We start from the raw sequence: 57,671 nt of genomic DNA, 5'->3' as shown, positions 1-57,671 counted from the left end.
ACGATAAATAGGCAGCCAGATGCGTAAAAAGGACATCCCTGTCGAGGCCGAGCTGGATCACGGCGACGAGCGCGCGGCCAGCCCGGTCGCTGCCGTCGCCCTGGACTTCCCCGACGGCCACCAAGTGCCGGCCCACAGCCATCGCCGCGCGCAGCTGCTGTACGCCGTGCGCGGCGTGCTGGTGGTGGGTAGCGCCAGCGGCCAGTGGGTGGTGCCGGACAACCGTGGCCTGTGGATACCCGCCGGCGTCGAGCACTGGACGCGCATGGTCGGCGACGTGCAGGTGCGCACCCTCTACGTGGAACCGGACAGCGCCCCGCACCTGCCGCGGAATTGCTGCGTGCTGGCAGTCTCGCCGCTGTTGCGCGAACTGATCCTCGCGGCGCTGACGATCAGCGGTGAGGTAACGCCGAACTCCCGAGACGGCCGCGTCCTCGGCCTGCTGCTCGATGAATTGCGCGAAGAACCCGTGCTTCCGCTGCACCTGCCCCTGCCGGCACACCCACGCCTGCGCACGCTGTGCCAGGCTATCCAGCACCAGCCCGGTGAACATGCCGGCCTCGCCGACTGGGCGCGCCAGGCGAACGTCGACAGCAAGACGGTGCAACGCTGGTTCCTCCGCGAAACCGGGCTGACGTTCGGCCAATGGCGCCAGCAGGCGCGGCTGCTGGCGGCGCTGGAGCGCCTGGCCCTGGGCGACAGCGTGCTGAGCGTGGCGCTGGAAGTGGGCTACAGCACGCCCAGCGCCTTCAGCGCCATGTTCAGCCGCCAGTTCGGCCGGCCACCCAGCGATTTCCTGCGGCCACGGCCGCTAATACGTTCGTAAGCAATTTCCTGCAACATCCATTCGACACTCATCGCCAAGCATGGGATTGAAACCCCGTGCCGATTTCCCCATCTAGACTGTCATGTTCAATCAGTCAGGTGCCTCATGAGCGACCACGACGAGATTCACGATATCCATAGCGCCGAAGAGGTCAGCAACACCGGGCTGGTGTTGCCGGGGCAGAACCTGCCGACCACGGTCTACGTCATTCCGATCCACAATCGACCGTTCTTCCCAGCGCAGGTGCTGCCGGTGATCGTCAACGAAGAGCCGTGGGCGGAAACCCTCGAGCTGGTGGCCAAGACCGAACACCACTCGCTGGCGCTGTTCTTCATGGACAACCCGCCGGAAGACCCGCGCCACTTCGACCCCAACAGCCTGCCCGAGCACGGCACCCTGGTGCGCGTGCACCACGCCAGCCGCGAGGGCGGCAAGCTGCAGTTCGTCGCCCAGGGCCTGGCGCGGGTGCGTATCCGTGGCTGGATCAAGCGCCATCGCCCGCCGTTCCTGGTGGAAGTGGACTACCCGCACACGCCCAGCGACCCGAGCGACGAGGTGAAGGCCTACGGCATGGCCCTGATCAACGCGATCAAGGAGTTGCTGCCGCTCAACCCGCTGTACAGCGAAGAGCTGAAGAACTATCTCAACCGCTTCAACCCGAATGATCCGTCGCCGCTGACCGACTTCGCCGCCGCGCTGACCACCGCGCCCGGCACCGAGCTGCAGGGCGTGCTGGACACCGTGCCGATTCTCAAGCGCATGGAGAAGGTGCTGCCGCTGCTGCGCAAGGAAGTGGAAGTCGCGCGCCTGCAGAAGGAGCTGTCCGCCGAGGTCAACCGCAAGATCGGCGAGCGCCAGCGCGAGTTCTTCCTCAAGGAGCAGTTGAAGATCATCCAGCAGGAGCTGGGCATCACCAAGGACGACAAGAGCGCCGACTCCGACGAGTTCCGCGCCCGCCTGGCGGGCAAGGTCCTCCCCGAACAGGCGAAGAAGCGCATCGACGAGGAGCTGAACAAGCTGTCGATCCTGGAGACCGGCTCGCCCGAGTACGCCGTCACCCGCAACTACCTGGACTGGGCCACCTCGCTGCCCTGGGGGTTGCTGGGCACCGACAAGCTCGACCTGAAACACGCGCGCAAGGTGCTCGACAAGTACCACGCGGGCCTCGACGACGTGAAGGACCGCATCCTCGAGTTCCTCGCCGTGGGCGCCTTCAAGGGCGAGATCGCCGGCTCCATCGTACTGCTGGTGGGCCCGCCCGGCGTAGGCAAGACCAGCATCGGCAAGTCCATCGCCGAGAGCCTGGGGCGGCCGTTCTACCGCTTCAGCGTCGGCGGCATGCGCGACGAGGCGGAGATCAAGGGCCACCGCCGCACCTACATCGGCGCCCTGCCCGGCAAGCTGGTGCAGGCGCTCAAGGAAGTGCAGGTGATGAACCCGGTGATCATGCTCGACGAGATCGACAAGCTCGGCAGCAGCTACCAGGGCGATCCGGCCTCGGCGCTGCTGGAGACGCTGGATCCGGAGCAGAACGTCGAGTTCCTCGACCATTACCTGGACCTGCGCCTGGACCTGTCCAAGGTGCTGTTCGTCTGCACCGCCAACACCCTGGACGCGATCCCCGGCCCGCTGCTCGACCGGATGGAAGTGATCCGCCTCTCCGGCTACATCGGCGAGGAAAAACTGGCCATCGCCAAGCGCCACCTGTGGCCCAAGCAGTTGGAGAAGGCCGGCGTGCCGAAGAGCCGCCTGTCGATCAACGACGCCGCCCTGCGCGCGGTGATCGAGGGCTACGCCCGCGAGGCCGGAGTGCGCCAGCTGGAGAAAGTCCTCGGCAAGCTGGTGCGCAAGTCGGTGGTGAAGTTGCTCGAAGACCCGGAGTCGGTGGTGAAGATCGGCGCCAAGGACCTGGAGGACTACCTCGGCATGCCGGTGTTCCGCACCGAGCAGGTGCTCTCCGGCATCGGCGTGATCACCGGCCTGGCCTGGACCAGCATGGGCGGCGCGACCCTGCCCATCGAGGCGACGCGCATCCACACGCTGAACCGCGGCTTCAAGCTCACCGGCCAGTTGGGCGACGTGATGAAGGAGTCGGCGGAGATCGCCTACAGCTACATCAGCTCGCACCTGAAGCAGTACGGCGGCGATGCCGGCTTCTTCGACCAGGCCTTCGTCCACCTGCACGTACCCGAGGGCGCCACGCCCAAGGACGGCCCCAGCGCCGGCGTCACGATGGCCAGCGCCCTGCTGTCCCTGGCGCGCAACCAGGCGCCGAAAAAGGGCGTGGCCATGACCGGCGAGCTGACCCTCACTGGCCAGGTGCTGCCGATTGGCGGCGTGCGCGAGAAGGTCATCGCCGCGCGTCGGCAGAAGATCCATGAGCTGATCCTGCCGGAAGCCAACCGTGGCGACTTCGAGGAACTGCCGGAGTACCTCAAGGAAGACATCACCGTGCATTTCGCCAAGCGTTATGGCGATGTGGCCAAGGTGCTGTTCCCGGGCTGACGGAGCGTAGGGCGTATAACGTTCGACGTTATGCGCCCTACCGTGCCCGCCACCGAACCCTCGCCACCGGATGATCCCCTGTAGGAGCGAGCTTGCTCGCGAACCGCCCAACACCGGTGCCACAGGGAAACTCCGTTCGCGAGCAAGCTCGCTCCTACGAAAGAGCAACCCGCCCGCAGTCTTCCCTCTTTGTCCGATTGCGCTATCCTGCGGCCCAGTCTGGTTCCCACCCCAGGAGTCGCCATGCCGTCGTACCGCCTGTTGCTCCCCCTCTCCCTGGCCCTGCTCGCCGGCTGCGCCGGGCAGTCCAAACCCGTGGTCACCCTGGAAGACGCCAGTGACTGCAACCCCCTGAAGCTGCGCGAAGGCCAGGAGCTGGTGCTGATCCTGCCAAGCAACCCCACCACCGGGTTCCGTTGGGAAATGCGCAATGCCGCCAATGGCCTGCTGCGCAGCCTGGGCCCCGAGGTCTACAGCAACCCCGAAGATGCAGGCCTGGTCGGCAGTGCCGGCGAATCCACCTGGCGCTTCCGCGTGACCGGCACCGGCGAGGACAAGCTGGAACTGGCCTACCGCCGCCCCTGGGAAGCGGAAGTCGCGCCTGCGCAGACCTTCGTCTGCCCCATCGCCGTCAAGTAGATCGCCGCGCGCTGACCGCCCGGCGCCATAAGCCGCTCGCGCTGACGCCACAGGCCTGTGGCGGCGCGGTGCATTGCGGCACAGTGGACACACATTTCCACGGGAGGGAACCCCATGCGCTGGGCATTTCTGGCATTCGGTGGCGCCGTCGCCTACCTGCTCGCCGTCACCTTCGACCTGCCGCCCTTGCGCATGCTGTGCAAGCCGCTGCCGGTCCTCGCGCTGCTGTTCTGGGTGCTGAGCACACCGGCCGACGCCTACCGGCGCTGGATCGCGACAGGCCTGGTGCTGTCGATGCTCGGCGACATCCTGCTGGAATGGCCGCTCAACGCCTTCGTCCCCGGACTCGCCGCCTTCCTGCTGGCGCACCTGGCCTACCTGCTGGCCTACCTCGCCGATACCCGCCGCCTGGCGCCGACAGGCCTGCTGTTCGCCGGCCTGATCGGTGGCGGGCTGTTCGCCCTGCTCTACAGCCGGGGCCTGGGTCCGCTGCTGCTGCCAATCGCGCTGTACAGCCTGACCATCAGTTGCATGCTCTGGCGCGCCCTCGCCCGCCTCGGCCGGAACGACCTGCCCGCCGCCAGCCGCAACCTCGCCGCCGTCGGCGCCCTGCTGTTCGTCAGCTCCGACGCGATGATCGGTATCAGCCGATTCGTCGGCGCCTTCGACGGCTCCTCCTACGCCATCATGCTCACCTACTGGCTGGGCCAGTTCGGTATCGCGGCCTCGGTCACAAGTCGTCACCTGGCTCTGCCATACTCCTCGGGACAACCCACTACCCGAGTCTGACATGCTGCATTTCGCCGTAGCGGCTCTGCTCCTGTGCAGCGCACTGATCGCCAGTGCCGAGCCGCTGCGCCTGGCCGGCGACGACTGGTGCCCCTACATCTGCCCGGACAACCCGGACAAGCCCGGTTACCTGCTCGAAGCCCTGTCCCGCATCCTGAACCAGCCACCGATCTTCGAGCCCCTGCCCTGGCCGCGCGCCCTGCAGATGGCCCGCGAAGGCCTGGTGGACGGCGTGGTCGGCGCCTATCCGGAGGAGTCGGAAAACCTCGCCATCGGCGACGAGCCCATCGGCTGGGTGACCATGCGCTTCTACACCCGCGCCGACAGCCAATGGCACTACCAGGGACCGGCGTCGCTGGACGACCAGTCCATCGGCCTTGCCCAGGGCTATTCCTACGGCGCGCAGCTGGACGCCTGGCGCGACAGCCACCTGGACGATCACGACCAGGTGCAGGTCCTCAGCGGCGAGCGGGTACTGGAGCGCAACATCCAGAAGCTGCTGCTCGGCCGCATCAGCGTGTTGCTTGAAGACAGCCGGATCGTTGAACACTATCTCCACCGCCACCGCCTGTCCGAGCGGGTTCGAGCAGCCGGACAGCTTGCCGATAAACGTCCCATGTACGTCGCCCTCAACCCTCGCCTGGAGTCGCTCAAGGAGCGCCTGGCCGAGCTCGACGACGGCCTGCGCGAGTTTCGCCGGAACGACCAGTGGAAGGCGGTGATGCAGGGATACGGAGTGGCTGTGGAGTAGGCTTCCCAGGGCGTGAGAAAAGTCCGGCACAGCGGTTAGCCTTCGGCTATAGATCAATGACAAGAGACTGCGAGAAGGGGAGCTTCCATGCGTGCAGTAGTTCGCTCGATGATGTTGCTGGGAGCAGGCCTGATGCTCTCCGCCTGTGGCAGCCTGCTGCCCAGCGAACGTGCGGAAGTGCAGTCGCCTTTCCTGGACTATCAGGATGCACAGAGCCGCTTCAACCAGGTCGATACCGGGAAAACCACCCGCTCGCAGCTCTATGCGCTGGGCTTCGACCCGTTGTCCCAGGGCAACGCCAAGATGCTCTCGTTCATCGATGTGCGGCTGATGTTCGTGCAACCCAACATTCCCATCGACTACCTGCCCGACGGCCTGATCACCTGCCTGCAGGCGAAGGATCGCTGCGTCGGCTATGCCTTCGACTTCAGCAAGACCGACAGCCAGCGGGTCGGCAGCTTCTGGGCCGACATTTTCAACTTCCGCAAGCGCCGTGAAGTCCAGGGCTGGTCGTTCCGCCCGGTGTTCGTGCTGATCGACGACGTGGTGGTGCACAAGACCAGCAACGGCGAGCCGAACATCCGCCGCCGGGAAGACAAGAAGAACCCGCTCGGCCCGCTGCAGGGCGCCGGCGAATACTTCTCCGACCAGCTCAAGTGACCCTTATCGGCTGAAGCTTGGGCGCGCCCGGCGCCTCGGCTACAATGCGCGCCCCGGCAAACCGGGCGCGCCGCGTCCTGTTGCCTGTTCAGCGTAACGAGGCCCCATCCAGCGTGAGCGAATCCGACCGCATCTTCGCCCAGCCGCAAACCCAGGTTCCCGACTTCACCTTCAACGAGGACGTGGTGCGAGTCTTCCCGGACATGATCAAGCGATCGGTGCCGGGCTACCCCACCATCGTCGAGAACATCGGTGTGCTCGGCGCGCGCTTCGCCGCCCCGAACAGCGTGCTCTACGACCTCGGCTGCTCGCTGGGCGCCGTGACCCAGGCGCTGCGCCGCCACGTGAAGACCGAGGGCTGCCGTGTCATCGGCGTGGACAACTCCGCGCCGATGATCGAGCGCTGCGGCGAATACCTGCGCGCCCAGGACGCCATGCACCAGGAACTGCTGCCGGTCGAACTGATCGAGGCGGACATCCTCAAGCTGGACCTCAAGCCCTGCTCGCTGATCGCGCTGAACTTCACCCTGCAGTTCATCGCCCCCGAACAGCGCCTGGATCTGCTCACCCGCCTGCACAGCGCCCTGCTGCCCGGCGGCGCGCTGATCCTCTCGGAAAAACTGCGCTTCGCCGACGAGCAGGAGCACGAGCTGCTCACCGACCTGCACATCGACTTCAAGCGCGCCAATGGCTACAGCGAACTGGAAATCGCCCAGAAACGCACCGCCATCGAGAACGTCATGCGCCCCGACACCCTGGATACCCACCGCGAGCGCCTGCTGGCCGCCGGTTTTTCCAAGGTCGTGCCCTGGTTCCAGTGCCTCAACTTCGCCTCCCTGATTGCCCTGCCATGATCGAACGCTTCGACTTGGGCCGCCTGCGCCTTGAACTGGCTGGCACGCCACTGGAATCCTGGGCCGCCTCGCTGCCCGCGCAACTGGCCAGCAAGGTCGAGGATGGCCACGGCGACCTCGAACGCTGGCTGACCGCGGTGGACCGCCTGCCGCCGCTGCAAGCCGCCGCCGTCGAGTTGCGCGAGCGCTTCAACCTCGAAGGCGACTGTGACGAGGACACCCGCGCACAGCTCAAGCTCGCCCTGCAAGGGCTGATCCCGTGGCGCAAGGGGCCGTTCAACCTGTTCGGCGTGCATATCGACACCGAATGGCGCTCGGACTGGAAGTGGGCGCGCGTCTCGCCGCACATCGACCTGGTCGGCAAACGCGTCCTCGACGTCGGCTGCGGCAACGGCTACTACCAGTGGCGCATGCTCGGCGCCGGCGCGCGCAGCGTGGTCGGCGTGGACCCGAACTGGCTGTTCTTCTGCCAGTTCCTCGCCATGAAGCGCTACCTGCCGGACCTGCCGGCCTGGCACCTGCCCTTCGCCCTGGAAGACCTGCCGGAAAAGCTGGAAGGCTTCGACAGCGTGTTCTCGATGGGTGTGCTCTACCATCGCCGCTCGCCCATCGACCACCTGCTGGCGCTCAAGGACTGCCTGCGTCGTGGCGGCGAACTGGTGCTGGAAACCCTGGTGGTGGACGGCGACGTGAACACCGTGCTGGTGCCCGAGGACCGTTACGCGCAGATGCGCAACGTGTGGTTCCTGCCGTCGGTGCCGGCGCTGGAGCTGTGGCTGCGCCGCGCAGGCTTCACCGAGGTGCGCAGCGTGGACATCAGCCGTACCTCGGTGGAAGAGCAACGCGCCACCGAGTGGATGCGCTACCAGTCGCTGCCGGACTTCCTCGACCCGGACGACCACAGCCGCACCCTCGAAGGCCTGCCGGCGCCGCTGCGCGCCACGCTGGTGGCGCGCAAGCCCTAGGTTGCGTCGGGTTCGCGAGCAAGCTCGCTCCTACACGTCAGCCGGCCACCACGGCACCGCGCTTCGTAGGAGCGAGCTTGCTCGCGAACCTCGGCGAATCAGCGATTCGCCGCCGCCACGATCAGCGCCTTCATCTCGGCAACCGCCTGCTTGAAGCCCACGAACAGCGCGTGGGCAACGATGGCATGGCCAATGTTCAGCTCGTTGATCCCGGCAATCGCCGCCACCGGCTCGGCGTTGTGGTAATGCAGGCCGTGGCCGGCATTGACGATCAGGCCGTGGGACAGGCCGAACTCCACGCCATCGCGAATGCGCGCCAGCTCATGGGCGGCTTCGGCCGGGTTGTGGGCGTCGGCATAACGGCCGGTGTGCAGCTCGATGGCCGGCGCACCAATCCGCGCGGAGGCTTCGATCTGGCGCGGGTCCGGGTCGATGAACAGCGATACCTCACAGCCCGCGGCGAACAGGCGCTGCACTGCCGCGCGGATGCGCACCTCCTGCCCGGCGACGTCCAGCCCACCCTCGGTGGTCAGTTCCTGGCGGGTTTCCGGCACCAGGCAGACGTGGACCGGGCGGATGATCTCGGCAAAAGCCATCATCTCTTCGGTGACGCCCATCTCGAAGTTCATGCGGGTCTGCAGCACTTCGGCGAGCACGCGTACGTCGCGGTCCTGGATGTGCCGGCGATCCTCGCGCAGGTGCACGGTGATGCCGTCGGCACCGGCTTCCTCGGCGTCCAGCGCGGCTTTCACCGGGTCGGGGTAGCGGGTGCCACGGGCCTGGCGCAGGGTGGCGACGTGGTCGATGTTCACACCCAGCAGAATACGGTTGGCTTCAGTCACGGGAGTTGTCCTTGCGATTCATGAATAACTCGCGGCTGACCAACGGTCGGCCGCCAAGATGGGGTGCCAGGGCCTGGCGCATCAGACGTTTGGCTGCCGCCAGGGCCCCCGGCGCGCTCCAATCGGCCTCGGCCATCGCCAGCAGGTCGGCGCCGTGGAACAGCCCCGGCTGCAGGCTGCCGACCGGCTCGAGGCCCGAGTCCGGCAGCAATCGGTAGAGACCCTCGGGAGCCACCGGTTGGCCGACGATATCGCTGTCCAGGGAGAAACCATAGCCCAGCTCGTCCAGCAGCCGCCATTCGAAGGCTCGCAACAGCGGCTCCAGCGGCCGCCCGGCGGCCAGCAGCGGCAGGGTCGCTCGGTAATGGTCGAACAGCGCGGGATGCGGGTCTTCCGCCGGCAACAGGCGGATCATCAGCTCGTTGAGGTACAGGCCGCTGAACAGCGCTTCGCCACTGAGCAGGTTGGGAATGCCGTTGGCTTCCAGGCGTACGACGTTCTTCAGGTCGCTGCGTCCGCGAAACTCGGCCTCCAGCGGCACGAAGGGCCGCGCCAGCGCCCCGGCCTTGCCCCGCGCACCGCGCAATACGGCCCGCAGCCGGCCCTGGGGCGTAAGGAAATCCACCAGCGCGCTGGTTTCCTTGTAGGGGCGGCTGTGCAGGACGAAGGCGGCTTGGGCAGTAGAAGCGAGGCTCATGGCGCTGCGCCTGGAGTGGGAGTCGGGAGGCAGGCGCACTCGGGCGCCCGAAGGATGGGCCCCGCGAAGGCTCGCGGGGCAGTGCAGGTCAGAGGTCGCCGTAGCCCAGCGAACGCAGCGCGCGCTCGTCGTCGGACCAGCCACCCTTCACTTTCACCCAGAGGTTGAGCATGACCTTGGAGTCGAACAGCACCTCCATGTCCTTGCGGGCGTTCTGGCCGATGCTTTTGATCCGCTCGCCCTTCTCGCCGATGATGATCTTCTTCTGGCCGTCACGTTCCACCAGGATCAGTGCGTGGATATGCAGGATCGGGCCGTCCTGCTTGAACTCTTCGATCTCCACGGTGACCTGGTACGGCAGCTCGGCGCCCAGCTGGCGCATGATCTTCTCACGCACCAGCTCGGCGGCGAGGAAACGGCTGCTGCGGTCGGTGATCTGGTCTTCCGGGAAGAAGTGTTCGCACTCGGGCAGGCGCTCGGCGACCAGACCCTCGAGAATATCCAGGTTCTGCCCGTGCTGGGCAGAAATCGGCACGACTTCGGCGTTGGGCAGTTGCTCGGCCAGCCATTGCAGGTGCGGCAGCAGCTCGCCCTTGTCGTCCATGCGGTCGACCTTGTTCACCGCCAGCAGGACCGGGCAGCTCACGTACTTGACCTTGTCGTAGACCATCTGGTCTTCGTCGGTCCAGCGGTTGCGGTCGACGACGAAGATCACCACGTCGACGTCCTTCAGCGCGGCGCTGGCCGAACGGTTCATGTAGCGGTTGAGCGCCTTGTCGTTGTCCTTGTGCAGGCCGGGAGTATCGACGTAGACCGCCTGCACGTCACCCTCGGTCTTGATGCCCAGCAGGGTGTGGCGGGTGGTCTGCGGCTTGCGCGAGGTGATCGCCAGCTTCTGCCCGAGGATGTGGTTGAGCAGGGTCGACTTGCCCACGTTGGGGCGGCCGACGATGGCGACGTAGCCGCAACGAACGGCGCCTGCTTCATCGTGCTCGGATCGGTCGTGCTGGTCTTGCTCGTGCTCACTCATGGCCATTCTCCACGCCCAGGGCTGCCAGCGCGGCGGCGGCGGCCACCTGCTCGGCGATGCGGCGGCTGCCGCCGTGACCGTGGGTCTTGTCGTTCAGCAGGGCAACCTCGCACTCGACGAAGAAGGTGCGGCAATGCGGCTCGCCCTGGATATCCACCACGTCGTAACGCGGCAACTCGCACCCGCGCGATTGCAGGAACTCCTGCAGGCGGGTCTTGGGATCCTTGTTGGTGTCCACCGGGGTCAGCTCACGCAGCTGCGGGCCGAGCCAGGCCATGATCCGCTCGCGGGCGGAATCCATGCCGGTGTCCAGGTAGATGGCGCCGATCAGCGCCTCCATCGCATCGGCCAGGATCGACTCGCGGCGGAAACCGCCGCTCTTCAGCTCGCCGGAGCCCAGACGCAGGTAGTCGCCCAACTCGAAACCACGGGCCAGCAGGGCCAGGGTTTCGCCTTTCACCAGGCGCGCGCGCAGGCGTGACAACTGGCCTTCGCGGGCTTGGGGAAAGTGGTTGAACAGGGCTTCGCCGATGACGAAGTTGAGGATGGCGTCACCCAGGAACTCCAGGCGCTCGTTGTTGCGCCCGGCGAAACTGCGATGGGTCAGCGCCAGGACCATCAGGTCCTGGTCGCGAAAGGTATAGCCAAGCTTGCGCTCGAGTCGATCCAGACTGTTACTCACGGCATTCGTACACGGAATTCTTTGTCGAAGTTGACCACCAGATCAATGTTCTGCACCAGTGGCTCGCGTTTTTCGTATTTCAGGTGGGCGCGGAACTCGTTGTTCTCGAGTTGCACGTCCAGGGCATCTTCCAACTTGAGGTCGCGGATGTTGTTGAGCATCAGCGCCTTGCTCACGTAAGCGTAGAACTCTGGAACGCTACGCACTTCGGCCGCCTTGTCGGTTTCCACCGAAGTGATGGCCTTCTCGATGGCGTAGTAGTCCAGGTAATGCGGGATGATCTTGAACGCCGTGCTGGCCAGGAACGCCACAACGGCGAGTACCACCAGCCAGCTCAGCAGCGACAGGCCCTTCTGCGAACGTGCGTACTTCATATCGACCTCATGTCGGTATCGTTCTTATTGTCCGCCAATCGCGGCGGGTTCAAGTGCAAGCGGGGCTGCCTCGCTCCCCGCGTGCAGCCCCGCCCGGGTTCTAGCACTGTTCGCCACCCGAAGGCTTCGAACGTCTCACAACTTTAGTGGATCACGCCCACTCGCGAGAAATTCGGCAGGTTGCGCTGTTTCGGCTCAGGCCAGCTCATCCAGACCGCGAACGCCTTGCCGACGATATTGCGGTCCGGAACCATGCCCAGCAGGTTCTTCGGAATCTTCGGGTCGTTCCAGTAGCGACTGTCGTTGGAGTTGTCGCGGTTGTCGCCCATCATGAAGTAATGCTCGGCCGGCACTTTCCACTGCCGGCCCGGCTCGATGCGGTAGCGGGTCATTTCCTTGCGGATCAGGTGCTCGACGTCGCCCAGTTTTTCCTTGTACAGCGTCACGCTGCCCAGGCTGCCCGGCTCCTCGCCCATCAGTCTCTCGGCCACCAGTTGGTCGTTGACGTAGAGACGCTTGTCGCTGGTGTAGCGGATGGTATCGCCGGGAACGCCGATCACACGCTTGATGTAGTTGATGTTCGGGTCGCTCGGGTAGCGGAACACCATGACATCGCCGCGCTGCGGATCGCCCACCGGGATCACCTTGGTGTCCAGCACCGGCAAGCGGATTCCGTAGGCAAACTTGTTGACCAGGATGAAGTCACCCACTTCCAGGGTAGGCTTCATCGAGCCGGACGGAATCTGGAACGGCTCGACCAGGAAGGAACGCAGCACCAGCACGATGAACAGTACGGGGAAGAAGGACTTGCCGTACTCGACCAGCACCGGTTCCTTGTTCAGTTTTTCCAGCACTTCCGGATCAGGCTCGCTGACCGTGCCTTCATAGGCGGAAATGGCCGCCCGGCGGCGCGGTGCGAACAGCACCAGGTCCACCAGGGCAAGAACGCCGCACACAGCAACGGCGATCACCAGCAACAGCGGGAAATTCAGTGTCATAGGGTTCAACTGTCCACTTTGAGCACAGCGAGGAAGGCTTCCTGGGGAATCTCCACGCTACCGACCTGCTTCATCCTTTTCTTACCGGCCTTCTGCTTTTCCAGCAGCTTGCGCTTACGGCTCACATCACCACCGTAGCACTTGGCCAGCACGTTCTTCCTGAGCGCCTTGACCGTCGAACGGGCGATGATCTGCCCACCGATGGCCGCTTGAATCGCGACGTCGAACATCTGCCGCGGAATCAGTTCCTTCATCTTCTCCACCAGCTGACGGCCCTTGTAAGGGGCGTTGTCGCGGTGGACGATCAGGGCGAGGGCGTCAACCTTCTCGCCGTTGATCAGCACGTCGAGACGAACCAGGTTGGCCGGCTCGAAGCGATCGAAGCTGTAGTCCAGCGAAGCATAGCCGCGGCTGGTGGACTTCAGGCGATCGAAGAAGTCCAGCACCACTTCGTTCATCGGCAGATCGTAGATCACCTGGACCTGGCCGCTGAGGAAGTGCATGTCGCGTTGTACGCCACGCTTCTCGATGCACAGGGTAATGACGTTGCCCAGGTGCTCCTGAGGCACAAGAATGGTGGCGCGACAGATTGGCTCACGCATCTCGTCGATGGACGAGAGGTCGGGCAGCTTGGACGGGTTGTCGACATAGAGGATGTCGCCGTTCTTCTGCACGATCTCGAAGATCACGGTCGGCGCGGTGGTGATCAGGTCCAGGTCGTATTCGCGCTCCAGGCGCTCCTGGATGATCTCCATGTGCAGCATGCCGAGGAAGCCGATGCGGAAGCCGAAGCCCAGGGCTTCGGAGCTTTCCGGCTCGTACTGCAGCGCGGCGTCGTTCAGGGTCAGCTTCTGCAGGGCTTCGCGGAAGTCCTCGAAGTCATCGGAGCTGACCGGGAAGAGGCCGGCGTAGACCTGCGGCTTGATGCGCTTGAAGCCCGGCAGGACTTCCACGTCCGGGGTGTTGGACAGGGTCAGGGTGTCGCCCACCGGCGCACCGAGGATGTCCTTGATACCGGCGATGATGAAGCCCACTTCGCCGGCCTTGAGGTCCGCAGTCTCGGTGTGCTTCGGGGTGAAGACGCCGACGCTGTCCACCTGGTGGAGCTTGCCGGTGGACTTCACCAGGATCTTGTCGCCTTTCTTGACGCGGCCGTGCTTCACCCGCACCAGCGAGACCACGCCCAGGTAGTTGTCGAACCAGGAGTCGATGATCAGCGCCTGCAGCGGCGCGTCGATCTCGCCTTCCGGAGCGGGAATGGCGCTGACCAGACGCTCCAGCACGTCCTCCACACCCATGCCGCTCTTGGCCGAGCAGGCCACGGCGTCGGTGGCGTCGATGCCGATGATGCTTTCGATCTCGTCCTTCACGCGGTCCGGATCGGCCTGCGGCAGGTCCATCTTGTTCAGGACCGGCATCACTTCCAGGCCCTGCTCGATGGCGGTGTAGCAGTTGGCGACCGACTGCGCTTCCACGCCTTGCCCTGCGTCCACCACCAGCAGCGCGCCCTCGCAGGCGGCCAGCGAACGGCTGACTTCATAGGTGAAGTCGACGTGACCGGGGGTGTCGATGAAGTTCAGCTGGTAGGTCTTGCCGTCCTTCGCCTTGTAGTGAAGGGTGACGCTGTGCGCCTTGATGGTGATGCCGCGCTCGCGTTCCAGGTCCATTGAATCGAGGACCTGGGCCTCCATCTCGCGGTCGGACAGGCCGCCACAGATCTGGATGAAGCGGTCGGCCAGCGTCGACTTGCCATGGTCGATGTGGGCAATGATGGAGAAATTGCGGATATGACTCAGGTCACTCACGGCTGAACACACTCGAAAGGCTGAAGGCGGCAATCCGCCGAAAAATAGCCGGGGAGTTTACCTGACTACGGCACCATGCGCCACGCCGCGCCGGACGGACAGGCATGAAAAAGGGCGGTCGAAACCGCCCTTTTTCAGTACCCGGGCCTTACTCGGCCAGCTTGAAGGTAATGAAGCTCGCACGCCCCTGGCGCAGCACGCGCATGGAGATGGAGCGATCCTTCGGCAGAGACTTGGCGATCTCGGAGAAGCTCTTGGAGGAGTCCACCGCGCGGTTGTTCAGGTGAGTGATCACATCACCCGGGCGCAGGCCGATCATCGCCGCCGGACCACCCTGGACTTCCTTGATCACCACGCCGCCCTTGATGTCCAGCGACTTGCGCTGTTCGGCGGTCAGTTCGGCGACGGTCACGCCCAGGCGGTTGCTGCTGCGCTCGGCGCCCTTGCCTTGGACGGCGGCGACTTCATCGTCTTCGTCCGGCAGGTTGCCGATGGTCATGTTCAGCGTCTTGCGATTGCCGTCACGAATGACCTCCAGAGCCGCCTTGTCGCCCGGCTTCATGTTGCCCACCAGATGCGGCAGGTCAGCCGACTCGTTGATGGCCTGACCATTCAGACTGAGGATCACGTCGCCAACCTGCAGGCCGCCCTTGGCCGCCGGACCGTCTTCGACCAGCTGCGCCACCAGGGCGCCGGACGGTTTGTCCAGCCCGAAGGACTCGGCCAGATCCTTGTTCACTTCCTGGATCACCACGCCCAGCCAGCCGCGGCTGACCTTGCCAGCCTTCTTCAACTGATCGGCGACGTTCATCGCCACGTCGATCGGAATGGCGAAGGACAGGCCCATGAAGCCACCGGAGCGGGTGAAGATCTGCGAGTTGATGCCCACGACCTCACCCTGCAGGTTCAGCAGCGGGCCGCCGGAGTTACCCGGGTTGATCGCCACGTCGGTCTGGATGAACGGCACGTAGTTCTCGTTCGGCAGGCTGCGGCCCTTGGCGCTGACGATACCGGCGGTCACCGAATGGTCGAAGCCGAACGGCGAGCCGATGGCCAGCACCCACTCGCCCACTTTCAGCTTGTCGGAGTCGCCCAGCTTGAGGGTCGGCAGGCCCTTGGCCTCGATCTTCAGCACGGCGACGTCGCTGCGCGGGTCGGCGCCGACCAGCTTGGCCTTGTGCTCGCTGCGGTCGGACAGGCGCACGAGGATCTCGTCGGCGTCGGCCACCACATGGTTGTTGGTCAGGATGTAGCCATCATCGGAGATGATGAAACCCGAACCCAGGGACTGCGCTTCGCGCTGCTGGCCACGGGGCGCCTGGCCACGGGGAATGCTGCGTTCGAAGAACTCGCGCAGGCCCGGCGGCAGGCCGTCCAGATCCGGAATGCCCATCTGGGCATTGGAGCGATCCGGAAGCTTCTGCGTGGTACTGATGTTGACCACCGCCGGTGACGCCTGCTCGACCAGCGGCGTGAAGTCCGGAAGTTCGGCATGCGCGGTGACCGTCAGGCTCAAGGCCAGCAGGGCGACCAGCGCAGCCATGCTGCGTTTCAGGGTTTGCATTGACTACAGCTCCCGTGATGTTGATTGGGAAAGACACTAAACCGGGCCGGACGGCCCACCGACCAGCGCACGCAGCACAACCGGTTGCATCGCCGGATCATTCGAATGGCGTCGCGACAGGCGACGCACGAACAGCCAGGCCAGCAGGAATCCCGCCAGCCCGGCCGCCACGACCAGAGGTTCGCCCAAACCGATCCGCGACGCCAGTAGCGCCAGTGCGAAAAGTCCAAGCAGAGGGGAAAGATAGAAGAGCAGAGCACTCTTCAGGAGAAAGTCCTCGCCCACGCCCAACACGACTTCGTCGCCAGGCACCAGCGGCAGCGAGGACAGGGCGCGCACGCGGCCACGCCCGTTACCGACGCCCAGCCGCTCCAGGAAACCCTGTCCGCAGCCGGCGTTCATCGAACATCCCGAGCAGGTGGAGCGGCGCAGCGTTTCGACCCAGACCGCTCCGGACTCGACCGCTATCACCCTCCCCCGCTCTTCGATCACTCTGGCCGGGCTCCCGATGGCCGCATCGATAGCGCCACCCGCTCAGCCGTACCGCTGGGTATCTCGCCGACCACGGTCACCATCGTGCCGCCATCGTCACTGGCGAACCGCCGGGACACGACCGTCGTCGGGCCCAACTGGGTACGCGCATCGTCAACCTTGGCGCCGTGCAGTGGTTCGAGGAATACCGAGAAGCGCGCCAGGCCATCCCCGTACGCCAGGCAGAGCACCTGGTCGTTCGACACCGGACTGCGCTGCTGCAGGGTACTGTTGAGGATGAACCCCGGAGGAACCCACTCCGAATGCCAGCCGGTTTTCACGCTGGTGCCCTTGAGTTCCTTGACCGGCTGGCAGGCCGATGTCGGCTGCAGCTCGGCATCGTCCGGCTGCGTCAGTTCGATACGGGTGAACTGCAACCGCTCGATGATCTGGCCCTTGTCGTTGAGCAGCAGGGACTTGAGCGGCAGGCCGGTTTCCTTGTCCACGTGAAGCTCGAAGCCGTAGCGATGCTGGTCACGCGGCAGCACCGCCAGCACCACGGCCGGGCGGTCGGCGATTCGCGACTCGCCGGCCACGCGAATGTCGTACCACGACGACAGCTCCTGCGGGTTCAGCTTGTGCGCGGGCCAGAGCTGCCCCGCCACCACCTGGCTGGCCATGCCGCCACCCACGCATTGCGTGGCGCCATCGACCCGCAGGACTTCCTGCCGCGGCCCATCGGCCTGCACCAGGCGCTCGCGCACCGAACCATCGGCATCGACCCGATGCCAGACATCGTGCGTCGAGAAGGTGCCGCTACGCTCGTAGACGAAAGTACCCTGGAAATTCTGTTGCTGATCCGCCTCGGAGAGGCGCTTGATCCAGTCCAGCGCATCGGCGGCCTGCACCGGCAATGCCAGCAGACCGCCAAGGATGAACAGCAGTGCTGTAGTCGCGCGCATGACGCTCCTTAAGGTCGCAAAATCAGCGGCTTTCCAGGCTCGCGGCGCGTGCGTAAGGCAGAGCACTGTCCGTGCCGCTTACGGCGGACTGTTGCGCATGCTGGCGCAGATAACCCGGAAGACGTTGCTCATGCCAGGTGGTCTGCCCGCCCTGGGCATTGGTGATCACCTGCGGCGCCTCGTCCTGAGTGTAGCCTGCCAGCACCGCCGGCCCCTGCACTTGCGGCAGAGCGATCTGCGGAGTGGCGCCTTGCTGGGCCAGACCGTTGGCGACGCTGTCGTCCTGATGGTACAGACGCACACCGGCCAGCACGGCCAGGGTCACCGAAGCCGCTACCGCCAGACGGCCGATATTGCGCCACGGACTGCGCTCGCGCGGTGCCGGCGCGGCCTCATCGACCAGGGCTGCGGACACGGCGGCGGCGAGATCCAGCTTTGGCATCGCCGGCTCCCGGTGCATCACCGCACGGGCCAGTTGATAACGGGACCAGGTGGCCCGCAATTCGGCGTCCTCGCCGCAGGCTGCAAGCACTCGCCGCAGCTCAAGCTCATCCGCTTCGTTATCCATGACAGCGGACAGCGACTCCTGCAGGGCTTCACGACTCATAGCGGTACCTCTCTTGGCTGTTGCCGCTGTATCAAACTTCTTCATGCAACAAAGGCTGCAAAGCTTTGTCGATCGCTTCCCGCGCACGGAAGATCCGTGAGCGGACCGTTCCCACCGGACACTGCATCACGGTGGCGATATCTTCGTAACTCAGGCCTTCGAACTCACGCAGGGTCAATGCCGTGCGCAAATCCTCGGGCAGCTGCTGGATGGTGCGATGGACGGTTTCCTCGATCTCATCTCGCAGCATGGCTCTTTCCGGCGATTCGATGTCCTTCAGGGCATGGTCGCCCTCGAAGAACTCCGCGTCTTCCGCCGTGACATCGCTGTCAGGCGGACGCCGACCGCGCGCCACCAGATGGTTCTTCGCGGTGTTGATGGCGATCCGGTACAGCCAGGTATAAAAGGCACTGTCGCCGCGGAAGTTACCCAAGGCGCGATACGCCTTGATGAACGCTTCCTGCGCGACATCCTGAGCTTCCTGGGCGTCATGCACGAACCGCACGATCAGCCCGAGGATCTTATGCTGGTACTTCAGTACCAACAAATCGAATGCCCGCTTGTCTCCGCGCTGTACCCGTTCAACCAGTTGCTGATCCTGTTCCTGGGTTAGCATGAATGCTCCTCTACGAACCTGGAGGAGCTTCGAGCACCCTGGTGAATCGTCCTGCCAAGATAGACTCGGGACTTCTGCAAAAGTTCTCCCCTCCAAGCATGCGCCGCACAGTTTTTTCACATCGGCGGCAACCGGACCCAGACATGCGTCCGAAGCCCGTTGAATTCAACTGTATCGGGCGAAACACCCGCGCCTTCTCCGCGCAGTCCAAGCCTGCGCGAAAGCGACTTAAGGTATTCCGTGTTGGAACCGGAACGACTAAAAAAGTTCCGGCGATTTGCCACGATCCACCATCTGCGACGCAACGCCAGCGCGCGGCCTTCCACGGCATGAGCGGGAATCCGGGGGAGTCCGCCCTGCGGCTGCCGTATGTTGCAGGCGCCTTCGGTGTCATCGGTTCGCCAGTATTGTGCCGTGGCGCCCTTCTATATACTAGGGCGCCTTTTTGGTGGAGCCGGATATGAGTCAGCACTTCCAGCATGATGTATTGGTGATCGGCAGCGGGGCCGCCGGCCTGACGCTCGCCCTGACTCTGCCCGCGCACCTGCGCATTGCCGTCCTGAGCAAGGGCGAACTGTCCCAGGGCTCGACCTTCTGGGCCCAGGGCGGGGTCGCCGCCGTACTCGACGACACCGATACCGTCGAGTCCCACGTCGAGGACACCCTGGTCTCCGGCGCCGGCCTGTGCCGCGAAGACGCCGTGAAGTTCACCGTCGAGCATAGCCGCGAAGCCATCCAGTGGCTGATCGAACAGGGCGTGCCTTTCACCCGCGACCACGAGCCGGGGCGCGAGGACGGCGGTTTCGAATTCCACCTGACCCGCGAGGGCGGCCACAGCCACCGCCGCATCATCCACGCCGCCGATGCCACCGGCGCCGCCATTTTCAACACCCTGCTGGAGCAGGCGCGCCTGCGGCCGAACATCGAACTGCTGTCGCAGCGGGTTGCGGTCGACCTGATCACCGAGCGCAAGCTCGGCCTGAAGAGCCAACGCTGCCTGGGCGCCTACGTGCTGGACCGCAGCACCGGCGAAGTCGACACTTTCGGCGCGCGCTTCACCGTGCTCGCCTCCGGCGGCGCCAGCAAGGTCTACCTCTATACCAGCAACCCGGACGGCAACTCCGGCGACGGTATCGCGATGGCCTGGCGCGCCGGCTGCCGGGTCGGCAACCTGGAGTTCAACCAGTTCCACCCGACCTGCCTGTACCACCCGCAGGCCAAGAGTTTCCTGATCACCGAAGCCCTGCGCGGCGAAGGCGGCCTGCTGCGCCTGCCCAATGGCGAGCGCTTCATGCAGCGCTTCCATGCGCTCGCGGAACTCGCACCGCGCGATGTCGTGGCCCGCGCCATCGACCATGAGATGAAGCGCCTGGGTATCGACTACGTCTACCTGGACATCAGCCACAAGCCCGCCGAGTTCATCCGCGAGCACTTCCCCACGGTCTACGAGCGCTGCCTGGACTTCGGCATCGACATCACCCGCGAGCCGATCCCGGTGGTGCCCGCGGCCCACTATACCTGTGGCGGCGTACTGGTCGACCAGCACGGCCATACCGACGTGCCGAACCTCTACGCCATCGGCGAAACCACCTTCACCGGCCTGCACGGCGCCAACCGCATGGCAAGCAACTCCCTGCTGGAGTGCTTCGTCTACGCCCGTTCGGCGGCGGCCGACATCATCGGCAAGCTCGAACGCGCGCCCGTTCCCGCGGGCCTGCCCGGCTGGGACGCCAGCCAGGTGACCGACTCGGACGAAGACGTGATCATCGCGCACAACTGGGATGAACTGCGGCGCTTCATGTGGGACTACGTCGGCATCGTCCGCACCAACAAGCGCCTGGCTCGCGCCCAGCACCGCGTGCGCCTGCTGCTGGACGAGATCGACGAGTTCTACTCGAACTACAAGGTCAGCCGCGACCTGATCGAGCTGCGCAACCTGGCCCAGGTGGCCGAGCTGATCATCAACTCCGCCATGCAGCGCCGCGAAAGCCGCGGCCTGCACTACACCCTCGATTATCCCGACCTGCTGCCCGAAGCCCGCGACACTATCCTGGCGCCGCCCACCTATTGCGGCTGAAGCGCAGCCTGACCCGCAGGCGCCGGTGAATGTCCGGCGCCAGGGCGTCGGCCGGCACGCAGACGCTGCGAGTCAGCCACTGGCCGGGACGGCGGAAACGCAGCACGATCAACGCCGGCAGCGCCAGGCTGTCCGGCATCAGTTGCACCGGCTGGAATCCTTCCCGCTCACTCCACACCCGCCAACCCTCGGCGTCATGGCGCAGCGCGCGCACCGAAGCCGGTCCGCGCAATAGAATCCGCGCCGGCACCACCCAGCACGCGTGCAGCAGGCAAAGGCTCAGGCCGAGCGACGTCCAGTGGAGGGGAATGTCGGCGAGCAGCAACGCCAGGATGGCGAGCGCCTGCGCGCCGAGATAGGCCGCCAGCAACCCGATGGACGGTCGCCAGCGGCATTCGAAGGGGTCACTTCGGCTGGACACGGTCCAGGATCATGCGAACGATGATGCGCAGGTCGGCATCTTCCGGCTCGCCACGCTGCATGAACCAGCCGAACATGTCCTGGTCCTCGCACTCCAGCAGCTTGCGGAAGCGCGCCTGGTCATCCGCCGGCAGGCCGGGGTAGACCTCCTGGACGAAAGGCACCAGCAGCACGTCCAGCTCCAGCATGCCGCGGCGGCTATGCCAGAAAAGGCGTTTGAGTTCGATTTCGTCGGTCATCTGCAGGTACCTCGAATAACGGCGGGCAAATACATCGGATCGCTCGCGCGGTCGATGGCCGGCGCGAGCCGAGCGGCATTATACGCATTCGGCCCGGCTCCCGGCACCCGCTGACAAGGCTCGGTCCGGGCTCTATCATGAGGCCCCTAACTTTCTTCCAGCGAATCGTGATGGCCGCCTCCGCTTTCTTCACCGCTCTCGATCACGAAGGGATCCTCGCCGTACGCGGCGCGGATGCCGCCAAATTCCTCCAGGGCCAGTTGACCTGCAACCTCAGCTACCTGGACGCCGAAACCTCCAGCCTCGGGGCGCGCTGTACCCCCAAGGGGCGCATGACGTCCAGCTTCCGCATCGTCGCCGACGCTGACGGTTACCTGCTGGCGATGGCCGCCGACCTGCTCGACAGCCAACTGACCGATCTCAAGAAGTACGCCGTGTTCTCCAAGGCCAGCCTGTCGGACGACAGCGCCCAGTGGGTGCGCTTCGGCCTGAGCGGCGCCGATGCCCTGCTCGCCGGACTGGGCCTGACGCTCGAAGGCCAGGCCGACCGGGTGGCGCGCCACGACGGTCTGATCGCCATCGCCCTCGGCCACGGCCGCGTCGAACTCTGGGTGCCGGCACAACGGGCCGCCGAGCTGCGCGAACGCCTGGACGCGCAACTGGCGCATGGCAGCCTCAACGACTGGCTGCTCGGCCAGGTCCGCGCCGGCGTCGGCCAGGTATTCGGCGCCACCCGCGAGCTGTTCATCCCGCAGATGATCAACCTGCAGGCCGTCGGCGGCGTGAGCTTCAAGAAGGGCTGCTACACCGGCCAGGAAATCGTCGCGCGCATGCAGTACCTCGGCCGCCTCAAGCGCCGCCTGCACCGTCTCGCGCTCGACGGCGCCGAGCTGCCGGAGCCGGGCCGCGAACTGTTCTCGCCGGTGCATTCCACCAGTGTCGGCGAAGTGGTGCTGGCCGCCCAAGCGGCGGACGGTGTGGAGCTGCTGGCCGTGCTACAGGACGACGCCGCCACTGACGGCCGCGTGCGCCTGGGCGAGGCCGATGGCTCGCCGTTGCACCTGCTGGACCTGCCCTACGTCCTGGACAGCGACCGCGAGATTCAGCGCTGAATACCCGCCGGGCGGGGAGCCCGGCGCTCCTCCCTCACGGATGCGGCGTTTCCGTCGCCAGGACGGTCCCCATCCGGCACGGGGCAAGGCATGAAGCTGGCGATTTGGTGATCCAAATAACCGACGCGCCACGCAGCGCCGTGCACAATGCGGCCCGTGCCTACGGGTTGCTCGGCAACACGACTCAACACGAAGCGACATCAGACTCAACCAGGAAGTGCCATGAGCAAGCTTGCCGACAAAGTACAACAGGAACTGCTGCGGGCCATCGAGAACGATGAGCTGGTGCTGCCGACGCTGCCGGAAGTCGCCCTGCGCGTGCGCGAGGCGGCGGAAGACCCGGACATCAGCATCCAGGCCCTGAGCAAGGTGATCGGCAACGACGCCGCGCTGACCGCGCGCATCATCAAGGTGGTGAACAGCCCCCTGCTGCGCACCAACAAGGAAATCACCGACCTGCAGATGGCGATCAGCCGCCTGGGGATCAACTACACCTGCAACCTGGCCACCGGTCTTGCGATGGAACAGATGTTCCAGGCCACCTCCGACGTGGTCGACCGCAAGATGCGCGAGGTCTGGAACAAGAGCACCGAGATCGCCGGCATCTGCCATGCGCTGTGCCGCCACTACACCCGCCTGATGCCGGACCAGGCCACCCTCGCCGGCCTGGTGCACCAGATCGGCGTGCTGCCGATCCTCACCTACGCCGAGGAGCACAGCGAGCTGCTGGCCGACTCGATCAGCCTCAACCATGTGATCGAGCGCATCCACCCGATCGTCGGCGAGCGCATCCTCAAGGCCTGGGAATTCCCGACGCCGATCGCCGCCGTACCGGGCCAGCACCTGGACTTCGCGCGCGACTCGGCCAAGGTCGACTACGTGGACATCGTCCAGGTCGCCACCCTGCAGAGCTACCTGGGCAGCCAGCACCCGTACACCGAACTGGACTGGAGCCGCATTCCGGCCTTCGCCAAGCTCGGCCTGGACCCCAGGGCCAACCTCAAGGAAGACGAAGACCTCTCGGCGGCGATGGAAGCCGCGATGAGCATGCTGCAGTAACGGGAAATCTCCGCGAGACTCTTGCTCTTCGCAGGGGCGAGCTTGCTCGCGAACCAAGGTTTCCTGCGACTCCGCTGTCAGGCGGGTTCGCGAGCAAGCTCGCTCCTACAGGGGCCGGACCTGCCTGAGACTTCGCAGCGTCAGCTCTCGTAGAAGTGGATCTTGTCCACGAAATCAATCCCCCCCAAAACCCGCCCTTACCGGCGGGTTTCGCGTTTCTGGCTCAAAGGTTTTCCACCGGGAAGCTCACCCGCACCAGCAATCCACCCAACGCCCCCTGCGCCAGCTCGATCCGTGCCCGGTGCGCGCTGCAGATCTCGCCGACGATGGCCAACCCCAGGCCGGTACCCTGCCGGCGGCGGCGGTAGAAGCGGCGGAACACCTTGTCGCGTTCCTCCGGAGGAATCCCCGGACCGTCGTCCTCCACTTCCAGCCCCGCTGGCGACAGCACACGGATGATCACATTGCCGTCCGCCGGGGCGTGGGCGATGGCGTTATCCACCAGGTTGCTGAGCAGTTCGTTGAGCAGGGTCGGATCCCCCTTCACCCACACCGGATCGTCCGCCTCCAGCGCCAGCGCAACGCCACGCGCATAGGCCAGCGGCGCCAGCGCCAGGCCCAGCTCCCGCGCCAGTTGGCCGAGATCGATGTCCTCCCCCGCCCCTTCGGCGATGGCGCGCGCGCCACTTTCGACGCGCGCCAGGGACAGCAACTGGTTCGCCAGCCCAGTCACCCGGTCGGTGTTCTGCACGGCCTCCACCAGGGTGGCGCGCCATTGCTCAGGGTCCTGCTCACGCAGGCCCAGTTCCAGCCGTGCCTTGAGCGCCGCCAATGGCGTGCGCAGCTCATGGGAGGCCTCGGCGATGAACTGCGACTGCCGGTCGAACAGCTCGCGCAGGCGCACGGTGAAATGGTTGAGCGCCGCCACCAGCGGACGCAACTCACGCTGTACCCGCACTTCCGGCAACGGCCGCAGATCGTCCGGCTGGCGCTCCTCCACCGCCGCGCGCAGGCGATCCAGAGGGCGCAGCCCGGCGCTCACGGCGTACCAGACCATCAGCAGCGCGGCGATGGCCGACAGCGCCAGGTTCAGCAACGTATCGCCGAGCAGGTTGCGCGCCAGTCGCTCGCGGGCGCCCAGGGTTTCCGCCACGCGGATTTCCGCCATGCCGCTGACCGTCGGCTGGCTGACCGGTTGCAGCAGGCTCACCACCCGCACGCCCTGGCCCTGGTACTGGGCGTCGTAGAACTTGGCCAGCGCCGGATAATCGTCGGTGCGCGGCGTACCGTGGGGCGCCGCCGGCAGGCTCTCGTAGCCGGAAACCATCCGCCCCTGGGGGTCGATCACCTGGTAGAAGATGCGCCCGGCGCTGTCGTACTCGAAGCTGTCCAACGCCACGTAGGGCACGTTGGCGCGCAAGGTGCCATCGCTGGCGTAGAGGCCGTCGGCGATGTCCCGCGCGGAGGCCAGCAGGGTGCGGTCATAGGCGATGTCAGCGGCATGGCGCGCGCGCCAGTAGGTCACCGCGCTGCCGATCAGCAGCAGTACCAGCAGCATTCCGCCCAGCCGCCAGAGCAGCCGTCCGCGCAGGCTGCCCACGCCGAGGAAACCCCAGCGGCGCTCAGCCATCCCGGGCCTCGAGCAGATAGCCCAGGCCGCGGAAGGTGACGATGCGCACCGAACTGCCTTCAAGCTTCTTGCGCAGGCGGTGCACGTAGATTTCGATGGCATCGGCGCTGGCGTCCTGGTCCAGGCCGAACACCTGGGCGGCCAGTTGCTCCTTGCTCATCACCCGTCCAGGCCGGGCGATCAGCGCCTCCAGCACCGCCTGCTCGCGGGAGGTCAGGTTCATCGCCTGTTCGGCCAGGGTGAAGCGCCGCGCGCCGAGGTCGTAGACCAGCTCGCCGCAACGCTGCTGCTGTTCGCCGCCGAGCACGCTACGCCGCAGCAGGGCCTTCACCCGCGCTTCCAGCTCCGTCAGTTCGAAAGGCTTGGCCAGGTAATCGTCGGCACCCAGGTTCAGCCCGTGCACGCGGTCGCGCACTTCGCCGCGCGCGGTGAGCATCAGCACCGGCAGGGTCTTGCCGCGCTCGCGCAGGCGCGCCAGTACCTGGAAGCCGTCCAGGCGCGGCAGGCCGACGTCGAGGATCGCCAGGGCGTAGTCCTCGCTGGCCAGGGCCAGGTCCGCGGCCACGCCGTCCTGCAGCAGATCCACGGTCCAGCCGGCGCCCTTGAGCGCCTGGGCGACGCTTTCACCAAGCTGCGGATGGTCTTCGACCAGAAGGATTCGCACGCGGATTCACTCCTACGACGACAGGTTCGGGCCGGCAGTTTACCCATCCACGCGCCGCTGTGAATGGGGGAAATTCGCTGAAAACACTATGAAAGGCGACTGAAAGCCTGGTGAAAGCTTAGCCCGTTAGCATCGCCCCCAAGCGGCGAAGACTGCTCAGAGCGAAAGGCGGCGTGGTGCCCTTTCGTGACAACAACAAAAACCGGAGACCACAGATGACCACTGCCCAGCCCCTGGCTGCACTGGCTGTCCGCAAGACCTTCCCTGCCAGCCTGTCCCCTGCCCGCGCGAGCGCCCTGATGGCTTTCGCCGGCTTCGCCCCACTGTGCGACGCCGCCGGGTTCTTCGAAGACAGCAGCGCCAAACTCAGCACCCAGAATATCTACTTCAACCGCGACTTCCGCGACGGCAGCGGCCAGTCCAAGCGCGAAGAATGGGCGCAGGGTTTCATCCTCGACTTCCAGTCCGGCTACACCCCCGGCACCGTCGGCGTCGGCCTGGACGCAATGGGCATGCTCGGCCTGAAGCTCGACTCCAGCCCGGACCGCACCGGCACCGGCCTGCTGCCGACCCACGACGACGGCCGCGCCGCCGACGAGTACAGCAAGCTGGGCCTCGCCGCAAAGTTCAAGGTCTCAGAGACGGAGCTGAAGATCGGCAGCCTGATCCCCGACCTGCCGACCCTGCAGCCCAACGACAGCCGCCTGTTCCCGCAGACCTTCGAAGGCGGCCTGCTCAACTCCACCGACCTGCCCCGCCTGGACTTCACCGGCGGCCGCCTGGAAAAGGCCAAGGACCGCGATTCCACCGACTTCCAGGACCTCGCGCTGAACAACAAGAACCGCCGCTTCTCCGGCGGCAGCGCCGCAGGCGATCACTACGACCTCGCTGGCGGCGACTACAAGTTCACCGACAACCTCACCGGCCGCTACCACTACGCCGCCCTGGACGACGTCTACCGCCAGCACTTCGTCGGCATGCTCGCCAGCTACCCGCTGGGCCCCGGCAAATTCAGCGCCGACCTACGCGTGGCGATCAGCGACGACGAGGGCGCGGCCCGTGGCGGCAAGATCGACAACCGCGCCTTCAACGGCATGCTGGCCTACGCCCTGGGCGCCAACAAGTTCAGCCTCGGCTGGCAGCAGATGAACGGCGACACCGCCTTCCCCTACATCGATGGCAGCAACCCCTACCTGGTGAACTTCGTGCAGGTCGGCGACTTCGCCGACGCCGAGGAACGCTCCTGGCAACTGCGCCACGACTTCGACTTCGCCGGCCTCGGCCTTCCCGGCCTGACCCTGATGAACCGCTACATCAGCGGCGACGATGCCAAAATCAACGGCATGGACGGTCACGGCAAGGAATGGGAGCGCGACACCGACATCAAGTACACGATCCAGAGCGGCCCGCTGAAGGATGTCGCGGTGCGCGTACGCAACGCCACCTACCGTTCGAGCTTCGCCCGCGATGCCGACGAAACCCGCGTCTACCTCAGCTACTCCCTGGCGATCTGGTAAACCGACAACAACAAGAGAGGAATTGCCCATGTCCACCGTTCTGCGCAACCTGACCCTGGCCGGTGCCACCCTGTTGTTCGCCGGTAGCCTGATCGCCGAGCCCAAGCGCCCGGAATGCATCGCCCCGGCCTCCCCCGGCGGCGGCTTCGACCTCACCTGCAAGCTGGCGCAGAGCGCCCTGGTCGACGAGAAGCTGCTGTCCAAGCCGATGCGCGTCACCTACATGCCCGGCGGCGTTGGCGCCGTGGCCTACAACGCGGTGGTCGCCCAGCGCCCCGCCGACGGCAACACCATCACCGCCTTCTCCAGCGGCTCCTTGCTGAACCTGGCCCAGGGCAAGTTCGGCCGCTTCGACGAAAGCGCGGTGAAATGGCTCGCCGCGGTGGGCACCAGCTACGGCGCCATCGCCGTGCCGGCGGACTCGCCATACAAGAACCTCGGCGACCTGGTCGCCGCGCTCAAGGCCGACCCGAGCAAGGTGGTGATCGGCTCCGGCGGCACCGTCGGCAGCCAGGACTGGATGCAGACCGCGCTGATCGCCAAGGCCGCCGGCATCGATCCGAAGCAACTGCGCTACGTCGCCCTGGAAGGCGGCGGCGAGATCGCCACGGCGCTGCTGGGCGGGCACATCCAGGTCGGCAGTACCGACATCTCCGACTCCATGCCGCACATCCGCGCCGGCAAGATGCGTCTCTTGGCGGTGTTCGCCGAGGAGCGCCTGAAGGATGAAGGCATGACCGACATCCCCACCGCCAAGGAGCAGGGCTACGACATCATCTGGCCGGTGGTGCGCGGCTTCTACCTCGGGCCGAAGGTCAGCGACGAGGACTACGCCTTCTGGAAGGCCGCGTTCGACAAGCTGCTGGCCTCGGAGGACTTCAAGAAGCTGCGCGACCAGCGCGAACTCTTCCCCTTCGCCATGACCGGCCCCGAGCTGGACGCCTACGTGAAACAGCAGGTCGCCCAGTACAAACAGCTCGCCCGCGAGTTCGGCCTCATCCAGTAACGCCCCGTACTGTGTCGTCGGCTCCCTGGAGCCGGCGACACAAGGAGTCTCCCCATGTCGCAACCCAGCCTCTTCCAGCGGCTGTTCGCCGGCGCCTGGCTGCTCGCCTGCGTCGCCTTAGCCCTGGTCGCCTGGAACTACCAGGCGCCGTTCTCCTACGAGCCGGTCGGCCCGCGCGCCTACCCGCTGCTCTGCCTGGGCCTGATGGCCGCCGGCCTCGCCTGGCTGATCGCCCGCCCCACGCCGATCAAGCGCGAGGAAGACGAACCCGCGCTGGAAGGTGCGTTGCTGGCCAAGGTCGTGCTCTGCATCGCCCTGCTGGCGGTCTACGCCGGCCTGTTCGAACCGCTGGGCTTCATTCCCGCCAGCGCGCTGGTCGGCACCTTCATCGCACTGATCTACGGCGGCCGCCCGATGGCCAGCGTGATCACCGCCACGCTGCTCGCCATCGGCCTGTACGCGCTGTTCGACCGCACCCTGGACGTCCCGCTGCCGCTGGGCATCCTCGAACCCCTGCTCTGAGGACATCGCAATGGAAACGCTCAGCTATCTCGGACAGGGCTTCGGTGTCGCCCTGACGCCCTACAACCTCATCACCGCGCTGATCGGCACCCTGATCGGCACCGTCGTCGGCCTGCTGCCGGGCCTGGGCCCGATCAACGGCGTGGCCCTGCTTATCCCCGTGGCCTTCGCCCTCGGCCTGCCGCCGGAATCGGCACTGATCCTGCTGGCCGCCGTGTACCTGGGCTGCGAATACGGCGGACGGATTTCCTCGATCCTGCTGAACATCCCCGGCGAAGCCTCCACCGTGATGACCACCCTCGACGGCTACCCGATGGCGCGCAACGGCCTGGCCGGCGTGGCCCTGTCGCTGTCGGCGTGGAGTTCGTTCATCGGCGCCTTCATCGCCACCTGCGGCATGGTCCTGTTCGCCCCGCTGCTGGCGAAATGGGCGATCGCCTTCGGCCCGGCGGAATATTTCGTGCTGATGGTCTTCGCCATCGTCGCCCTCGGCGGCCTGGCCGGCGACCGGCCGCTGAAGACCCTGCTGGCCGCGCTGCTCGGCCTGTTCCTCTCCAGCGTGGGGATCGACGCCAACAGCGGCGTGTACCGCTTCACCTTCGACAACATCCACGTCTCCGACGGCATCCAGTTCGTGGTGCTGGTGCTGGGCCTGTTCTCGGTGAGCGAAATCCTCCTGCTGCTGGAGAAGACCCACCACGGCCACAAGGCGGTGGAAGCCAGCGGGCGCATGCTGTTCAACGTCAAGGAGGCCGCCTCGGTCTTTGTCATCAACCTGCGCTGCGGCCTGCTCGGCTTCATCATGGGCGTACTGCCCGGCGCCGGCGCGACCCTGGCCAGCGCGGTGGCCTACATGACCGAGAAGAAACTGGCCGGCGACAAAGGGCAGTTCGGCAAAGGCGACCTGCGCGGCCTGGCGGCGCCGGAAACCGCCATCGGTGGCGCGGCGTGCGGCGCCCTGGTGCCGATGCTGACCCTGGGCGTTCCCGGCTCCGGCACCACGGCGGTGATGATCGGCGCCCTGTCGCTGTACAACATCACCCCCGGCCCGCTGCTGTTCCAGGAGCAGCCGCAGATCGTCTGGGGCCTGATCGCCTCGCTGTTCGTCGCCAATGTGATGCTGATCATCCTCAACGTGCCGATGGTCCGGGTGTTCACCCGCATCCTCTCGGTGCCGAACTGGGCGCTGGTGCCGGGCATCGCGATCATCACCGCGATCGGCGTGTATGCCGTGCATGCCACCACCTTCGACCTGTTCCTGATGGTTGCCATCGGCATCCTCGGCTACATCCTGCGCAAGCTGGACTTCCCGCTCTCGCCGCTGCTGCTGGGCTTCATCCTCGGCGGGCTGATGGAGCAGAATCTGCGCCGCGCGCTGTCGATCTCCAACGGCGAACTGGGCATCCTCTGGTCCAGCCCCATCGCCATCGGCACCTGGGCGCTGGTCGCCCTCATGCTCGGCCTGCCGCTGTACCGCGCCTGGCGCAAGCGCGCCCGCCGCACTCCGGTCGAACTGGCCGATGCGTAAACCGGTGAACTGGCGCCTGTTCTGGGCTACGCCCCTGATCGGCGCCCTCGGCGGCTGGCTGGCCGACGGGGTCGGCTGGCCGCTACCGTGGATGATCGGCTCGCTGCTCGCGGTGATGCTCAGCCGCTGCCTGCTCGACTGGCCACTGGCGGAAGTCCCCGGCGCGCGCAAGGCCGGGCAATGGGTGGTGGGCACCGGGATCGGCCTGCACTTCACCCCGGCGGTGGTGGAGCAGGTGCTCGAACACGGCGCCATCGTGGTGGTCGGCGCGCTGGCCACCACGCTGTCGAGCCTGGCCGCCATCGTCCTGCTGCGGCGTGCCGGCGAAGACCGCGCCACCGCGTTCTTCTCCAGCATGCCCGGCGGCGCCAGCGAGATGGTCAACCTCGGCCAGCGCCACGGCGCGCAGTCCAGCCGAGTGGCGGCGGCGCAGAGCCTGCGCCTGCTACTGGTGGTGCTGCTGGTGCCGGCGGCCTTCACCTGGCTGCTGGACACCCCGCCGCCGAGCGCCCACGCGACCCCGGTCAGTTGGGCCTGGCTGGCCCTGCTGCTGCCGGCCGGCGCGGTCGTCGCGCTGATCCTGCAGACGCTGCGCCAACCCAACCCCTGGCTGCTCGGGCCGCTGCTGGTGAGCGCCGTCGCCGCCGTCGCCGCCGACCTGCAGATCGGCCTGCCGGCAGGCAGCAGCTCGCTGGGCCAGTGGCTGATCGGCAGCGCGCTGGGCTGTCACTTCAATCGCAGTTTCTTCCGTAATGCGCCGGCCTTCGTCGGCCGCAGCCTGGTCTGCACCCTGTGGATGATGCTCGCGGCGGCGCTGGTGGCAGAGCTGATCGGCTGGCTCGGGCCGCTGGACCACCAGTCGCTGATGCTCGGCATGATGCCCGGCGGCATCGCCGAACTGAGTCTCACGGCCGAGGCGCTGCAGCTCTCGGTGCCGCTGGTGACCGCCCTGCAGGTGTTGCGCCTGCTGCTGGTGCTGTTCCTCGCCGAACCCTGTTTCCGCCTCTGGCAGCGTCGCGCCGAGGCGGCAGAGTAGTGCCACGCTCGCCGGGTTGAGTTCCCCGGCGATTTCTCCAGGCCCGCCCCGTGCGGGCCTCTTTTTTTGATCTTCGCAGGAGCGCGGGAGGAGCCTGGCCCTCGCTCGCGAACGGATCTCCCGGTGGATCGAGCGTCGAGGCGTTCGCGAGCACGCTCGCTCCTACAGGGTAGGCCTGCTCCCCCCGCAGGGGGGCTCCATCCTAACCAGGCGCAGGCCCTTCAGACCGGCGGCAGCGACCAGTCGATGGGGGCCAGGCCGTGCTGTTCGAGGAACTTGTTGGTGCGGCTGAAATGCCCGTTGCCGAGGAAGCCCCGGTAGGCCGACAGCGGCGAGGGGTGCGCCGACTTGAGCACCAGGTGCTTCTGCGCGTCGATCAGCTTCTGCTTGCTCTGCGCATGGGAGCCCCAGAGCAGGAACACCAGGTTCTCGCAGCGCTGGCTGACCACCTCGATCACCTTGTCGGTGAACGGCTGCCAGCCCGCCTGGGCGTGGGAGCCGGCACGCGCCTGCTCGACGGTGAGCGAGGTGTTGAGCAGCAGCACGCCCTGCTCGGCCCAGTGCTGCAGGTAGCCGTGGTTGGGAATCGGGATGTTCAGGTCGCGCTGCAGCTCCTTGTAGATGTTCTGCAGCGACGGCGGCGTCGGCACCCCCGGCTGCACCGAGAAGCACAAACCGTGAGCCTGCCCGGGACCGTGGTAGGGGTCCTGGCCGATGATCACCACCTTCACCTGCTCCAGCGGCGTGGTGTTCAGTGCGTTGAAGATCAGCGAACCGGGCGGGAAGATCACCTTGCCGGCGGCCTTCTCCGCGCGGAGGAACTCGCCCAACTGTTTCATGTAGGGCTTCTCGAACTCCTCGTGGAGGGCTTCCTTCCAGCTGGCTTCCAGCTTGATCCGATCTTCATTCGTCATGGTGCGTCTGCCTGGTAAAACGAACCGGCACGCTAAGCAAGCGTCCCGGTCAAGTCAAGGCGCCCGCTGTTTCGGCGTCGACAGCCCCGGCAGACGGCCTGCTCCACTGCCCAACCCGGCCAGCACCCAGGCCGCCACGGCGATCGTCAGCCCCATGTGGAACAGCTCTCGCCGCGGCACGCCGCCCCATTCGCCGTGGGTGCCGATCAGCAGGCCGCTGCCGACGAATAGCAGCGCACCGAGCAGCGCCAGCGTATAGCGCCGCGAACGCCCCGGCCAGGCGATGACCAGCAGCGCGACCAGGTTGGCCAGCAGCGTCAGCGGCGGCGGGAAAACCATCAGTACCCCGCCGGCCAGCAACACCAGCGCCTGCCGGCCGGCCCCGCCAGCCACACGTCCCAGCGCGATCAGCGGCAGGCCCACCGCGGCGGACACTACGCTCGCCTGGCGATGGGGCTCGGCCAGCGCGGCGGCACCGGCGTACTCCAGCATCCCCAGGCATGCCGCAACGCCCATGAAGCCGAAGCCCAGCGCCCGCCAGCCGTGGCGCTCGCGCAGGGCGAGCCAGGCCGCGGCGGCGCAGGCCAGGGTCAACAGCAGTTCGGCGATCACAGGGAGCATGGCGTACGTCCTTCTCTCGGCAGTCGCCGCAGACTAGCGTCCACCCGCGCGGCGCGCGCGGTCAGGCACGCCAGCCTGGGCGACACGGCGCGCCATCCCCATCATCCCGCGTGCAGTTCGCGGTAATGACTGGGCGCCATGCCCACCACGCGCTTGAACAGCCGCGAGAAGTAGTAGGCATCCGCGTAGCCGAGCTGTTCGGCCACCTGGCGCACTTCAAGATTGCTCTGGTCGAGCAGGCGGCAGGCGTGGGTCATCTTCAGGCGGATGAAGTCCTGGATCGGCGCCTGCCCGGTCAGCGCACGGTAGGTCTTGGCGAAGTGGAAGCGCGACAGGCGGAACTGCGCGGCCAGCTCGTCGAGGTTCAGCGCGTCGTGCAGGTGCTCGCGCATCAGCGCCTGCACCGCCTCGACGTCCAGCACGCGCCCGGACTTCAGTCGCGCCCGCACCGGACGCAGAGCCAGCGAGGTCAGCAGGCTCTGCAGCAGGTGCGCGGCATGGATGAAGTGCGGCAGGCTCAGGCCCTGGCGGCGCAAGGCCAGCAGCGCATCGAACTCGCCGAGCAGACGCGGCTGCACGCCGACCCGCAGGCGCGGCGACTTGCCCAGAGGCCGCAGGAACTCCTCCGCCAGCCGGCCATCCAGGTGCACCCAGAAGATCGACCAGGGCCGCTGCGCGTCGGCGCCATAGGTATGGGCACGGCCCTTGGGCAGCACCAGCAGATCCCCGCCGGCAACCTCGAATCGTCCATCCTCGGTTTCCAACCAGCCGTGGCCGGCGCTGCAGTAGATCAGCAGGTGGTCGTCCGGGCTCTCCCGCTCCATGCGGTGCCCGACCGCTGCCGGGTAGTAACCCAGCGCCAGTGGATAGCAGGCCTGGCCCAGTGGGTGGCGGTCCAGCGCACGACGCAGGCGCGGTGGCGTAATGAAGCGGACGCCCTGCTGCGGCAGCGGCCAGGACGAGATGAGGGGACGGGACATGGGAAGATTTCCGCGCTCATGAACACCAAGATCGTCCATCCATCGAGCAAGATCGTCAATCCACAGCGGCCCCCGCAATCGCTATAAACGATGAAAATTCGCGCGCTGCGCGACGATGTGGCCGACAAGAACAATCCGAGGTAGCTGCATGCATTTCGATCTGTCCGAGGAACAACGCCTGCTGGTGGACAGCGCCCGCGCCTTCGCCAGCCGCGAACTGGCCCCCCACGCCGCCGACTGGGACCGCCAGCACCACTTCCCGGTGGAGGTGATCCGCCGCGCCGCCGAGCAGGGCTACCTGGGCCTGTACATCGCCGAGGAAGACGGCGGCCTGGGCCTGTCGCGCCTGTCCGCCTCGCTGATCTTCGAGCAACTGGCCGCCGGCTGCGTCGCCACCACCGCCTACATCACCATCCACAACATGGCCAGCTGGATGCTCGCCAGCTTCGGCGACGCCGCGCTCAAGGAGCAGTGGCTGCCGGGAATGATCGGCGGCGAGCACCTGGCCTCCTATTGCCTCACCGAGCCGGACGCCGGCTCCGACGCCGCGCACCTGCGCACCCGCGCCCGCCTCGATGGCGACGAGTACGTGCTGGACGGGGCCAAGACCTTCATCTCCGGCGCCGGCTCCACCGACGTACTGATCGTCATGGCGCGCACCGGCGTGGACGGTGCCAAGGGCATCTCCTGCTTCCTGGTGCCGGCCAACGCCGAGGGTATCCGCTACGGTCGCAACGAGGACAAGATGGGCTGGAAGGCGCAGCCGACCCGCACCATTACCTTCGAAGGCGTGCGCATCCCCGCCGGCAACCGCATCGGCCCAGAGGGCCAGGGCTTCGTCTACGCCATGAAAGGCCTGGACGGCGGTCGCCTGAACATCGCCAGTTGCTCCCTCGGCGCGGCCCAGGCGGCGCTGGAGCAGTCGCTGCGCTACGTCGAGGAGCGCAAGCAGTTCGGCAAGGCACTGGCCGAGTTCCAGGCCCTGCAGTTCAAGCTCGCCGACATGCTCACCGATCTCACCGCCAGCCGGCAGATGGTGCGCCTGGCCGCGCACAAGCTGGACCACAAGGACGGCGAGGCGACCCTCTACTGCGCAATGGCCAAGCGCTTCGCCACCGACCGCTGCTTCGCCCTGTGCAACGAGGCGCTGCAGCTGCACGGCGGCTACGGCTATCTCAACGATTACCCGCTGGAGCGCTGGGTGCGCGACAGCCGCGTGCACCAGATCCTGGAAGGCACCAACGAGATCATGCGGGTCATAGTCGCCCGCCGCCTACTGGAACAGGGCGGGATGCTGGATCGCCTGCTCTGACGCTTTCCCTGTAGGAGCGAGCTTGCTCGCGAACAGGCCCCGCTGCGGGTTCTGGTTCGCGAGCAAGCTCGCTCCTACGAAAAGCCAAGAGCCGCTTCACTGGAAAAACCGCCCGCCCGCGCGGGCGCAATCGAACAGATCGGACATGGACTCGCCCTGCCGCGCCCGCCTAGAGTCCATGCCCATACGCCCGCCCGCCGGCGGCACCGACAAGGAGATGCCCATGAGCAACGCCCTCGAGCCCTACAAACCCGGAGTCTTCGACCTGACCCACAAGCTGACGGTGGAGAAGCACGGCCATACCGCGCTGATCACCATCAACCACCCGCCGGCCAACACCTGGGACCGCGACTCGCTGATCGGCCTGCGCCAGGTGGTCGAGCACCTGAACCGCGATGACGATATCTATGCCCTGGTGGTGACCGGCCAGGGGCCGAAATTCTTCTCCGCCGGCGCCGACCTGAACATGTTCGCCGACGGCGACAAGGCCCGCGCCCGCGAGATGGCCCGCCGCTTCGGCGAAGCCTTCGAAACCCTGCGCGACTTCCGCGGCGTGTCCATCGCCGCGATCAACGGTTACGCGATGGGCGGTGGCCTGGAGTGCGCCCTGGCCTGCGACATCCGCATCGCCGAGCGCCAGGCGCAGATGGCCCTGCCGGAAGCCGCCGTGGGCCTCCTGCCCTGCGCCGGCGGCACCCAGGCGCTGTCCTGGCTGGTAGGCGAAGGCTGGGCCAAGCGCATGATCCTCTGCGGCGAGCGCATCGACGCGGACACCGCGCAGCGCATCGGCCTGGTCGAGCAGGTGGTGGACACTGGCGAAGCGCGCGGCACCGCCCTGCTGCTGGCCGCCAAGGTCGCCCGCCAGAGCCCGGTGGCGGTACGCACCATCAAACCGCTGATCCAGGGCGCCCGTCTACGCGGTCCGACCACCTGGCTGCCGGAAGAGCGCGAGCGCTTCGTCGACCTGTTCGATGCCGACGACACCCGCGAAGGCGTGAATGCCTTCCTGGAAAAACGCGAACCGCATTGGCGCAACCAGTAAGGGACTGACCATGAACGTGATGTTCGAAGAGCGCCCCGGCCTGCACGGTTTCCGTATCGGCGTCGCCACCCTCGATGCCGAGAAGAGCCTGAATGCCCTGAGCCTGCCGATGATCGAAGCGCTGGGCCATCAGTTGAGCGTGTGGAAGGACGACCCGCAGATCGCCTGCGTGGTGCTGCGCGGCAACGGCGGCAAGGCCTTCTGCGCCGGCGGCGACGTGCGCAAGCTGGTGGACGCCTGCCGCGAGAAACCCGGCGAGGTGCCGGAGCTGGCCCGCCGCTTCTTCGCCGACGAATACCGCCTGGACTACCTGATCCACAGCTACGGCAAACCGCTGATCTGCTGGGCCCACGGCTATGTGATGGGCGGTGGCATGGGGCTGATGCAGGGCGCCGGGATACGTATCGTCACCCCGAGCAGCCGGCTGGCCATGCCGGAAATCAGCATCGGCCTGTACCCGGACGTCGGCGCCAGCTGGTTCCTCGCCCGCCTGCCCGGCCGCCTCGGCCTGTTCCTCGGCCTGACCGCCACGCAGATGAACGCCCGCGACGCGCTGGACCTGGACCTGGCCGACCGCTTCCTGCTCGACACCCAGCAGGACGACCTGATCGAGGGGCTGGTGCAGCTGAACTGGCGCGAACAGGCTGACGTGCAGTTGCACAGCCTGCTCCGTGCGCTGGAGCACGAGGCGCGCGGGGAACTGCCGCAAGCCCAGTTGCTGCCGCGCCGCGAGCGCATCGACGCCCTGCTGGACTGCGCCAACGTGGTCGAGGCCTGGCATGCGCTGGCGCCGCTCACCGAGGACAGCGATGCGCTGATCGCCAAGGGCGCGAAGAGCCTGGTATCCGGCTGCCCGCTGACGGCCCGCCTGGTCTGGGAACAGATTCGCCGCGCGCGCCATCTGTCGACGGCCGAGGTGTTCCGCATGGAGTACGCGATGAGCCTGAACTGCTGCCGTCACCCGGAATTCTCGGAGGGTGTGCGCGCCCGGTTGATCGACAAGGACAACGCTCCGCACTGGCACTGGCCGGATATCGCTGCCATACCTGATGCAGTGGTGAATGCGCACTTCGACGCGACCTGGGAGGGCGAGCATCCGCTGGCGGATCTGTAGGGTGCCCTCTCTGTAGGAGCGAGCTCGCTCGCGAACGGCTTCGCTACGGAACCTGTTCGCGAGCAAGCTCGCTCCTACGAAAAGCAAAAGCGCTGGAGTGCCTGTCGTCGTTGAACAGGAGGAAACCAGCATGCAAACCATCGCCTTCATCGGCCTCGGCCACATGGGCGCTCCCATGGCCGCCAACCTGATCAAGGCCGGCTACCTGCTGCGCGTGTTCGACCTGGTGCAGAGCGCCATCGACGGCCTGGTCGCCCAGGGCGCCAGCGCGGCGCGTAGCGCCCATGACGCGGTCGACGGCGTCGACATCGTGGTGACCATGCTGCCGGCCAGCCAGCACGTCGAGGGGCTCTACCTGGGCACCGACGGCCTGCTGACGCACATCGCTCCCGGCACCCTGGTGCTGGAGTGCTCCACCATCGCCCCCGCCTCCGCCCGCAAGGTTCACCAGGCCGCCACCGAGCGCGGCATCCCGATGCTCGATGCGCCGGTGTCCGGCGGTACCGGCGGGGCCATCGCCGGCACCCTGACCTTCATGGTCGGCGGCGATGCCGAGGTGCTCGAACGCGCGCGTCCGGTGTTCTCAGTCATGGGCCGCAACATCTTCCACGCCGGCGGCGACGGCGCCGGCCAGGTGGCCAAGGTGTGCAACAACCAATTGCTCGCCGTGCTGATGATCGGCACCGCCGAATCCCTGGCCCTGGGCGCCGCCAACGGGCTCGACCCGGCGGTGCTGTCGGAAATCATGCGCCGCAGCTCCGGCGGCAATTGGGCCCTGGAGGTCTACAACCCCTGGCCCGGCGTGATGGAAGCCGCCCCCGCCTCGCGCGGCTACACCGGCGGCTTCATGACGGCGCTGATGACCAAGGACCTGGGCCTGGCCCAGGAAACCGCACAGGTCAGCGGCAACAGCACGCCGATGGGCAGCCTGGCGCTGGCGCTGTACCGGCTACTGGTGAAACAAGGCCACGGAGAACAGGACTTTTCCGTCATACAGAAACTCTTCGATTCCTGAGGTGCGGCCTGGAAGTCCGGCAGGTGGCTGTCCCAGACTGAACAATTCGTTACCCAGACCGGGCTGTCATCTTGAAGCAATTCCTGTCGCACTACCGTTTCCGCCTGCTGCTCAACAGCGTGCTGCTGGTACTGTTGGTCATGTCGATCCCCCAGCCGCCCATCGCGCTGGAACTGATCAGCCTGGTGCTGATGGTCCTCGCCGGGCTGAATACCGTCCGCAGCCACAGCCGCTGGTTCTACCTGTTCTGCACTATGGGTACGTTCAGCCTCGCGATGGCGTTCGCTCCCGACGGGTGGCACATTCATCCGCTGCTCAAGCGAGGCATTCCACAGATCGGCTTCATCCTGCTGCTGGTCATCAGTCTGTTCCACCGGGTGACCCAGCAGCGGCCGGTGACTCGCGAACTGCTCTATGGGCTCTGTGCGCTGTACCTGAACTTCGTGCTGTCCTTCGCGCTCACCTACAACCTGATCGACCATCTCTATCCCCATAGCTTCCAGAGCAGCAGCGGGCCGCTGGACATGCCCGGCTTCGTCTACTTCAGCATGGTCACCCTGACCACCATCGGTTACGGCGACATCGTGCCGGTACACCCGCTGGCGCGTTTCCTGGCCGGCAGCGAAGCGATCATGGGCGTGCTGTTCATGGCCCTCGCGGTGGCCCGTGGCGTCAGCCTGGTGAACGATGACCGCGGGGACTGACTGTGAAGCCACGCTTACGAATGCATGATGCCAGCAGGGCTTTATCCGCAGCGGCTCCATGACCAGGATGAATCACCCGCCGTACCCCACGGCTCATCCCACACAAGGTGATTCCATGAACATTGCCCTGATCGGCGCCACCGGCCACGTTGGCCATTACATCCTCGAAGAAGCCCTGCGCCGTGGTCATCGAGTGACCGCCCTGGTCCGCGACCCCGCCAAACTGACGCCACGCGAGCGCCTGCAGGTGATCCGGGCGGATGTCTGCGATCCATCCCGGGTCGCCCACGCCGTCACCGGCCAGGACTTGGTGATCAGCGCCTTCAACGCCGGCTGGAGCCATCCGGACATCCGCAACGCCCACGCCAATGGCAGCCGCGCGATTGTCGACGGCGTGAAGGCCTCGGGGGTAAAGCGCCTGCTGGTACTCGGCGGCGCCGGCAGCCTGGAGATCGCCCCCGGCCAGCGCCTGGTGGACAGCCCGGAATTCCCCGCGCAGTGGAAGCAGGGTGCGCTGGGCGCCGCCGATGCGCTGGAGCAGTTGCGCGGCGAGCGAGAGCTGGACTGGGTCTTCCTCAGCCCGGCGATGCTGCTCGACGGCGAAGTCCGCACCGGCAGCTTCCGCATCGGCGGCGACCAGGTGCTGTTCGATGGCAACGGCGAGAGCCGCATCTCCCTGCCGGACCTGGCGATGGCAATGATCGACGAGGCGGAGCAGGCCAACCATCACCGGCAGCGGTTTACCGTGGCGTATTGATTCGATTCGGCAGGTTCGCGAGCAAGCTCGCTCCTACGAAGAGCGGCGCTCTGCCTGGCCACACGGATGGGCCTGGCCCTGTAGGAGCGAGCTTGCTCGCGAACAGCTGCCGAGTGAAAGACAGTTGCTCCTACAGGAGCAGCGCGCTGTGGAGTCGATCTGCAGGAGCGCTCCGCGCTCCCGCGATCACCGCTCCCGCAGCGCTTCCGCCTTGGCCCGCAGGATGGGCTTGAGCAGATAGCTGAGGATGCTCTTCTTGCCGGTCATGATGTCCACCGTGGCGATCATGCCGGGGATGATCAGCAGCGGCTTGTCATCGGTACCCAGGTGGCTTTTGCGGGTGCGCAGCTTGATCAGGTAGAAGCTGTTGCCATCGTCGTCGGTGACGGTGTCCGCGCCGATCTGCTCCAGGTCCGCCTCCAGCCCACCGTAGATGGTGTAGTCGTAGGCGGTGAACTTGACCATCGCGTGCTGCCCCGGCCGCAGGAAGGCGATGTCCTGCGGACGGATGCGTGCCTCTACCAGCAGGGTGTCGTCCAGCGGGACGATCTCCACCAGGTCGCTGCCCGGCTGGATCACGCCGCCGATGGTGTTGACCAGCAGTTGCTTGACGATGCCGCGCACCGGCGAGGTGACCAGGGTGCGGTTGACCCGATCTTCCAGCGCCTTGCCGGTGGCCTCGGCCTTGCTCAGGTCGGTGCGCGCCTCGTTGAGTTCCTTCAGCGCGTCGCTGCGGAAGCGCGAGCGGGTTTCGGCGATCTTGCGCTCCACTTCCTTCACCGCCGCCTCGGCGCGCGGAATGGCCAGGGTGGTGGCGTCGAGCTGGCCACGGTTCTCCACTTCCGAACGCTTCAGGCGCAGCAGTTCCACCTGCGACATCGCCCCCTGCGCCACCAGCGGCGCGGACATGGAGATTTCCTCGCGCAGCAGGCCCAAGCTGTTGCGGTACTGCGTCTGCTTGGAGACGAACTCGCGCAGCTCCTGCTGCTTCTGCACCAGTTGCTGCTCAAGGCCGGCGACTTCGTCCTTGAGCTGCTGCTGGCGGCTGTGGAACAGCGCCTCTTCGCTGCGGGCCTGGCCGGGCACCTTGGCGCGCACGTCGTCGGGGATGTTCAGCTCGCGGTCTTCCACTCCTGCGGACAGCCGTTCCACTCGCAGGAACATCGCCAGACGGTCGGCCTCGGTCTCGCCGACGTTGGATTCGAAGCGGGTCGGATCCAGGCGCATCAGCGATTCCCCGGCCTGCACCACCTCGCCTTCGCGAACGAAGATCTGCGAGACGATGCCGCCCTCCAGGTTCTGGATCTTCTGCACCTTGGACGAGGGAATCGCCTTGCCCTCGCCACGGGTGACCTCGTCGATCTCGGCGAAATGCGCCCACAGGCCGAGGAACAGGACGAAGCCGATCAGCACCCAGATGGTCAGGCGCACCACGCGCGGGGCGTCTTCCACCAGCGCCTTGCTGACTTCGGGAAGCGGCTGGCCGGAAAGGTTGTCGCCGCCCTTGAAATAGCCACCGATGACGTGGCGAATGCTGCCTTTGGGATCAAGCGACACTGATCTGCCCCTTCTTCAATGCGTCCATCACCACATCCTTCGGGCCGTCGGCGATGATGCGTCCCTTGTCGATGATCACCAGGCGATCCACCAGGCTGAGCATGGAGGCGCGGTGGGTGACCAGCAGCAATGTCTTGTCGCCCATGATCGAGTGCAGGCGCTGCTTCAGGCGCTCCTCACCGGCGTTGTCCATCGCGCTGGTGGGCTCGTCGAGCAGCAGGATCGGCGGGTCGAGCAGCAGCGCGCGGGCCAGGGCGACATTCTGCCGCTGGCCGCCGGAGAGGTTCAGGCCGCGCTCGCCGACCTGCAGCTCGAAGCCCTGCGGGTGCAGGCGGACGAACTCGTTCACCCCGGTCAGCTCGGCCACTTCCAGCACCCGCTCGTCATCCACGTAGCGCGCGCCGGACACCAGGTTGTCGCGCAGGGTGCCGCTGAACAGGCTGATGTCCTGCGGCACGTAGCCGATGTTGTGGCGCAGCTCGCTGATGTCCAGCTGGCGCACGTCGGCGCCGTCCACCAGCAGGTTGCCCTTGTCCGGCTGGTAGAGACCGACGAGCAGCTTGGCCAGGGAACTCTTGCCCGAGCCGCTGCGGCCGACGATGCCGATCTTCTCGCCAGCGCGGATCTGCAGGTTGACGCCGTGCAGCGCCGCCACCTGCTGGTTCGGATAGACGAAATCGAGGTCGCGCATCTCGATGCCACCGCGCAGTTGCGAACGGGTCAGCGGACGCTCGTCGGCGCTGCGCTCCTGCGGCAGCTCCATCATCTGGTTGGTGGTTTCCATCGAGAGGCGCGCCTGCTGGTAGCGCTGGATCAGCCCGGAGAGCTGGGTCAGCGGGCCGAGGGCGCGGCCGTTGAGCATGTAGCAGGCGATCAGCCCACCCATCGACAGGTCGCCGGCGATGATCAGGTAGACGCCGCCGATGATCATGACGACCCCGGCCAGCGCCTGGATCAGCACGGTGCTGTTCATCGCCAGGGACGACAGCAGCTTCACCCGCAGTTCCAGGCGGCTGAGGGTGCCGATGGTCTGTTCCCAGAGGTACTGGCGTTCGCTCTCGGCGTTGTTCACCTTCACCGCGTCGAGGCTGGCCAGGGTCTCGATCAGGCTCGACTGGCGCTCGGCGGACAGCGCCATCGTACGGTTCATGGTTTCCACCAGCGGCTTCTGCAGCACCCAGCCCAGGCCCGCGGCCAGCGGGAAGGCCACCAGCGGGACGAACACCAGCGGCCCGCCGATGATGCCGATCACCAGCAGGATCAGCAGGGTGAACGGCAGGTCGATCAGGGTGGTGAGCGTCAGCGAGTTGAGAAAGTCGCGCAGCGTCTGGAACTCGTGGATGTTCTGCGCAAAGCTGCCGATCCGCGCGGGGCGGTACTTCATGCTCATGCCGACGATGCGCTCGAACAGCGTCGCCGAGATGATCAGGTCGGTCTTCTTGCCGGCCAGGTCCAGGCACAGACCGCGCATGGTCTTGAGCAGCAGGTCGAACAGGTAGGCGCCGCTGATGCCGATGGCCAGCACCCAGAGGGTAGCGGCGGCCTGGTTGGGCACCACGCGGTCGTAGACGTTCATCACGAACAGCGGCGCGGCCAGGGCGATCAGGTTGATCAAGAGGCTCGCGGCCACCGCATCGACGTAGAGCCAGCGCGAACGCTTGAGCGTGTCACGGAACCAGCTCTTGGCGCGCGGAATGAGTTCGCCGTGCTGCAAATCGAATTTGTGCTGCGGCTGGGCGAAGAAGGCCTGGCCGCTGTAATCCTCGAGCAGCAGCTCGCGGGACACGCGCACCTCGCCGCCGTCGCTTTCGCTGAGCAGCAGGCGCGCCTGGCCGTCGTTTTCCCAACCCAGCAGCACCGCGCAACGCCCTTCGCGCAGCAACAGCATGGCCGGTAGCGCGAGCGCCGGAATCTGCTCCAGGCGCCGCTGCAGCAGCCGCCCCTGCAAGCCCGCGCGAGCGGCCGCGCGGGGTAGCAGTTCGGCGCTCAGGCGCTGCCCGGGCAACGGCAGGCCGCTGGTCAGCATCGCCCGGCTGGCCGGCTTCTGGTGCAGCTGACAGAGCGTCAGCAGGCTGTCCAGCAGCGGGTCATCGAGCAGACCGCGCGGATCGTGGCTTAGGGGTACTTCGCTGACTTCTTGATCCACGCGGGGACACTCTCGGTTGGGGCGGACTGGATTGGGCTGGGGACCGATTCAGTTCAGGCCCGGCAGCTGGACTTGCGGTTTGACGTCGTTGCTCACCACGGTCGCCATCGGCGCCACCACGCCCTGGCTCTTGAGCAGTTCGCCCAGGGTGGCCTTGATGCGATACTGGGTGAACAGCTCGGTGTACTTCAGGTCGACCGCGCGGCGCGAGGCGTTGAACAGCTCGTTCTCACTGTCCAGCAGATCGAGCAGGGTGCGCTCGCCGATGGTGAACTGCTTCTGGTAGGCCTCGCGCACGCGGGTGCTGTAGTCCACGTACTGACGGGCGATCGGCAACTGGTCACGGGCGTTGGCCAGGGCGTTCCAGGACAATCCAAGCTCCTCGTTCAACTGGCGCAGGGCGTTGTTGCGGATATCCAGCGCCTGGTTGGCCTGGTACGACTTGGCTTCCAGGTCGGCCTTGTTGCTGCCGCCGGCGAACAGGTTGTAGCGCATGCGCAGCATCGCCTGCCATTCGTTGTTGTGGCCCGGATCGCCGTCGACGTTGTTATCGGCACCGCGCGAAAGTTCTGCATCGAATCTCGGATAGAAGGTCGACTTCGCCGCTTCGTACTGCTTTTCCGCCGCCGCGACATCGGACTCCGCCGAACGCAGGATCGGGCTGTTTTCCAGCAGTTGGCGGCGCGCCGCCTGCAGGTCCGCCGGCAGTTGGCCGTTCAGGCCCGAGGGTTCGGCCAGGTCCACCGGCTCGCTGCCCACCACGCTGAAATAGTTGGTGCGCGCATCGGCCAGGTTGGTCTGTTCGGTGAGCAGGTTGTTCTGCGCCTGGGCCAGGCGCGCCTCGGCCTGATCCTGGTCGGCCAGGCGGCCGACGCCGCGCGCGCTACGCAGGCTGATCTGGTCATACACCTGCTGGTGGCGCTTCAGGTTCGACTCGGCCAGGCGGACCATTTCCTGGCGACGCAGCACGTCGGTGTAGACCTGGGCCACTTCCAGCGCGGTGCGCTCGGAAGTGCCGAGCAGCGCGTAGGCACGGGAGTTCACGGTGGCCTGCTGGCGGCCCACTTCGCTGGAGGTGGCGAAGCCGTCGAACACCATCTGCTGCAGGCGCAGGCTGGATTCGCCACGGCTCATGGTCTTCCAGTGATCGTCACCCTGGGCGCGGGTGCTGGGCGAATCGGTGCCTTCGCGGCCATAGCCACCCAACAGGTCAACGGACGGCAGATAGCCACCCTGTGCAGCGCGCAGCTGCTTGTCGGCGGCCAGCCGATTGTTCACCCCGGCCTGGATTTCCGGGTGGTAGTCGATGGCCTTCTGCATCGCCTGGTTCAGCGTGTCGGCATGGGCGGGCAGGACGAAGGAAAGGGCGAAGGGCACTACGGAAGCGAAGCGCAGGCGCATGAGGAAAACATCCTTATCAGTGAGATAGCCGCAGCGATTCGATTGCCGCAAGGAGCGTCAAAAAACCGACAAATGCGCTGCAAGGGTTCATCAAAAGCGTGATGCACTTCACGCTAAATTTTTTTTACACGAACGCCCGATATCAAAGTGACATCGATTTGCCAATTGTTTAGGATGACACGCGAATGGTCAATACATTGGCATATACACAATATCCATTTGGAATAAGCCAAGTTATTGACGTCAGATATTTCGCTCTGAATGACAGGGAATGCCCCTGGCGCCGATATGGAAAACGGCAGCCCGGTTGGCACACCAGGTAAGCCTCATCAGGAGAAGTGCATGAGCAGCGTCGTCGCCGTCGTCAAAAGCATCATCGGACAAGTGGTTGCGGTTTCCCCCGAAGGCGCCCAGCGCGTCCTTGTCGAAGGTGACCGCATCTACCAGGGCGAACAGCTGGTCACCGGCGCCGCCGGTGCCGTGACCCTGGATACCGGCGACGGCCGCGTGGTCGACCTGGGCCGCGACAGCCAGTGGAGCGGCGCCGACCTGCCGCACGCGGCGTCCGCGCGCGCGCAGCCGCAACTCTCCGTACCGAGCACCGAGGACCTGCAGAAAGCCATCGCCGCCGGTCTCGACCCGACCCAATCCCTGGCGCCCACCGCGGCGGGCCCGAGTGCTTCCAGCGGCGGCTCCGGCGCTGCCGGCGGCGGCCACAGCTTCGTGATGCTCGATGAGACTGCCGGCCGCGTCGCCCCGGACATCGGCTTCCCCACCAGCCCCGACGACCAGTCGTTCGCCCGCCAGCAGCAGAACCTGGGCCAGGACAACGACGCGCAGGACCAGCCCTCGCCGAACAATGCGCCGCGCGGACAGGACGCCACTATCCGCACCGACGAAGACACCCCGGTCAGCGGCCAACTGCGCGCCGACGACCCGGACGGCAATCCGCTGCGCTTCGAGCTCGACGACGGTCCGCGTAACGGAACCGTCGTGGTTAACGCCGACGGTTCCTACACCTACACTCCCGGGCAGAACTTCAACGGCAATGACAGCTTCACCGTGATCGTCGATGACGGCCAGGGAGGTCGCGACACCCTCACCGTCAACGTCGGCGTGAACCCGGTGAACGACGCGCCGGTTGCCCAGGACGACGGCCCGCTTCCCGTGGCCGAAGACACGGTGACCACCGGCAACGTGCTGAGCAACGACAGCGACGTCGACGGCGACACCCTGACCGTCACCGGCTTCACCTTCGGCGGCAACAGCTACGGCGCCGGCCAGACCGCGACCCTCAACGGCGTTGGCAGCCTGGTGATCAACGCCGACGGCAGCTTCACCTTTACCCCGGCGAAGGACTACAACGGCCCGGTGCCGAGCGCGACCTATACCGTCAGCGACGGCAACGCCAGCGATAGCGCGCAGTTGAGCTTCGACAACGTCAGCCCGGTGAACGATGCGCCGGTCACCGCCGACCAATCGAACACCACCGCCGAAGACACACCCGTCAGCGGCAGGATCATCGCCACCGATGCCGACCAGGACACCCTCAGCTACACCCTGAAGCCCGGCGCGGAGCCGACCCACGGCACCCTGGTGCTGAACCCGGCGACCGGCGAGTACACCTATACCCCGGACACGGATTACAACGGCGGCGACAGCTTTACCGTGGTGGTCAACGACGGCAATGGCGGCACGGTCGAGTCGGTCGTCAGCATCGATGTCACGCCGGTGAACGACGCGCCGGAAACCGCCGATCAATCCCGGACCACCGCCGAGGACACGCCGATCACCGGGCAGATCGTCGCCACCGATGCCGACCGGGACACCCTCAGCTACACCCTGAAGCCAGGCTCGGAGCCGGCCCACGGCACCCTGGTGCTGAACCCGGCGACCGGTGAGTACACCTACACCCCGGGCACGGACTACAACGGCAGCGACAGCTTTACCGTGGTGGTCAACGACGGCAATGGCGGCACGGTCGAGTCGGTCGTCAGCATCGATGTCACGCCGGTGAACGACGCGCCGGTTGCCCAGGACGACGGCCCGCTTTCCGTGACCGAAGACACGGCGACCACCGGCAACGTGCTGGGCAACGACAGCGACGTCGACGGCGACACCCTGACCGTCACCGACTTCACCTTCGACGGCAACAGCTACAACGCCGGCCAGACCGCCACCCTCAACGGCGTTGGCAGCCTGGTGATCAACGCCGACGGCAGCTTCACCTTTACCCCGGCGAAGGACTACAACGGCCCGGTGCCGAGCGCGACCTATACCGTCAGCGACGGCACCGCCACCGATACCGCGCAGTTGCACTTCGCCGACGTGACCCCGGTAGACGATGCCTCGGTACTGACCCCGGACAGCAACACTGTCGACGAGGACAGCACCGCCACCGGTAACGTGCTGAGCAATGACAGCGATGTGGATAACACGCTCAGTGTTGTCAGCTTCAGCATTGCAGGCGTAACCGGTGACTTTAACGCCGGCGATACCGCCACCCTCAACGGCGTCGGCAGCTTCACCCTGGGTAGCGATGGCAACTACACCTTCATCCCGGTGAAGGATTGGAATGGCTCGGTACCCGAAGTCACCTACACCACCAACACTGGCAGCAGCTCGACACTGAATATCACTGTGACCCCGGTGGATGATGCCTCGGCACTGACCCCGGACAGCAACACCGTCGACGAGGACAGCACCGCTACCGGTAATGTGCTGAGCAATGACAGCGATGTGGATAACACGCTCAGTGTTGTCAGCTTCAGCATTGCAGGCGTAACCGGTGACTTTAACGCCGGCGATACCGCCACCCTCAACGGCGTCGGCAGCTTCACCCTGGGTAGTGACGGTACCTACACCTTCATCCCGGTGAAGGATTGGAATGGTTCGGTACCCGAGGTCATCTACACCACCAACACCGGCAGCAGCGCCACGCTGAACATCACCGTGACCCCGGTGGATGACGCGTCGGTACTGACCCCGGACAGCAACACCGTTGACGAAGACAACACTGCCACCGGCAACGTGCTGAGCAATGACAGCGATGTGGACAATGTCCTCGCCGTCTCCAGCTTCAGCATCGCGGGTGTACAGGGCAGCTTTGCCGCCGGCAGCAGCGCGGCCCTCGCCGGTATCGGCTCACTGGTGATCAACAGCGACGGTACCTACACCTTCACCCCGGTGAAGGATTGGAACGGCTCGGTCCCCGAGGTCACCTACACCACCAACACTGGCAGCAGCTCGACACTGAATATCACCGTGACGCCGGTGGACGATGCCTCGGTACTGGCTCCCGACAGCAACACCGTCGACGAGGACAACACCGCTACCGGTAATGTGCTGAGCAACGATAGCGATGTGGACGATGTCCTTTCTGTTGCCAGCTTCAGCATCAACGGCATGACCGGCACCTTCGCCGCTGGCGATACCGCCACCCTCAACGGCGTTGGCAGCTTTACCCTGAGTAGTGACGGTACCTACACCTTCACCCCGGTGAAGGACTGGAATGGTTCGGTACCCGAGGTCACCTACACCACCAATACTGGTAGCAGCTCGACGCTGAATATCACCGTCACTCCAGTGGACGATGCCTCGGTACTGGCTCCCGACAGCAACACCGTCGACGAGGACAACACCGCTACCGGTAATGTGCTGAGCAACGATAGCGATGTGGACAATGTCCTTTCTGTTGCCAGCTTCAGCATCAACGGCATGACCGGCACCTTCGCCGCCGGCGATACCGCGACCCTCAATGGTGTCGGCAGCTTCACCCTGGGCAGCGATGGCAACTACACCTTCACCCCGGTGAAGGATTGGAACGGCTCGGTCCCCGAGGTCACCTACACCACCAACACCGGTAGCAGCTCGACGCTGAACATCACTGTGACCCCGGTGGACGACGCATCGGTACTGGCTCCCGACAGCAACACCGTCGACGAGGACAACACCGCTACCGGTAATGTGCTGAGCAACGATAGCGATGTGGACAATGTCCTTTCTGTTGCCAGCTTCAGCATCAACGGCATGACCGGCACCTTCGCTGCCGGCGATACCGCCACCCTCAACGGCGTCGGCAGCTTCACCCTGGGTAGCGATGGCAACTACACCTTCACCCCGGTGAAGGACTGGAATGGCTCGGTACCTGAAGTCACCTACACCACCAACACCGGCAGCAGCTCCACGCTGAATATCACCGTCACCCCAGTGGACGATGCACCAATCGCGCGTCCGGACAGCGCGACGGTCAACGAAGACGATTCGATCAGGATCGATGTGCTGGGCAACGACAGCGATGCCGACAACGACCCGCTGACCGTCACCGAGGTCGCGGCGAGCAATGGCCAGGTCGTGATCAACGCCGACGGCACCCTGACCTATACGCCGAAAGCCAACTTCAGCGGCACCGATACCATCACCTACAAGATCAGCGATGGCCAGGGCGGCTTCGCCACCTCGACTGTGAACGTCAACGTCATCGCCGTGGCGGACAAGCCGACCCTCGACCTGGATGGCAGCAGCGGCCGCCCGCCGGCGACCGGCCTGACCGTGGAAACCTGGACCAACCTGTCGGGGCTCGGCAGCAATGGCAGCGGCATCCCGCCGTCCACCCTGCAAGCTGTGATCGATGGCGCCGGCACGGCCGGCAGCACAAGCTCGACCAGCAGCGTGAACAACCCCAACGTCAACGCCGGCACCGCCAACAAGGTCAGCGGCCTGATCTTCCTCGAAGCCGGCCACACCTACACCTTCGCCGGCGTGGGCGACGACAGTATCCGCCTGGTCGTCGGCGGCACCAACGTCGCCGAGGCGACCTGGGCCGGCACAGGCGGCACCAGCGGCAAGTTCAGCGGCACCTTCACACCCACTGAAAGCGGCTACTACACGATCGCGCTCTACCAGCACAACCAGAACGGCCCGGGCAGCTACAACCTGACGATCTCCGACAACGGCGGCACGCCGCAGACCCTCGGCACCGACAGTGCGCTGGTCTACCACAACACCGGCGAACTCACCGTTGCGGGCGAGCGCCTGGGCGATCTGGTCGGCGACAACGGCCAGGGGCACTACACCGTCTTCGGCCCCAACGAGGGCAACGAAGACACCAGCATCCCGCTGTCGAAGATCAGCGCGGCGCTGACCGATACCGACGGTTCGGAAAACCTGTCGATCAGCATCAGTGGCATCCCCGACGGAGCCATCCTGAGCGACGGCATCCACAGCTTCACCGCCGATGCCAGCAACGGCAGCGTGGACGTCACCGGCTGGGACCTGTCCAAGCTGACCTTCACTCCGCCGGCCAACGCCAACGGCACCATCACTCTGCAGGTGAACGCCACCGCCACCGAGTCGAGCAACGGCGACAAGGCGACCACCAGCCTGCCGCTGGAGATCCAGGTCCATCCGCTCAACGATGTGCCGACCGCCACCCAGCAGAACATCGCCATCAATGAGGACGATGTGCTGAACGGGCAGATCGTCGCCAACGACGTCGACCACGACAGCCTCAGCTACACCGTCAAGACCGGCACGACCCACGGCGTCCTGATGCTCGATGGCAAGACCGGGGCGTATACCTATACCCCGGCGGCCAACTACAGCGGCCCGGACAGCTTCACCGTCACCGTCAGCGACGGCAAGGGCGGCACCGTCGACTCCGTGGTGACCCTCGACATCGCGCCGATCAACGATGCGCCGCTGTCGGTGGACGCCACCGCCAGCCTCTACGCCGGGAAGAACTACACCTTCGGCCTGAAGGACTTCGCCTTCAACGACACCGCCGATTCCGCCAATGGCCAGAACCACAGCCTGCAAAACGTGATCATCAAGGCGCTGCCGGACTCGGGCACCCTGCTGCTCGACGGAACCGCCGTGCAGGCCGGCCAGGCCATCAGCGCAAACGATGTTTCCGCCGGCAAACTGACCTTCGTGCCGGATGCCTCGGGCGCCAACGCGCACTTCAGCTTCGCCGTGCAGGACAGCGGCGGCACCGCCAACGGTGGTATCGACACTTCGGCAACCCACGGCTTCGACATCCGCGTCGGCCAGATGCAGATCCCGGAAACCACCCCCAACGGCGACAACACCCTGGTCGGCGGATCGGGCGACGACGTGATCCTCGGTGACGTCGGCGGCCTGCTGACCACCACCCAGCCGGGCACCAACTACAACATCGCCCTGATCGTCGATACCTCCGGCAGCATGAAGTTCAGCCTCGCCGGCCAGGACAACGCGGACTATGTCGACTCGCGGATGAAGCTGGTCAAGGAGGCGCTGATCAACCTGGCCAACGAGCTGAAGGACCATGACGGCGTGATCAACATCAGCCTGATCGGCTTCTCCACCGGCGCCAGTATCAAGGTCAGCATCGCCGACCTCACCAACCTCAACGTCAGCGACCTGATCGACGCCATCGGCAGGACCCAAAACACCGGCCTCCAGGCCGACGGCGGCACCCACTACCAGGCGGCCTTCGAGCAGGCGGTGAACTGGTTCAACGCCTCGGCGCAGAAGAACAACGGCTACGAGAACCTGACCCTGTTCCTCACCGACGGTGACCCGACCCAGTCGAACACCCACGGCAACGGCACCGCCACCACGGCGGACGTGGTACGCGAGTCGGTGCAGTCCTTCAGCAGCCTGAGCGGCGTCAGCGACGTCCGTGCCATCGGTATCGGCAATGGCATCAACGAGAACATCCTGAAGTTCTTCGACAACAGCAACGTGACCGGCACCGGCACGCTGAGCATCGACACCAGCACGAGCAACCTGCTGCATAACTTCAGCAGCGGCAGCCTGAGCGGCTGGGAGCTGAACAGCAAAGGCGGCGGCAACGGCACCAGCATCGACTATGGGTTCTTCAACAACCGGTTGAAGATGGTCGACAGCAACAGCAACGGTTCCACCACCGCAGCCAGCCCGAGAGCGGAGGTCACCAGCGGCACCACCTCCCGCTTCAGCTTCGACTTCAGCGAAACGCTGAACCCGCGCGACACCTTCGAGTGGCGGCTGGAGAAACTGGTGAACGGAGGCTGGAGCACCGTGTCCGACTCCGGGATCCTGGATTCGTCCACCGGCAGCACGACCATCACCACCAAGGCCGTCGGTGAAGGCACCTACCGCTTCGAGTTCATCCTCACCGACAACAGCAGTTCGGACCGAGCCACGGTCTACATCGATGACATCAAGCAGACCACCTATACGCCGAACCCGGTGAGCGGTCCGGTCGGCCAGGTGGACATCGTGAACAGCGCCAGCGAACTGCATGGCGCGCTGCACGGCGGTTCCACCAGTTCCGAACTGGCGCCCTCGGGCAGCGACAGCATCCAGGGCGGAGCCGGGGACGACATCCTCTTCGGCGACAGCATCAACACCGACCACCTGCCCTGGGGCGTCAACGGCAACCCGGTCAAGCCGGCCGACCTGCCGGCGGGCTCCGGCGTCGGCGCGCTGACGGCGTTCCTCGAACTGAAGAACGGCCATGCGGCGACCAGCGAAGAGATGTACAGCTACATCAAGGCCAACCATGCGCTGTTCAACGTCGAAGGCGATACCCGCGGCGGCAACGACACCCTGAACGGTGGCGAGGGCAACGACATCCTCTATGGTCAGGGTGGCAATGACATCCTCATCGGGGATGCCGGCAACGACATCCTGTTCGGCGGTGCCGGCAACGACCAGCTCATCGGCGGCAAGGGCAACGACATCCTCACCGGCGGTGCGGGTGCCGACACCTTCGTCTGGAAGGCCGGCGACCTGGGCAACGACACCATCACCGACTTCAAGGCCGAACAAGGTGACCGTATCGACATCAGCGACCTGCTACCGGATACCGCGCACAACGACATCCTCAGCTACCTGAAGGTGGACACCACGACCTCGACCCTGCAGGTGAGCACCACCGGCCAGATCGACACCGGCGCGGACGTCACCATCAAGCTGAGCGGCGTGGACCTGACCACCTACGGCGCCACCTCGTCGGAGATCGTCGGCAAACTGGTGGCGGGCTCCGATCCTCTGGTCAAGACTGAGCATCACTGATCCCTCGTTGCCGCCAGGCAACGAACACGTCAGGCTCTGCCATCGCGCCAGCGGCGCCATCCTTCGGGGCGGCGCCGCTGGCGTACTTTCACTTCCGACAATGGGGACGGCCCGATGCTGTACATCCAGCGCAACGCCGAGGGAAAACTGGCGCGCGTCGAAGACGCCGAATTCGATGGAATGACCGGAACGCTGCCAGCCGACCACCCGGACATCCAGGCCTGGCAAGCCGCCGAGAGCAGCCTGCTGCATCTGAAGCAGAGCGACCTGGACATGATCCGGGTGCTGGACGACCTGATCTCGGTGCTGATCACCAAGGGCGTCATCCGCATCACCGACCTGCCGCCGGCCGCGCGCTCCAAGCTGCTCAACCGCACCCAGGCCCGCGAGGCCCTGGGCGGACTGACCCGCTTGATCAATGACGATGAGGAAACGGGACTGATCTGAGGCCCCGTTTTCATTTGCAGGGAAAGGCGCCCTGCAAAGCCTGCCGGCGAAGCGCGTTTTTTGTAGGAGCGAGCTTGCTCGCGAACCGCTTAACGCCAATGTGGCCGGGTAATTCTGTTCGCGAGCAAGAACTAGGCGCCCCCCTCGATCCTACGAAGAGCAACGAGCAAAGCCCACCATCACCACGGCGCCGGCCCACCGAACAGTTGCCCCTGCGCCCCCTGAATCCCCATCTCGCGCAATACGCGGAACTCCCCGTCGGTCTCCACCCGCTCGGCGATCAGCGGCAGGTCGATGCTGTGCGCCGCACGCTGCATGGCCTCGATGAATAGACGCTTGTCGTTCTCCTGGTCGATGGCGCGGATGTGGCTGCCGTCCACCTTCAGATAGGCCAGGCCCAGGCGAGACAGGTTGCCGATCATGCTGAAGCGGCCGCCGAAATGCTGCAGGCTCAGGCTGTAGCCCAGCCCATGCAGGCGGTGGGCCAGGGCTTCGAGCACCGCCTGAGCCGGCAACTGGTCTTCCTCCAGCTCCAGGGTAAGGCGCCCGGCGAACTGAGGATGCTGCCGCAGCAGGTCGAACACCCGCGCGCTGGCGCGTTCGTCGCGCAGCAGCGCCGCCGACAGGTTCAGCGCCAGCGACCGGTCGTGGCGGGCGAGGTCGGCAAGCACGCTTTCCAGCATCAGCAGGTCAAGCCGCGCGGTCCAGCCGAAGCGGTCCAGCCAGGGCAGGAAACGCCCGGCGGCGATGTGGCCGCCCTGCCCGTCCGGCAGGCGCGAGAGGACCTTGTGGTGCAGCACCCGCTGCGGATCGGCGCAAGCCACCACCGGCTGGAAATACAACTGGAAGCGCTTGTGCGCCAGCGCCTCGTCCAGCAGCCGGTGCCAGGCATGGCGTTCCTCGGCGACCGGGCTGGCGCCATCCTGGAGGAACGCCCAGCAACGCTCGCCCTCGCGCTCGGCCAACGCCAGCGCCTCATCGGCGCGCAGCAGCAGCGTCTGCGCCGACTCGCCGGACACGAAGGGCACCAGCCCCAGGCTCGCCACCGGGCTGACATCGCTGGCACCGGTGCTGGCCAACGCCGCAAGCATGGACTCCAGGCGCATCGCCAGGTCCGGCGCCTCCTCGGGCATCAGCCCCGGCGCCAGCATCACGAACTCGCCGCCGCGGCTGCGCGCCAGGGTCAGGCCGGCGCCCAGCCCCTGTCCGGCCAGGCGCAGTTGATCGGCCACGGCCTTGAGCAACTGGTCGACGCGCGGACCACCCAGGCGCTGGTTCAGGCCGACCAGGTCGCGCACCCGCAGGATCAGCAGCAGGCCGCTGCCGACCTGGTCCTCGGCGCTCAGCCGCGCCTGCAGTTGCAGGTCGAAGAAGCGTCGGTTGCCCAGGCCGGTCAGGCTATCCTGGTAAGCCTCGTCGCGCAGCCGTTCGCTGCGCTCGGCCTGTTCCTGGAACAGCGCCTTGAGCTTCTCCACCATCTGGTTCATCGCCTGCACCACACGGCGCAGTTCCGGCGTACGCGGCAACTCCGGCACGCTGAGGAACTCGCGGCGGGCGATGGCATGGGACTGCGCCACCATGTAGTCCAGCGGTTTGAGCTGGCGGCGCAGGAGGACGGCGCCGAGCACCGCGCTGGCCACACCGCACAGGGCCAGCCAGAGCAGGCTGCCCAACGCGCTCTGCCAGAGCTTGGCGATGGCGAACATCGGGTGGCTGACGACCTCGACCCGCGCCGCCTGGGTCCAGCCACGACTGACGATGGCGTCACCGCCGGCCGAATGCAGGTCGATCAGCGAAACGAACCACTGCGGCACCCTGGCCGCCACCGTATCCGGCACGCCGGTGCGCTCGACGATCGCCTGGCCGCTGGCCAGGTCGACCACCCGAATGCTCTCGAAATAGCCACTGTCGAAGATCGAGCTGACCATCAGCTCGACCATCGCCGGATCGTCGATGTTCGGCGTCAGCGACAACCCCAGCGCCGTGGCGGCATCCTGGGCATGGGAGCGCAGTTGGTTGACGTACTGCCCACGGGAGCTTTCCAGGCTGACCATGAAGCTGCCGCTGAAGGCGACCACCAGGAACAGGCAGATGGCGATGAGCAATTGTTTGAACAGGGACATCGTGTCTCCACGCTCTCATTCGTTCAGGGGAAAGCCTTCGGCTTTCATTTTCTTCAGCAGGTCCTGCCAGCGAGACAACCGCTTGCTATCGCCGACCTGCTTGCCGCCGCTGGCGTTGGCCAGCCACAAGCCCTCGCCGTTGAAGGCGTACACCGGCTGCAGGTCGGTGCGCTGGCTGGCCGGCAGCAAGCTGCCGATCAGGTTGTCCAACACCAGTGGCACGGCATCGGGGCGGGGGTAGTACGTCAGCACCATGTGCGCCTGGTTCAGGCGCAGCGCCTTGACGTAGGTGATGCGCAGCTTCTGTGCCGGCACGCCGAGATGCCGCAGGCTGATGTACTTGGCGATGGCGAAGTCCTCGCAATCGCCGGCGCCCTTGAGCAGCGCTTCAACCGGCGTCGCCCAGTAATCCACTTCGCGCCACAGGCCGATGTCATCGGTGAAGCGCAACTGCGCGTTGAAGAAGCGGTTGACCGCCTGCAATTGTTCGCGCTCGGGCAAGCCCCTGGCGTCCTCGAGCAGGCCCTGCCAGGCATCGATGCGCGAATGCTGCTCGCCCAGCGGACCGTAGAGCGATTCAGCGCGCTGGCCGATCAGGCGGAAGTCCCACTCGCCCGGCTGCGCGCCGGCCAGCACGGCGAGCGACGTCGCCAGCGCCAGGAGCAGGGTTCCGGGACGGCTACGGCGCAACGCACGGGTGGAACGGCTGGACACGATCGCGACTTCTCGACTGCGAGGCGCCCGCCTCGCTTAGGCACACGCCGGAGCGGCATGGTGCAAGCTGTTCGCGAAAAAAACAATGGCACAATGCAATCAAGCATTGCGCCATTGTCGGTTGGCGGGGAATGGAGCGGGATCAGCTCTTCCGCGGCGGCGTGACGATGTCGAACCAGAACTCGAAGTCGTCGAGCATGCCGAACAGCTTCGCCAGCAGCAGCGGGTTGCCGGAACTCTTGAGCTTGCCCTCGGCCACCAGACTCACCGGCGAGACTTGCTTGAGCAGCAGGCGGTTGAGGTCGGCGCGGTCGATGGTTACGGTCTGCCCGGCGTTCTCGCTCTGCACGCCCTTGATATTGTTCAGGTGCGAGTTCTTCAGCTCCAGCAGGTACTGCTCCTTCACGTCCGGCAGCACCAGGTTGATGCCCAGGTCCTCGCCCTCGGCCTTCTGTGCGTTCAGGCGCACGCCGAGGTAGTCGAACAGCAGGCCGGTATCCATCGCCGCCAGGGCGTCGGAACTGGTGACCCGCAGCGACGGCTGGTCACGCGGCACGCCGTTGCGCAGTTCCTGCGCGGCCACCAGGTAGCTGTTGCGCCAGCCGGCATTCTCCGCCTGGTAGCCGAGCTGCTCCAGGGCGTCGGCCTGCAGGGCACGGGCGGCCTGGTTGGACGGGTCGGCGAAGACCAGCTTGTTGACCACCTCGACCACCCAGCGGTACTCGCCCTTGTCGTAGGACTGTTTCGCCAGTTGCAGCAGGTGGTCGGCGCCGCCCATGAACTCCACGTACTTCTTCGCCGAATCTTCCGGCGCCAGCGGGTCGAGGGTCGCCGGGTTGCCGTCGTAGTAGCCCAGGTACTTGTTCACCACCGCCCGCACGTTGTGGCTGACGCTGCCGTGGTAGCCCCGGTTATACCACTCGTTGGCCAGCTCCGGCGGCACCTGGAAGCGCTCGTGGATCTGGTTGATGGTCACGCCCTGGTTGGCCAGATACAGGGTCTGGTCGTTCAGGTAACCGTACATGTCACGCTGTTTTTCCAGGGTGTGGACGATGTCGTCGTGCCCCCAGCGCGGCCAGTTGTGCGAGGCGAGCATCACCTCGGCCTTGTCGCCGTAACGGTGCAGCGCCTCGTTGATGTACTTGCTCCAGCCCAATGCGTCGCGGGTTTCGGCACCGCGCAGGGTATAGAGGTTATGCAGCGTACCGGTGACGTTCTCGGCCATCAGCAGCGCCTTCTGCTGCGGCAGCCAGACGTTCATTTCCGCTGGCGACTCGGTGCCCGGCGTGTTCTGGAAGGTGACGGGCACGCCGTCGATCTCCAGCTCCTGCAGG

49 protein-coding genes (1 of these 49 cut by a window edge) are annotated in these 57,671 nt (G+C 65.9%); 24 read left to right on the top strand and 25 right to left on the bottom strand.

Going from position 1 to position 57,671, the window contains the following annotated elements:
• Positions 1–19 precede the first annotated feature (19 nt).
• The 8 genes from H681_RS06790 (at position 20) to cmoB (ending at position 7,989) form a co-directional block, all read left to right on the top strand.
• Positions 20–826: an AraC family transcriptional regulator gene (locus H681_RS06790; RefSeq protein ID WP_015476105.1), complete on the top strand. Its 807-nt coding sequence runs from the start codon at positions 20–22 to the stop codon at positions 824–826.
• A 105-nt stretch (positions 827–931) separates the two neighbouring features.
• Positions 932–3,331 carry an endopeptidase La gene (gene lon, locus H681_RS06785; protein WP_015476104.1) on the top strand — a complete coding sequence of 800 codons (2,400 nt, stop codon included), beginning with the start codon at positions 932–934 and terminating at the stop codon, positions 3,329–3,331.
• Positions 3,332–3,574: 243 nt separating this feature from the next.
• A complete protein-coding gene (locus tag H681_RS06780) occupies positions 3,575–3,970 on the top strand; it encodes a protease inhibitor I42 family protein (RefSeq protein WP_015476103.1) in 396 nt (131 codons plus the stop codon).
• A 114-nt stretch (positions 3,971–4,084) separates the two neighbouring features.
• Positions 4,085–4,759, top strand: a complete 675-nt coding sequence (locus H681_RS06775; protein ID WP_015476102.1) for a lysoplasmalogenase — start codon at positions 4,085–4,087, stop codon at positions 4,757–4,759.
• 1 nt (position 4,760) lies between these two features.
• Positions 4,761–5,510 (top strand): substrate-binding periplasmic protein, encoded by a 750-nt coding sequence (locus tag H681_RS06770; protein WP_015476101.1) that lies wholly within the window; start codon positions 4,761–4,763, stop codon positions 5,508–5,510.
• An 87-nt stretch (positions 5,511–5,597) separates the two neighbouring features.
• Positions 5,598–6,170, top strand: coding sequence for a hypothetical protein (locus H681_RS06765; protein WP_041711791.1), 573 nt, complete (start codon positions 5,598–5,600; stop codon positions 6,168–6,170).
• A gap of 113 nt (positions 6,171–6,283) precedes the next feature.
• Positions 6,284–7,024, top strand: coding sequence for a carboxy-S-adenosyl-L-methionine synthase CmoA (gene cmoA / locus H681_RS06760; RefSeq protein WP_015476099.1), 741 nt, complete (start codon positions 6,284–6,286; stop codon positions 7,022–7,024).
• The gene (gene cmoB, locus H681_RS06755) at positions 7,021–7,989 is read left to right on the top strand and encodes a tRNA 5-methoxyuridine(34)/uridine 5-oxyacetic acid(34) synthase CmoB (protein WP_015476098.1); all 969 of its coding nucleotides are present in this window, start codon (positions 7,021–7,023) and stop codon (positions 7,987–7,989) included. Before cmoA ends, cmoB begins: the two co-directional genes overlap by 4 nt.
• 98 nt (positions 7,990–8,087) lie before the next feature.
• On the opposite strand, the gene pdxJ is transcribed toward cmoB, so the two are convergent.
• From pdxJ to rpoE, 12 genes are all read right to left on the bottom strand, one after another.
• On the bottom strand, positions 8,088–8,831 hold the full coding sequence (pdxJ, locus tag H681_RS06750; RefSeq protein WP_015476097.1) for a pyridoxine 5'-phosphate synthase: 744 nt from the start codon (positions 8,829–8,831) through the stop codon (positions 8,088–8,090).
• Positions 8,824–9,528 (bottom strand): DNA repair protein RecO, encoded by a 705-nt coding sequence (gene recO, locus H681_RS06745; protein ID WP_015476096.1) that lies wholly within the window; start codon positions 9,526–9,528, stop codon positions 8,824–8,826. The genes pdxJ and recO overlap by 8 nt, the downstream gene beginning before the upstream one ends.
• Positions 9,529–9,616: 88 nt before the next feature.
• Positions 9,617–10,558, bottom strand: a complete 942-nt coding sequence (era, locus tag H681_RS06740) for a GTPase Era (RefSeq protein ID WP_015476095.1) — start codon at positions 10,556–10,558, stop codon at positions 9,617–9,619.
• The gene (gene rnc, locus H681_RS06735; protein WP_015476094.1) at positions 10,551–11,240 is read right to left on the bottom strand and encodes a ribonuclease III; all 690 of its coding nucleotides are present in this window, start codon (positions 11,238–11,240) and stop codon (positions 10,551–10,553) included. Before rnc ends, era begins: the two co-directional genes overlap by 8 nt.
• Complete coding sequence (locus H681_RS06730; RefSeq protein ID WP_015476093.1) at positions 11,237–11,614, bottom strand: DUF4845 domain-containing protein; 378 nt, start codon at positions 11,612–11,614, stop codon at positions 11,237–11,239. Before H681_RS06730 ends, rnc begins: the two co-directional genes overlap by 4 nt.
• A 143-nt stretch (positions 11,615–11,757) precedes the next feature.
• Complete coding sequence (gene lepB / locus H681_RS06725; protein ID WP_015476092.1) at positions 11,758–12,612, bottom strand: signal peptidase I; 855 nt, start codon at positions 12,610–12,612, stop codon at positions 11,758–11,760.
• A gap of 5 nt (positions 12,613–12,617) precedes the next feature.
• Positions 12,618–14,417 carry a translation elongation factor 4 gene (lepA, locus tag H681_RS06720; protein WP_015476091.1) on the bottom strand — a complete coding sequence of 600 codons (1,800 nt, stop codon included), beginning with the start codon at positions 14,415–14,417 and terminating at the stop codon, positions 12,618–12,620.
• Positions 14,418–14,565: 148 nt separating this feature from the next.
• Positions 14,566–15,981, bottom strand: a complete 1,416-nt coding sequence (locus H681_RS06715; RefSeq protein WP_015476090.1) for a DegQ family serine endoprotease — start codon at positions 15,979–15,981, stop codon at positions 14,566–14,568.
• Positions 15,982–16,017: 36 nt separating this feature from the next.
• Complete coding sequence (locus H681_RS06710; protein WP_041711789.1) at positions 16,018–16,473, bottom strand: SoxR reducing system RseC family protein; 456 nt, start codon at positions 16,471–16,473, stop codon at positions 16,018–16,020.
• Complete coding sequence (locus H681_RS06705; protein WP_015476088.1) at positions 16,470–17,414, bottom strand: MucB/RseB C-terminal domain-containing protein; 945 nt, start codon at positions 17,412–17,414, stop codon at positions 16,470–16,472. The genes H681_RS06710 and H681_RS06705 overlap by 4 nt, the downstream gene beginning before the upstream one ends.
• A gap of 22 nt (positions 17,415–17,436) precedes the next feature.
• The gene (locus tag H681_RS06700; protein WP_015476087.1) at positions 17,437–18,021 is read right to left on the bottom strand and encodes a sigma-E factor negative regulatory protein; all 585 of its coding nucleotides are present in this window, start codon (positions 18,019–18,021) and stop codon (positions 17,437–17,439) included.
• A 31-nt stretch (positions 18,022–18,052) separates the two neighbouring features.
• Positions 18,053–18,637 carry an RNA polymerase sigma factor RpoE gene (gene rpoE / locus H681_RS06695; protein ID WP_015476086.1) on the bottom strand — a complete coding sequence of 195 codons (585 nt, stop codon included), beginning with the start codon at positions 18,635–18,637 and terminating at the stop codon, positions 18,053–18,055.
• 460 nt (positions 18,638–19,097) lie between these two features.
• Between rpoE and nadB the strand changes: the two genes are divergently transcribed.
• Positions 19,098–20,714, top strand: coding sequence for an L-aspartate oxidase (gene nadB, locus H681_RS06690; protein WP_015476085.1), 1,617 nt, complete (start codon positions 19,098–19,100; stop codon positions 20,712–20,714).
• On the opposite strand, the gene H681_RS06685 is transcribed toward nadB, so the two are convergent.
• Together H681_RS06685 and H681_RS06680 are read right to left on the bottom strand one after the other, a co-directional pair.
• Positions 20,683–21,135 carry a protein YgfX gene (locus tag H681_RS06685; RefSeq protein ID WP_041711787.1) on the bottom strand — a complete coding sequence of 151 codons (453 nt, stop codon included), beginning with the start codon at positions 21,133–21,135 and terminating at the stop codon, positions 20,683–20,685. The two genes, nadB and H681_RS06685, sit on opposite strands and share 32 nt — an antisense overlap.
• Positions 21,119–21,373: an FAD assembly factor SdhE gene (locus H681_RS06680; RefSeq protein WP_015476083.1), complete on the bottom strand. Its 255-nt coding sequence runs from the start codon at positions 21,371–21,373 to the stop codon at positions 21,119–21,121. The genes H681_RS06685 and H681_RS06680 overlap by 17 nt, the downstream gene beginning before the upstream one ends.
• Positions 21,374–21,543: 170 nt before the next feature.
• On the opposite strand from H681_RS06680, the gene ygfZ reads away from it, so the two are divergent.
• Together ygfZ and H681_RS06670 are read left to right on the top strand one after the other, a co-directional pair.
• Complete coding sequence (gene ygfZ, locus H681_RS06675) at positions 21,544–22,485, top strand: CAF17-like 4Fe-4S cluster assembly/insertion protein YgfZ (protein ID WP_015476082.1); 942 nt, start codon at positions 21,544–21,546, stop codon at positions 22,483–22,485.
• A 222-nt stretch (positions 22,486–22,707) separates the two neighbouring features.
• On the top strand, positions 22,708–23,544 hold the full coding sequence (locus H681_RS06670) for an HDOD domain-containing protein (protein WP_015476081.1): 837 nt from the start codon (positions 22,708–22,710) through the stop codon (positions 23,542–23,544).
• Between the two features lie 223 nt (positions 23,545–23,767).
• Here H681_RS06670 and H681_RS06665 read toward each other — a convergent pair whose 3' ends face one another.
• Positions 23,768–25,174, bottom strand: a complete 1,407-nt coding sequence (locus H681_RS06665; RefSeq protein WP_015476080.1) for a sensor histidine kinase — start codon at positions 25,172–25,174, stop codon at positions 23,768–23,770.
• On the bottom strand, positions 25,167–25,838 hold the full coding sequence (locus H681_RS06660; protein ID WP_015476079.1) for a response regulator: 672 nt from the start codon (positions 25,836–25,838) through the stop codon (positions 25,167–25,169). The genes H681_RS06665 and H681_RS06660 overlap by 8 nt, the downstream gene beginning before the upstream one ends.
• Before the next feature lie 215 nt (positions 25,839–26,053).
• Here H681_RS06660 and H681_RS06655 point away from each other — a divergent pair, with 215 nt between their 5' ends.
• The 5 genes from H681_RS06655 to H681_RS06635 are packed head-to-tail and all read left to right on the top strand — an operon-like array spanning position 26,054 to position 31,447.
• Entirely contained in the window at positions 26,054–27,355 is a 1,302-nt protein-coding gene (locus H681_RS06655; RefSeq protein ID WP_015476078.1) for an OprD family porin, read from the top strand.
• A gap of 28 nt (positions 27,356–27,383) precedes the next feature.
• Positions 27,384–28,361 carry a Bug family tripartite tricarboxylate transporter substrate binding protein gene (locus tag H681_RS06650; RefSeq protein WP_015476077.1) on the top strand — a complete coding sequence of 326 codons (978 nt, stop codon included), beginning with the start codon at positions 27,384–27,386 and terminating at the stop codon, positions 28,359–28,361.
• Between the two features lie 54 nt (positions 28,362–28,415).
• Positions 28,416–28,883 carry a tripartite tricarboxylate transporter TctB family protein gene (locus H681_RS06645; RefSeq protein ID WP_015476076.1) on the top strand — a complete coding sequence of 156 codons (468 nt, stop codon included), beginning with the start codon at positions 28,416–28,418 and terminating at the stop codon, positions 28,881–28,883.
• A gap of 10 nt (positions 28,884–28,893) precedes the next feature.
• The gene (locus tag H681_RS06640; RefSeq protein ID WP_015476075.1) at positions 28,894–30,411 is read left to right on the top strand and encodes a tripartite tricarboxylate transporter permease; all 1,518 of its coding nucleotides are present in this window, start codon (positions 28,894–28,896) and stop codon (positions 30,409–30,411) included.
• Positions 30,404–31,447 (top strand): AbrB family transcriptional regulator, encoded by a 1,044-nt coding sequence (locus H681_RS06635; RefSeq protein ID WP_015476074.1) that lies wholly within the window; start codon positions 30,404–30,406, stop codon positions 31,445–31,447. Before H681_RS06640 ends, H681_RS06635 begins: the two co-directional genes overlap by 8 nt.
• A 221-nt stretch (positions 31,448–31,668) precedes the next feature.
• Here H681_RS06635 and ung read toward each other — a convergent pair whose 3' ends face one another.
• The 3 genes from ung to H681_RS06620 form a co-directional block, all read right to left on the bottom strand.
• On the bottom strand, positions 31,669–32,361 hold the full coding sequence (ung, locus tag H681_RS06630; RefSeq protein ID WP_015476073.1) for a uracil-DNA glycosylase: 693 nt from the start codon (positions 32,359–32,361) through the stop codon (positions 31,669–31,671).
• A gap of 54 nt (positions 32,362–32,415) precedes the next feature.
• The gene (locus tag H681_RS06625) at positions 32,416–32,982 is read right to left on the bottom strand and encodes a hypothetical protein (protein WP_015476072.1); all 567 of its coding nucleotides are present in this window, start codon (positions 32,980–32,982) and stop codon (positions 32,416–32,418) included.
• A gap of 101 nt (positions 32,983–33,083) precedes the next feature.
• Positions 33,084–33,962 (bottom strand): AraC family transcriptional regulator, encoded by an 879-nt coding sequence (locus tag H681_RS06620; protein WP_015476071.1) that lies wholly within the window; start codon positions 33,960–33,962, stop codon positions 33,084–33,086.
• Positions 33,963–34,110: 148 nt separating this feature from the next.
• Here H681_RS06620 and H681_RS06615 point away from each other — a divergent pair, with 148 nt between their 5' ends.
• The 6 genes from H681_RS06615 to H681_RS06590 all read left to right on the top strand — a co-directional run bounded on the left by H681_RS06615 (position 34,111) and on the right by H681_RS06590 (position 39,906).
• Positions 34,111–35,274 (top strand): isobutyryl-CoA dehydrogenase, encoded by a 1,164-nt coding sequence (locus H681_RS06615; RefSeq protein WP_015476070.1) that lies wholly within the window; start codon positions 34,111–34,113, stop codon positions 35,272–35,274.
• Positions 35,275–35,497: 223 nt separating this feature from the next.
• Positions 35,498–36,316 (top strand): enoyl-CoA hydratase, encoded by an 819-nt coding sequence (locus H681_RS06610; protein ID WP_015476069.1) that lies wholly within the window; start codon positions 35,498–35,500, stop codon positions 36,314–36,316.
• A 10-nt stretch (positions 36,317–36,326) separates the two neighbouring features.
• Positions 36,327–37,430 (top strand): enoyl-CoA hydratase/isomerase family protein, encoded by a 1,104-nt coding sequence (locus H681_RS06605; RefSeq protein ID WP_015476068.1) that lies wholly within the window; start codon positions 36,327–36,329, stop codon positions 37,428–37,430.
• Between the two features lie 130 nt (positions 37,431–37,560).
• Positions 37,561–38,445: a 3-hydroxyisobutyrate dehydrogenase gene (gene mmsB, locus H681_RS06600; RefSeq protein ID WP_015476067.1), complete on the top strand. Its 885-nt coding sequence runs from the start codon at positions 37,561–37,563 to the stop codon at positions 38,443–38,445.
• A 71-nt stretch (positions 38,446–38,516) separates the two neighbouring features.
• The gene (locus tag H681_RS26730; protein ID WP_015476066.1) at positions 38,517–39,149 is read left to right on the top strand and encodes a potassium channel family protein; all 633 of its coding nucleotides are present in this window, start codon (positions 38,517–38,519) and stop codon (positions 39,147–39,149) included.
• Positions 39,150–39,264: 115 nt separating this feature from the next.
• Entirely contained in the window at positions 39,265–39,906 is a 642-nt protein-coding gene (locus H681_RS06590) for an NAD(P)-dependent oxidoreductase (RefSeq protein WP_015476065.1), read from the top strand.
• A gap of 186 nt (positions 39,907–40,092) precedes the next feature.
• Here H681_RS06590 and H681_RS06585 read toward each other — a convergent pair whose 3' ends face one another.
• From H681_RS06585 to H681_RS06575, 3 genes are read right to left on the bottom strand one after another with little or no spacing between them, the layout of a single operon-like run.
• On the bottom strand, positions 40,093–41,463 hold the full coding sequence (locus H681_RS06585; RefSeq protein ID WP_015476064.1) for an HlyD family type I secretion periplasmic adaptor subunit: 1,371 nt from the start codon (positions 41,461–41,463) through the stop codon (positions 40,093–40,095).
• Positions 41,453–43,609 (bottom strand): type I secretion system permease/ATPase, encoded by a 2,157-nt coding sequence (locus tag H681_RS06580; protein ID WP_015476063.1) that lies wholly within the window; start codon positions 43,607–43,609, stop codon positions 41,453–41,455. The genes H681_RS06585 and H681_RS06580 overlap by 11 nt, the downstream gene beginning before the upstream one ends.
• A gap of 48 nt (positions 43,610–43,657) precedes the next feature.
• Entirely contained in the window at positions 43,658–45,010 is a 1,353-nt protein-coding gene (locus tag H681_RS06575; RefSeq protein ID WP_015476062.1) for a TolC family outer membrane protein, read from the bottom strand.
• A gap of 342 nt (positions 45,011–45,352) precedes the next feature.
• On the opposite strand from H681_RS06575, the gene H681_RS06570 reads away from it, so the two are divergent.
• Both H681_RS06570 and H681_RS06565 read left to right on the top strand, forming a co-directional pair.
• Positions 45,353–53,053, top strand: a complete 7,701-nt coding sequence (locus H681_RS06570; protein WP_015476061.1) for a retention module-containing protein — start codon at positions 45,353–45,355, stop codon at positions 53,051–53,053.
• Between the two features lie 114 nt (positions 53,054–53,167).
• On the top strand, positions 53,168–53,500 hold the full coding sequence (locus H681_RS06565; protein ID WP_015476060.1) for a hypothetical protein: 333 nt from the start codon (positions 53,168–53,170) through the stop codon (positions 53,498–53,500).
• Positions 53,501–53,679: 179 nt separating this feature from the next.
• Here the strand turns inward: H681_RS06565 and lapD are convergent, their stop codons facing one another.
• The 3 genes from lapD to H681_RS06550 all read right to left on the bottom strand — a co-directional run.
• A complete protein-coding gene (gene lapD, locus H681_RS06560; protein ID WP_015476059.1) occupies positions 53,680–55,623 on the bottom strand; it encodes a cyclic di-GMP receptor LapD in 1,944 nt (647 codons plus the stop codon).
• Between the two features lie 15 nt (positions 55,624–55,638).
• On the bottom strand, positions 55,639–56,289 hold the full coding sequence (gene lapG / locus H681_RS06555; protein WP_041712469.1) for a cysteine protease LapG: 651 nt from the start codon (positions 56,287–56,289) through the stop codon (positions 55,639–55,641).
• 190 nt (positions 56,290–56,479) lie between these two features.
• On the bottom strand, positions 56,480–57,671 hold the 3' portion of the coding sequence (locus tag H681_RS06550; protein WP_015476057.1) for an alkyl/aryl-sulfatase. The gene runs 782 nt beyond the window's last position; the window shows 1,192 of its 1,974 coding nt (coding positions 783–1,974); its start codon lies beyond the right edge, outside the window — the gene reads right to left on this strand; its stop codon occupies positions 56,480–56,482.

Source organism: Pseudomonas sp. ATCC 13867 (assembly GCF_000349845.1).
Lineage (GTDB): Bacteria > Pseudomonadota > Gammaproteobacteria > Pseudomonadales > Pseudomonadaceae > Pseudomonas.
The sequence above is the reverse complement of the archived record's forward strand: the minus strand, read 5'-3'. Positions and strand labels throughout refer to the sequence as shown.

Excerpts from the sequence above, each read along its gene's own strand:
- H681_RS06790 (WP_015476105.1), top strand. The coding sequence starts at position 20 with ATGCGTAAAAAGGACATCCCTGTCGAGGCCGAGCTGGATCACGGCGAC.
- lon (WP_015476104.1), top strand. The coding sequence starts at position 932 with ATGAGCGACCACGACGAGATTCACGATATCCATAGCGCCGAAGAGGTC.
- H681_RS06780 (WP_015476103.1), top strand. The coding sequence starts at position 3,575 with ATGCCGTCGTACCGCCTGTTGCTCCCCCTCTCCCTGGCCCTGCTCGCC.
- H681_RS06775 (WP_015476102.1), top strand. The coding sequence starts at position 4,085 with ATGCGCTGGGCATTTCTGGCATTCGGTGGCGCCGTCGCCTACCTGCTC.
- H681_RS06770 (WP_015476101.1), top strand. The coding sequence starts at position 4,761 with ATGCTGCATTTCGCCGTAGCGGCTCTGCTCCTGTGCAGCGCACTGATC.
- H681_RS06765 (WP_041711791.1), top strand. The coding sequence starts at position 5,598 with ATGCGTGCAGTAGTTCGCTCGATGATGTTGCTGGGAGCAGGCCTGATG.
- cmoB (WP_015476098.1), top strand. The coding sequence starts at position 7,021 with ATGATCGAACGCTTCGACTTGGGCCGCCTGCGCCTTGAACTGGCTGGC.
- recO (WP_015476096.1), bottom strand. The coding sequence starts at position 9,528 with ATGAGCCTCGCTTCTACTGCCCAAGCCGCCTTCGTCCTGCACAGCCGC.
- era (WP_015476095.1), bottom strand. The coding sequence starts at position 10,558 with ATGAGTGAGCACGAGCAAGACCAGCACGACCGATCCGAGCACGATGAA.
- H681_RS06730 (WP_015476093.1), bottom strand. The coding sequence starts at position 11,614 with ATGAAGTACGCACGTTCGCAGAAGGGCCTGTCGCTGCTGAGCTGGCTG.
- lepB (WP_015476092.1), bottom strand. The coding sequence starts at position 12,612 with ATGACACTGAATTTCCCGCTGTTGCTGGTGATCGCCGTTGCTGTGTGC.
- H681_RS06715 (WP_015476090.1), bottom strand. The coding sequence starts at position 15,981 with ATGCAAACCCTGAAACGCAGCATGGCTGCGCTGGTCGCCCTGCTGGCC.
- H681_RS06705 (WP_015476088.1), bottom strand. The coding sequence starts at position 17,414 with ATGCGCGCGACTACAGCACTGCTGTTCATCCTTGGCGGTCTGCTGGCA.
- H681_RS06700 (WP_015476087.1), bottom strand. The coding sequence starts at position 18,021 with ATGAGTCGTGAAGCCCTGCAGGAGTCGCTGTCCGCTGTCATGGATAAC.
- rpoE (WP_015476086.1), bottom strand. The coding sequence starts at position 18,637 with ATGCTAACCCAGGAACAGGATCAGCAACTGGTTGAACGGGTACAGCGC.
- nadB (WP_015476085.1), top strand. The coding sequence starts at position 19,098 with ATGAGTCAGCACTTCCAGCATGATGTATTGGTGATCGGCAGCGGGGCC.
- H681_RS06680 (WP_015476083.1), bottom strand. The coding sequence starts at position 21,373 with ATGACCGACGAAATCGAACTCAAACGCCTTTTCTGGCATAGCCGCCGC.
- ygfZ (WP_015476082.1), top strand. The coding sequence starts at position 21,544 with ATGGCCGCCTCCGCTTTCTTCACCGCTCTCGATCACGAAGGGATCCTC.
- H681_RS06670 (WP_015476081.1), top strand. The coding sequence starts at position 22,708 with ATGAGCAAGCTTGCCGACAAAGTACAACAGGAACTGCTGCGGGCCATC.
- H681_RS06665 (WP_015476080.1), bottom strand. The coding sequence starts at position 25,174 with ATGGCTGAGCGCCGCTGGGGTTTCCTCGGCGTGGGCAGCCTGCGCGGA.
- H681_RS06655 (WP_015476078.1), top strand. The coding sequence starts at position 26,054 with ATGACCACTGCCCAGCCCCTGGCTGCACTGGCTGTCCGCAAGACCTTC.
- H681_RS06650 (WP_015476077.1), top strand. The coding sequence starts at position 27,384 with ATGTCCACCGTTCTGCGCAACCTGACCCTGGCCGGTGCCACCCTGTTG.
- H681_RS06645 (WP_015476076.1), top strand. The coding sequence starts at position 28,416 with ATGTCGCAACCCAGCCTCTTCCAGCGGCTGTTCGCCGGCGCCTGGCTG.
- H681_RS06640 (WP_015476075.1), top strand. The coding sequence starts at position 28,894 with ATGGAAACGCTCAGCTATCTCGGACAGGGCTTCGGTGTCGCCCTGACG.
- H681_RS06635 (WP_015476074.1), top strand. The coding sequence starts at position 30,404 with ATGCGTAAACCGGTGAACTGGCGCCTGTTCTGGGCTACGCCCCTGATC.
- ung (WP_015476073.1), bottom strand. The coding sequence starts at position 32,361 with ATGACGAATGAAGATCGGATCAAGCTGGAAGCCAGCTGGAAGGAAGCC.
- H681_RS06625 (WP_015476072.1), bottom strand. The coding sequence starts at position 32,982 with ATGCTCCCTGTGATCGCCGAACTGCTGTTGACCCTGGCCTGCGCCGCC.
- H681_RS06620 (WP_015476071.1), bottom strand. The coding sequence starts at position 33,962 with ATGTCCCGTCCCCTCATCTCGTCCTGGCCGCTGCCGCAGCAGGGCGTC.
- H681_RS06615 (WP_015476070.1), top strand. The coding sequence starts at position 34,111 with ATGCATTTCGATCTGTCCGAGGAACAACGCCTGCTGGTGGACAGCGCC.
- H681_RS06610 (WP_015476069.1), top strand. The coding sequence starts at position 35,498 with ATGAGCAACGCCCTCGAGCCCTACAAACCCGGAGTCTTCGACCTGACC.
- H681_RS06605 (WP_015476068.1), top strand. The coding sequence starts at position 36,327 with ATGAACGTGATGTTCGAAGAGCGCCCCGGCCTGCACGGTTTCCGTATC.
- mmsB (WP_015476067.1), top strand. The coding sequence starts at position 37,561 with ATGCAAACCATCGCCTTCATCGGCCTCGGCCACATGGGCGCTCCCATG.
- H681_RS06590 (WP_015476065.1), top strand. The coding sequence starts at position 39,265 with ATGAACATTGCCCTGATCGGCGCCACCGGCCACGTTGGCCATTACATC.
- H681_RS06575 (WP_015476062.1), bottom strand. The coding sequence starts at position 45,010 with ATGCGCCTGCGCTTCGCTTCCGTAGTGCCCTTCGCCCTTTCCTTCGTC.
- H681_RS06570 (WP_015476061.1), top strand. The coding sequence starts at position 45,353 with ATGAGCAGCGTCGTCGCCGTCGTCAAAAGCATCATCGGACAAGTGGTT.
- H681_RS06565 (WP_015476060.1), top strand. The coding sequence starts at position 53,168 with ATGCTGTACATCCAGCGCAACGCCGAGGGAAAACTGGCGCGCGTCGAA.
- lapD (WP_015476059.1), bottom strand. The coding sequence starts at position 55,623 with ATGTCCCTGTTCAAACAATTGCTCATCGCCATCTGCCTGTTCCTGGTG.